This is a genomic window from Halostella sp. PRR32, from assembly GCF_034808085.1.
Taxonomy (GTDB): Archaea; Halobacteriota; Halobacteria; order Halobacteriales; family Natronoarchaeaceae; genus Halostella; species Halostella pelagica.
Window position 1 is genome coordinate 54115 of record NZ_JAXHGL010000001.1, and the last position, 53383, is coordinate 107497.

A 53383-nucleotide genomic window follows, 5' to 3' on the forward strand; every position below is an offset into this window, starting at 1 on the left:
ACAGATTCAACACAGTGCAGATACTCCACAGAACCGACTGCGGTTTGACCTGCCAAACGCACTGCAGTGATCGCTTCTTTGTCCGTGGCTACCGTAGCGCTCGCTATGCCGACGGTTTACATCACCGCGCCGCGAGACGACGCAGCAGAGATCGCAACGACGCTCGTCGAGGACCGACTTGCGGCCTGCGTCAACCGGGTCGACTGCGCGTCGACGTACCGATGGGAGGGAGAGACCCACGAGGATGCGGAGGCTATCCTGCTGGCGAAGACCTCCGCAGATCGGTACGACGACCTGGTCGACCGCGTCGAGGCGATCCATCCTCACGACGTTCCCTGTATCGAACGGTTCTCCGAGGAAGACGTGCTTTCGACCTTCGCCGAGTGGCGAAACGACGCGGTGAGCGAGTAACCATCCGCCGCGACGGGTCCGGCGACCGGATCCGCCCCCGGTCACTGCGAAAAGCAACCCTTAAACCTCGCGCGGAGGTTCTTTCCCGTATGGCTGGTACCATCGAAGTGCTCGTTCCGGGTGGCCAGGCCGATCCTGGCCCGCCGCTCGGTCCCGAGCTCGGACCGACGCCTGTCGACGTACAGGCTGTCGTTGGCGAGATAAACGATCAGACCGAAGCGTTCGACGGGACGGAAGTCCCCGTCACCGTCGAGTATGACGACGACGGCTCCTTCGAGATCGAAGTCGGCGTTCCGCCGACGGCCGAACTGATCAAGGACGAGGCCGGGTTCGACACGGGTAGCGGCGAACCGCAGGAGAACTTCGTCGCCGACCTTTCGGTCGACCAGGTCAAGCAGATCGCGGAACAGAAACACCCCGACCTGCTCTCGTACGACCTGAAAAACGCCGCGAAGGAGGTCGTCGGCACCTGTACCTCGCTCGGCGTCACCATCGAAGGCGAGAATCCGCGCGAGTTCAAACAGCGGATCGCCGACGGCGAGTACGACGACCAGTTCGCGGACGCCGCCGAAGCGTAACGGCGGTCGACAGGCGGTTCGGTTCTTCTGTTACCCCCAGACCAGCAGTGCCGCGTACGCTGTGGCCCCGACCAGAAAGTAACCGAACTGACTCTCCCGCTCGGACGGGAGTTCCTCCTTGATCACGTTCAGAATCACGCCCCCGCTGACGAATGCGAACGCCCCCATCACTACGGCGTGATGAACGTGGACGACTATCGACAGCATCCACCCGCCGACAACAGCGGCGGTCAGTATCCACCGACCCAGACGGTCGTACGCGTCGCTGTGGTGGCGGCGGAGACTGTCGTCGTTGACGACGAAGTGAAATCCCATCGCCACCGCGAACAGGACGGCGTTGTCGCCGCCCGTCGCGCGTCCAGCGAGCAAGTAACCGACGAGAGCGTTCAGTAGGCCGTACGAGAGCATATGTGCCCAGAAAACGTGGGTGCCCCACTCGCTCACCTCGCCTTCCCGAATCCCGTTCGATTCGTCGGGAGCGGGTTCACCGTCGTCGTCGACTTCCCCGTCGAAACCCCGTACACGCACTGCCCACCGTTCGAGCCCGTGAAACAGTGTGAACCCGACTAGCGCCATGAGGTACGCGTGATGGGCCAAGTAGTCGACGAGCGTGTGTTCGGCCTCCGCGATGATGACCTGCCCCGCCCCGAGTTCCGGAAGGAGGTGAACGAACACGTACGCGACGGAAACGCCGCCGCCGAACGAGAGCCAACCGTCGCGCGGAACAACCGCTGAGAACCGGACATATCCCGCGCCGGCGTGGACGGCGGCCAGAGCCAGTGCGAGCCCCGCCGTCAGCAAGAAGTGACTCGACACGCCGGACGTACGTCCGCAAGCGAAAAGGGCTGCGGGGTCAGGTGGGTTCGTACAGAGCCGGCGGAAAACGGTGACAACCGACCGTTCGGAAGCCGGTAGCGCTGGAACCCTTCAGCCGCTTCGACGGGTTTAAGTTCGAGATGGGCCACTGTTCGGGTGAGACAGGCATCGCCTGTTTCACTGACCCGTAGGAGCGTTACGCGTACTACGGAGGTGAACGATGGCAGATCAGGATATAGAGCAAGCAGTGTCCAGCGCACTCGAGGACTCACCCGAGCGGAACTTCCGTGAGACGGTGGACCTCGCGATCAACCTGCGCGACTTAGACCTTAACGAACCGTCGAACCGTGTAGACGAAAGTATCGTTCTCCCGGCCGGAACCGGCCAGGAAACGAAGATCGTCGTGTTCGCGGAGGGCGAAACCGCCCTCCGCGCCGAGGACGCCGCCGACGACGTTCTCGACGGCGACGAACTGGCCGACCTTGGCGACGACGACGACGCGGCCAAGGACCTGGCGGAGGAGACCGACTTCTTCATCGCCGAGGAGAGCCTGATGCAGGACATCGGTCGATACCTCGGTACTATCCTCGGCCCGCGAGGGAAGATGCCGACGCCGCTGTCCCCCGACGACGACGTCGTCGAGACGGTCAACCGCATGAAAAACACCGTTCAGCTACGCAGCGGCGACCGCCGGACGTTCCACACCCGCGTCGGTGCGGAGGACATGTCCGCGGAGGAGATAGCAGACAACATCGACGTTATCCTCCGCCGTCTGCACGCGGACCTGGAGAAGGGCCCGCTCAACATCGACACGGTGTACGTCAAAACTACCATGGGCCCGGCAGAGGAGGTGGCCTGATATGAGCGCCCAGGCGGAGCGCAAGACTGAGAACTTGCCCGAGTGGAAGCGAGAGGAGGTCGACGACCTCGTTTCGCTCATCGAGAGCTACCAGAGCGTCGGCGTCGTCAACATCGCCGGCATTCCGTCGCGACAGCTTCAGGACATGCGCCGTGGCCTGCACGGTACTGCGGAGCTTCGCGTCAGCCGGAACACGCTTCTCCAGCGTGCGCTGGACGAAGTCGGCGGCGGACTCGAAGACCTAACCGACCAGATCAAAGGTCAGGTCGGTCTCATCGGAACGAACGACAATCCGTTCGGCCTGTACCAGGAGCTCGAAGCGTCGAAGACGCCGGCTCCGATCGGTGCAGGCGAAGTCGCGCCCAACGACATCGTCATCCCCGAGGGTGACACGGGCGTCGACCCGGGCCCGTTCGTCGGCGAACTCCAGAACGTCGGCGCCTCGGCCCGGATTCAGGAAGGTTCGATTCAGGTTACGGAGGACAGTACCGTCCTCGAAGCCGGCGAAGAAGTCTCGGCCGACCTGTCGAACGTCCTGAACGAACTCGGCATCGAGCCGAAGGAAGTGGGTCTCGACCTGCGCGCCGTCGTCTCCGAGGGCGTCATGTTCGACCCAGAAGACCTGGACATCGACGTCGAGCAGTACCGGAGCGACGTTTCGACGGCGGCGGCCCGCGCACGGAACCTGGCTGTCAACTCCAAGTTCCCGACCGCACAGACCGCGCCGACGCTCGTCGCGAAGGCCACGGGCGAGGCCAAGAGCCTCGGCCTGCAGGCCTCCATCGAGAGCCCCGACCTCGCCGACGATCTCGTGAGCAAGGCGGACGCGCAGGTCCGCGTGCTCGCGGCACAGATCGACGACGAAGAGGCGCTCCCCGAGGACCTGCAAGGCGTCGAAGCGCCCTCGGCGGGCGCTGAAGCGGAATCCGAGGAAGCATCGACTGACGACCAAGACGAGGCCGAACCCGACACGGAGGAGTCCGAAGAAGCCGACGAGGCTGACGACGACGATGACGACGAAGACTCCGCCGCGGAAGGACTCGGCGACATGTTCGGATAACAACAATGGAATACGTTTACGCAGCACTCATCCTGAACGAGACTGGCGAAGAGCTCAACGAAGACAACCTGACCGGCGTCCTCGAGGCCGCCGGCGCTGATGTGCAGGAATCCCGCGTCAAGGCTCTCGTGGCCGCGCTGGAGGACGTCGACATCGACGAGGCCGTCGCGGAGGCCGCTGCAGTGCCCGCCGGCGGAGCCGCTGCCGGTGGCGCTGCCGCCGAAGGCGGTGCCGAGGAGGCCGACGAAGCAGAGGAAGCCGAGGAAGCCGACGAGGAACTGCCGGATACGCAGGACGACGACGAGGACGAAGGCGACGGCGACGACGAGGCCAGCGGCGAGGGTCTCGGCGAACTCTTCGGTTAAATCCGGATTCACAACCTTCGAACTTTTATTGGCGCTACTTCGATAGCGACGGGTGTCACCGTCACGTCGACTTTGTGTGTCGCAGTTGAGATCGATGCCCGATACGCGGAGCCGAGAGTTCATACGTGAAGCCGCGGCCAGCCAGTAGCGATGGAAGAGTTCGGGATCAGGGTATTCACAGCGCCTGAGCGAACCGTGGCCGTGCTCACGTTCGTTCTCGGCGGCGTCGCGCTCGGCACCGTAAGCGGACTGACGCCGGGGCTGCACGCGAACAACTTCGCGCTCGTGCTGGCAGCGGCCGCCAGCGAGATCCCGGGGCCGCCGCTCCTGTTAGGCGTGGCGATGCTCGCCGCCGGCGTGGTTCACACGTTTCTCGACGCGGTTCCGGCGCTCGCGCTCGGCGTCCCCGACGCGGCGATGGCGGCGACGGCACTTCCCGGTCATAGACTGGTCATCGCCGGTCGGGGGCGCGAAGCGGTCAGGCTCTCGGCGCTTGGGAGCGGTCTGGCCGTCGCCGTAGCGCTTCCGATGGCAATTCCCGTGACTGAGGCGATGACGGCGGTCTATCCGACGCTTCGTGCGCACATGCCGCTCGTACTCGGTGCTGTCGTCGTCCTGTTGGTCGCCACCGAACGAACAGCACGCGGGGCCGCGGTCGGACTCGCATCGTTCGCAGCGGCCGCGGCACTCGGCTGGGCTACACTCGACCTCTCTCCTGCGGCCCCGCTCGCGGCCGGCGGCATGCTGACCCCGCTGTTCGCCGGCCTGTTCGGCGCGCCCGTGTTGGTCGATGCGCTCGGCGGTGCGGGGGTGCCGGAACAGGCGGACGCAGCAGTGACATCGACCCGACGGGCCGTCCTCGCCATGGCCGCTGCGGGAGCGCTCGCTGGGGCGGTCGTCGGCTACCTTCCCGGTATTTCCAGCGCAATCGCGGCAGTGGCCGTGCTGACGCTGACGCCCGGTTCGGCCGGCGACAGGGGGTACGTCGTGGCAACGAGCGGGGTGAACACGGCGAATACCCTGTTTGCTCTCTTCGCCCTCGTCGCGATCCGCCAGCCGCGAACCGGCGTTCTTGTGGCGTTCGACGAGGTCGCCGCCCCGCTAAACCTCCCGCTACTGGTCGGCACCGCGATACTCGCGAGCGCCGCGGGATTCTGTCTGGTGCTCACAGTGGGGGACCGCTACCTCCGGGTTGTCGGGCGAACCGATTACCGTCGCCTCTCTATGGGGATACTGACCCTGCTCGTCGGCCTCTCTTGGCTGTTCGCTGGTTTCACTGGCGTCGCCGTCTTCGTCGTCAGCGCGGCACTCGGTCTGGTACCAGTTCGGCTCGGTGCGCGCCGAGTCCATCTGATGGGCGTGCTCATCGGCCCGCTGGCGCTCGGCGTGTAACCGGACTACCTTGTCACCGACTAGCGGTTAGGGTTAGTCGCGGCGTGGTGATCAAACGCATCTCGGATATCGAGATCCCGCAGTTCGATTACGAGGAAGACGACGGTACCATGAACGTCACGTACACCGCGGAGACCACGTCCGACACCGAGCAATCAAATACGATCAGCGTCCGAGTATAGACAGGCAACGACAACTATCAACGCCAGAGTAACGTGGGGATACAGCCGGGAGAGACCGTCGAGAAGGCGGAACCGTTCGATGTCTCCGTGGAGGTGTTCCCTGGTGACGGCAGTATCGGCTTCGATCGGGGCGACACGTAACGCCGCTGTCCCCGCCGAGGAAAAAACAACGGTTAAAAGTGGGCAGACGGTACTGAGGTGTATGAGCGAATCGGATCAGAAACGAGCGCAGAAGTGTGTCTCCTGCGGGATCAACATCTCCGGGACGACCGCAGCCGCGTTCAAGTGCCCCGACTGCGGGTACCAGATTTACCGCTGCTCCAAGTGTCGCAAGCAGAGCAACCTTTACGAGTGCCCCGACTGTGGGTTCACGGGTCCGTAAGTATGGGTAAGGTAGCCGCCAAGATCAAAGTCATGCCGCAGAGCCCGGACGTCGACCTGGACGAGCTCCAGGAGCGTCTGGAAAACTCCCTTCCCGAGGGAGCCAAGATAAACGGGGTCGAACGCGACGAAGTCGCGTTCGGACTGGTAGCGCTGTACCCGACCGTCATCGTCCCTGACGATGCGGGCGGAACCGAGGCCGTCGAAGAGGCGTTCAGCAACGTCGACGACGTCGAGAGCGTCGGCGTCGAGAACGTCGGTCGCATATAAGGTAATCCCTCGTTCGGGCCTTACGGGCTCTTCGCCCGGACGACAGCCCGCTCGAACGGTCAGGGACGGCGAAGCCGTCCACTATTCACTTCCCGCTTCACTGTCTACTGGAGCGGCTTCGCCGCTCCGAGCCGTCACTCACTCCGCTCGTGAGGACACGCTCTGAGTACCTACCCGTCCCCGTGACTCACCCACGCTTGCGAACCCGCGAGCGCGTGCTCGTTCGGCCAACCGACTAGCCGAAGGTTTATCACCGAAACCGGGGCCAGACCCACCGTGATCTGACGAACCGGCGCGAGGGCGGACGAGGCGGGTGTACGGCGGACCCCTCGCGATATCGGTGGCCGTCTGTTCGCTATTCTAGAGCGGCATCGATCGCCTGCTGCAGGTCCGCCTTCAGGTCGTCGACGTGTTCGATGCCGACGCTGGCGCGGATGAGGCCGTCGGTGAGCCCCGCGGCGATGCGTTCCTCACGGGGGATGGAGGCATGGGTCATCGTTGCGGGCTGTTCGATGAGGCTCTCGACGCCGCCGAGACTCTCAGCGAGAGTGAACACCTCGGTGTTCGAGACGAACTCCGCGGCTTCGTCGAGGCTGGCATGGAGTTCGAACGAGAGCATCCCACCGAAGTCGTCCATCTGTTCGGCGGCGATATCGTGTCCGGGATGAGATTCCAGGCCGGGGTAGTACACCGTGTCGACATCGGGGTGGTCGTCGAGCCACTGCGCGAGTTCTCGTGCGTTCTCACAGTGGCGGTCCATCCGAACGGGGAGCGTCTTGGTACCGCGGAGAACCAGGAAACACTCCTGCGGACCGGGCGTCGCCCCGACGCTGTTCTGGTAGAAGCCGAAGCGTTCGTCGAGTTCCTCGTCGTTCGTTATCAGCGCGCCGCCGACTACGTCGGAGTGACCGCCGAGATACTTCGTGAGCGAGTGAGAGACGATGTCCGCGCCGAGGTCGAGCGGCCGCTGGAGATACGGCGTGGCGAACGTGTTGTCGATAGCACAGAGCGCGTCGCGGTCGTGGGCTATCTCGGCTGCGCCCTCGATGTCGACGATGGACATCAGCGGATTCGTCGGCGTTTCCAGCCACAGCAGTTCCGTGTCCTCGCGGAAGGCGTCCTCGATGGCGTCGAGGTCGGTCATGTCCACGTAGGAGAACTCGATATCGTACTGGGAGTACACCTGGTCGAAGATGCGTCTGGTCCCGCCGTAGATGTCCTCGCCGCTAACGACGTGATCGCCGGATTCGAGGAGGTTGAGAACGGTGTTGATCGAGCCCATCCCGGATGAGAAACACCGGCCGTACTCCCCGTTTTCCAGGCTGGCGAGGTTCGCTTCGAGGTCAGTCCTGGTGGGATTGCCGGTGCGCGAGTACTCGTACCCGCGATGGTCGCCCGGAGCGTCCTGCTCGTAGGTCGAGTTAGCGTGGATAGGAGTCATCAGTGCGCCCGTCTCTTCGTCGGGTTCCTGTCCGGCGTGGATCGAACGCGTCTCGATTCGGTGGTCGTTGTCCTCGGCCATAGGGTGTGTCTCGCCGCGGCGGCGGATAGTATTATCTCTCTCGGGCGACCCTCTCGCGCGGACCGTGTGAGACTATCCGAAACCCCGTCGTCGGACGGGAACGCACCTTTTATAACCGTCACCAGCCAAACAACGTCCACGACTATGCCGAACTCCGACGGACCTCGCAAGAAAACACGGAAGAAGCTCTCGAACAGTCCGCGCGAGCGCGGAACGTCTCCGCCGCAACGCGCGATCCAGGAATTCGAAACGGGCCAGAAGGTCCACCTGAAGATCGACCCGAGCGTGACGGACGGTCGTTTCCATCCCCGGTTCGACGGGCTGACCGGCGAAGTCGCCGGCAAGCAGGGCGACTGCTTCAAGGTCGCAGTAAACGACGGCGGCAAGGAGAAGACGCTGATCGTTGGCGCTCCGCACCTGACTGCCCAGCAGTAACACGATGACGATATTCAAAGAGAAGTTAGACGAAGAACACCTCACTATCTCCGAGGCGAAAGAATTGCTCTCGGAGGTTGAGGCGGACCACGCCGCCGACGAGGACCGCGAGATGCGGTACGAACTCGCTCGAGCCATCGAGCACGTCAACCGGTTCGCTCTCCTCACGCCGGAGGAATCGCGCGAACTGGTCGAGGAACTGCTCGAACTGGAGAAAGTCGACGAGGCGACTGCCTACAAGGTAGCCGACCTCTTACCGCAAGACCGCGACGAACTCCGCGCCGTGTTCGCCCAGCAGCGGTACTCGCTCTCCGGCGACGAACTCGACGATATACTCAACGTCGTTGCGAAGTACGTCTAACTCGGCTCGGGACTTTCTCGGCAGGCGACTGTTTAAGTGGCCAGTCGCCGTATCACCACGTCAGAATGACCGACTCCGACAGCGACGGGCCGGGGCTACGCCACGCGGTATTGCTCGATTACATGCCGCACGGCCGTGCCGACGACGATCGTCCGCAGTACCAGAAGTCACCGGTGGCCTACGCCGTCGGCGAGGTGGACTTTCTCCTGTACGAGATCGCGTTCGACGAGGACGCAGATGCCGGTATCGGCGACCGGATCGTAGTGGAACCACAGGACGAAAACGGGTCGATAAAACGCCTCCGCACCGTCGACTACGACGACCTTTCGGGCGGGGCGCAGTCTGAACTCGAATACGCGATCGAGGATATCGTTACGGAGAACGAACAGCGGTTCGTCGATTTCTACAACGAGGCGCAACCGATCACGCTTCGGTTGCACCAGCTAAACCTGCTTCCCGGAATCGGGAAGAAACTCCGGAACAACGTCCTCGACAAGCGAAAACGGGGGAAGTTCGAGAGCTTCGACGACCTGGAAGACCGGATCGCCGGGCTTCACGACCCGAAAGGAGTACTCGTCGAGCGAATTATCGAGGAGATCCGCGACGAGGACCTGAAATACCGTGCGTTCGTCGGCCGCGAAACGGGTGCAGAGTAGCCGAGGAACGCGGCGTGCCGGCCCGCACAGGCCGGAGGGTTTTAAACCGTCCGTTGCCTACCGCCGGGTAATCGAATGAGAGATCCGGACGGAATTCTTGCTCGGGCCGACGTACGTGGAAACCCCGATCGGGACCAGCATTTCCTGGTCGACGACCGCGTGCTGAATCGCCTCCCGTCGTACGCGCCCGAGGCGGACGCGGATTCGGGTCACGTTCTGGAGATCGGCGCGGGGACAGGCGCATTGACCGACCGTCTGCTGGCGACCGGAGACCGCGTGACTGCCGTCGAGCGGGACCCGGAACTCGTCGCGTTCCTGCGCGATGAGTTCGACGAGGAGATCGAAGCCGGTCGACTGACGGTGGTTGAGGGCGACGCGCTCGACGTTTCGCTGCCCGAGTTCACCGTCTCGGTTTCGAATCTCCCTTACGGTGCGTCCAGTCAGATCGCGTTCCGGTTGCTACCGCTGGGCAAACCGCTGGTACTGATGTTCCAGAAGGAATTCGCGGAACGGATGGCCGCGGAACCGGGCAGCGACGACTACGGCCGTCTCTCGGTGACCGCACAGCACTACGCCGACGTGGAAGTCGTCGAACCCGTTCCGAAAGAAGCGTTCTCGCCGCCGCCGTCGGTCGAAAGCGCGGTCGTACGAACCAGACCGAGGGACCCGGAGTACGACGTCGACGACGAGGACTTTTTCCTCCGCTTCGTGAAGGCGGTGTTCACCCAGCGGCGCAAGACGATGCGAAACGCCGTCAGGAACACGGCACACATCTCCGGGCTCGATGACCCGGACGCTGTCGTCGACGCGGCGGACGAGGAACTGATGAGCATGCGCGCGGGCAACGTAACGCCCGCTGAGTTCGCGGCGCTGGCGACGCTTGCTGACGACGTCGGGAGGTAACAGTGATGGGTTCGCTCGCCGAGTCGGTCAACGAACTGGCGACCGTGTTCGAATCCGTCGAGGCGCGGATCACGGTCACCGTCCTCTGTCTGGTCGCCGTTTTCACCATCGCACGCCTGATGCGGTCCGCCCAGACGAAACTGAGTCAGTACATCAAGCCGATATACGCGGACATACTGACGACGGTCGCGTTCGTCGTCGGATTCGTCGGTGCCGCCATGGTGAGCGTCGGCGTCTGGGAACAGGCGCAGTTGGCGAGCGAGGCGATCGACCTGCTCAATCTCGGGAACGAGGCGATCCCGAACGTCGCGTTCACGCTCGTCGTGTTCGCCGGCACGCACGTGTTGATCCGGTTCACGAAGCGCATGCTGTCGGAACTGCAAGAGTCCAGTCACGCCGTCTCGGGACATCAGCGCGAGGTCACCCTGCGTCTGACGCAGGTCATCCTCTGGTCGCTCGCGATCATCGTCGCCCTCGGCGTGTGGGACTTCGACCTCTCCGGCCTGCTCGTCGGGGCCGGCTTCCTCGGCATCATCGTCGGTATGGCGGCCCGCCAGACGCTCGGTGCGATGCTCGCCGGATTCGTCCTCATGTTCGCCCGGCCGTTCGAGATCGGCGACTGGGTGGAGATAGGAGAGGAGGAGGGAATCGTCACCGACATCACGATCGTAAACACTCGGATCCAGACGTTCGACGGCGAGTACGTGATGATCCCGAACGACGTGGTCTCCGGTAACACGATAATCAATCGGACGCGGAAGGGACGGCTCCGGATCGAGGTCGAAGTCGGTGTGGACTACAGTTCCGACGTCGAACGAGCGGCGAAAGTGGCGAAGGCGTCGATGAGCAACGTAGACGACATTCTCACCGTCCCGACACCACAGGTCATCACGAAGCGATTCGACGATTCCGCAGTGGTTCTCGGCCTCCGGTTCTGGATCGACAAGCCGAGTTCGCGCCGCAGGTGGCGCGCCACGACGGCCGTCATCCAGGAGGTAAAGTCGGCGTTCGATGAGGAGGGGATCAAGATCCCGTTCCCGCAGCGCGAACTGATGGGTCGAGAGGAGACGGGAGGCTTTCAGTTCGGGGAAGCCAGCGAAGTCGCCGAAACCAGCGAGACTGGCGGGATACCCCCGACTACCCCAGACGGTGGGGACGAATGACTGATCTCGCCGACCGCCGCGGCATCGAGACCGAGGTGTACCAGCCCGCAGAGGACTCGCACCTGCTCGCGACGGCAGCGGTCGAAACCGTCGGCGACGGCGACCGCGTACTGGACGTCGGAACCGGATCGGGCTACGTCGCCGGCAGCGTCGCCGAGGAGACCGGAGCCGAGGTTGTCGCGTCAGATCTGAACCCCCACGCCTGTCAACAGGCGCGAGAGCGAGCGGCGGCGGCCGGCGTCGATATCTCGGTCGTTCGGGGCGATCTCGTCGCGCCGTTTCGCGACGGCGCGTTCGACGCCATCCTGTTCAATCCGCCCTACCTGCCGGCCTCCGAGGAGGCTGAACGGGACGACTGGATGGAGGTGGCGCTGTCGGGTGGCGAATCCGGGCGCGCGGTCGTGGACCCGTTTCTCGACGCCGTCGGGCGCGTCCTCGCGCCGGGCGGCGTCGTCTGTCTGCTGGTCAGCACGCTCACGGGCTTCGACGAGGTGATCGCGCGGGCCGACGATCAGGGGTTCTCGGCCGAGACCGTCGTCGAGGAGTCGTACCCGTTCGAGACGCTGTCTATCCTCGCGCTCCGGCGGGAGAGCGAAAGCGAGACCGCCACCGTGTGAACCGCCACCATAACTAGGACGCATTTACTTGAATGGGAAATATTAAACAGCGTCATTTCGTATGCACGTGTACCAATGACGGAACTCGTAGCCACGTCCCCGGGGCTGTTCCCGCTCCCGGATTGGGCGAAAGACAGGCTCTCCGACCTGAAAGGCCACCAGAAACACGACCTCATCAGCGGCGACGAGGGCGGTGAGATCGCCGAGACGTACGAACGCGCGCGCTCGGAGGTCGTCGACCTCCAGAACGAGATCGGCCTCGACCTCGTGAGCGAGGGGCAACTTCGCTGGGACGACATGCTCGCGCACCCGCTCGCGGTCCACGACAGCGTGGAGACCCGCGGTATCGTCCGCTACTACGACAACAACAACTTCTACCGCGACCCGGTCGTCACCGACGACCTGACGTTCGACGGCGACATCGCCGCGGAGCTCGACGCGGCCGCCGAGGAGACCGACTCGCTGCAGGCCGTGCTTCCGGGACCGTACTCGCTGGCTGACCTCGCGACGGATGAACACTACGGCGACGAAGCGGAGTTCCTCGACGCAGTCACCGACTTCCTCGTGGGTGAGGCCGAGGCGTTTCCGGACGTCGAGACGCTGTTCCTGCTGGAGCCGTCGCTCGTCGAAAACCCGCCCGAGGACGGGGTCGACGAGCACGCCAGCGAGGCCATCGATGCCGTCGCCAACGCCGTCGACGCGGACGTCGTCGCACACCCCTACTGGGGCGCGCTGGACGAGAAGGTGTACGCGCACCTCCTCGACGCCGACGTGGACGCCGTCGGCTTCGATTTCGTGGCGAACCAGGACGAGAACCTCTACAACATCAACGAGTACGGCGCGACCGACGACGTGGCGCTCGGCCTCGTCAACGGCCAGAACACGCTGATGGAGGACGCTGACGCCGTCCGCGAACGCGTCGAGTGGGTGCAAGAGCAGACCCCTGCCGCGGATTTCGAGAAAGCGTACCTGACGGCGAACACCGAGCTGTTCTATCTGCCGTACTCCGAGTTCGAGCAGAAACTGCGAGCGCTCGCCGAAGCCGCTTCCGCCCAGGAGGTGAAAGCATGACTTCCGAAGCACCGATGGCGCTTCGACGTCATGCTCACACATCAGAGAGGTGTTTCGCATGACCAACGAGAACAGAGACCAGTTCCGACCCGACGATCACCCGAACGACAACTTCATCCTGACGACCGTCGTCGGCAGCTACCCCAAGCCCAAGTGGCTCGACCGCGCCCGCGACCTCTACGACGACGAGGACGCCGACTTCGACGAGGACGCGTGGGAGGAGGCGAAAGACGACGGCTCCCGGCTCATCACGAAGGAACACGAACGCGCCGGACTCGATGTCGTCGTCGACGGCGAGATGCGCCGCAACGAGATGGTCGAGTTCTTCGCCGACCGCATCGAGGGCTACGAGTTCAAAGGCCCCGTCAAGGTGTGGGGCCACAACACGTTCGATAAGCCGAGCGTCGTCGACGACGTGGAGTACGACGAGTCGTGGCTGGTCGACGAGTACGAGTTCACCGCAAACGTCGCGGAGAAGCCGGTAAAGGTGCCGATCACCGGTCCGTACACGCTCGCCTCGTGGTGTTTCAACGAGGCCTACGAGGACGACGCCGCGCTCGCAAACGACCTCGCCGACCTCGTCAACGAGGAGATAGAGAAACTCGTCGACGCCGGCGCTCGTTACATCCAGATAGACGAACCGGCGCTCGCGACGACGCCGGACGACCACGCCATCGTCGGCGACTGTCTGGAGCGCATCGTCGACGACATCCCGGAGGACGTCCGGATCGGACTGCACGTCTGTTACGGCGACTACTTCCGCATCTACCCCGAGATCCTGGAGTTCCCCGTCGACGAGTTCGACCTCGAACTCGCGAACGGCGACTACGAGCAACTCGACGTGTTCACCGATCCCGAGTTCACGGCCGACCTCGCGCTGGGCGTCACAGACGTTCACGTCGCCGAGGTCGAGTCCGTCGAGGAGATCAAGGAAAACATCAAGAAGGGTCTGGAGGTCGTCCCGCCGGAACGGCTCGTCGTCAGCCCGGACTGCGGCCTGAAACTGCTCCCCCGAGAGGTCGCCTACGAGAAGATGGAGAAGATGGTCGAGGCGGCCCGCGAGGTCGAAGCCGAACTCGACGCGGGCGAGATCGATGTCGGTCGCGGCGCGGTTAGCGCGGACGACTGAGCGGACAGTCGCAGGCAGTTGGGCGGTCGACTCACCGACCGCTTCTCACGCACTTTTCTGCAGATAGCGTCGACGACCCCGTTCAGACGATCCCTCGAACCAGCGACCCGAGCACACCGCCGACCAGCGGGATCGCGATGCTCACGTACAGCAGTTGGCCGGTGTCGAGGTAGCCGCCCAGCGTGCCGTGGGAGGCCAGCAAGGCGACGAACGCCAGCCACGCGAGGACGCCGAAGGCGAGGCCGGCGGCGAGCGCGCGGGGGAGAGTCCGCGACGCGAGGCCGACTAACGCCCCGCCAACGACGAAGCCGACCCAGTGGATCTGTGCGACGGCGAGCCCCAGAACCACGCCGAGCGCGAGCGCAGCCGCGCGCTTCCGCGGATCGCTTCGAACCGCAGTCAGCCGGTCGGCGACTGCGCTCATCCGTCCCCCTCCTCGAAGGAGACGGCGAGGTCGCCGTCGACGGAAAGCGTCATTCGGCGGTACTCGCCTTTCGCCCACGCCTGTAACTGGTCGTCGTAGTGGTCCGAGAGGGGGTCTCCCGAGTTGCCGCCCGGCAGGATGCAGCGCGAGTCGCCGTCCATCGGACAGATCATCCGCCAGCTACTGCCGACCGCCGACTCGGCCCGGAAGTTGTTCACCGTCTGCCGGGAGCCGGCAGTGGCGTACTCGGGGTAATTCAGGAACTCGCGGTCGAACGGGTGGGTGACTGCGCCGGTGTGGTTCACGTCGCCGTAGGTGGCGTCTAAGTCGGTGTTCTGGACGACGGCGGCGAGTGCGTCCGCCATCGCGGCCGTCCGTCCCTCGTCGCCGAACCAGGGGTTCTCGTCCGGCAGCGAGGCGACCACCCAGTCCCGCGGGTAGTACTCCTCGCCCAGGTCGGCGGCGTCGAGGACGGGGCCGACTGCCCGCTCGCGGAAGCGGTCGAACCAGCGTGAGAAGAGCAACGCGGCACGCGAGTCGGGAGTCATCCGGTAGTCCCAGGAAAGAAGCGCTGTGACGGCGTCCGACAGGCCGTCCCGCTCGGAAGCGGCCCGGGCCAGTTCCGGCAACAGGTCCGCCGCGCGGCCGTCGCGGGCGTCTCTCTGGAGGTCGGCGATGAAGTCGGTCGTAACGGGGGAGTCAGACGCCGCGCGCCGGTCCAGTCGGTCGTATATCCGCCGGCCCCGGTAGGGGCTGGCGTACTCGACCCCGAGGTAGTGTTCGGGATCGTCGACGACGCGCTGGTTCGCCGTGGCGACGTAGTCCGGGTCGACGGCCGCGGGCTTTTCCTCGAACGGGACGAAGCCATCCCACGACGACTCGCCGAACGGTTCGAACCCCGCCCACTCGCCCTCGCCGGCGGAGCCGTCGAATATCCGGTCGCCGCGGACGACCTCGCCGTCGGTCCGCCGGATGGGGAGCTTCCCGGTCACCTGATACAGCGTCCGGCCGTCGCGGTCGGCGTACACGAGGTTCTGTGTCGGTAGGTCGAACTGGCGGGTCGCCTCGCGCACGTCGTCGACACCCTCGCTGTGACTGTACTCGTGGATGGCGAGCGTGGTACGCGTGGCCGTGTGACCGGTCCAGGCGACGCCGACCCGGTGGCCCTCGCGCTCGATGACGGGACCGTGGACGCTCTTTTTGACCGTCACCTCGCGGTTCTCGCCGTCCGCAACCTCGATCTCGCGCGGTTCGGTCTCGAACTCGCGCTCCTCGCCGCGGTAGCGATACGTCTCGCCGTCCGTCTCGTACTCGTAGAAGTCGACCACGTCAGCGCCGACGTTCGTGAACCCCCACGCGCCGGCCTCGTTCTCGCCGATGACGACGAACGGGACGCCAGGGAACGTTACGCCGCGGACGTCGACGCCGTCACCGCGGAGGTGCATCTCGTGCCACACAGGCGGTGCCATCAGCGAGAGGTGGGGGTCGTTGGCGACGATCGGCGCGCCGCTTTCGGTGTATTCGCCGGAGACGACCCAACTGTTCGATCCGATCCCCGGCGGCGACTCGAACTGCCCGAGCCAGTCGACGAGGTCAGGACCGACCGCGCCACGGGGTGACGCCGCGTCGTCCGTCTGACCGTCGTAGAACCCGCCGGAGGGTGGCCCTCCGAAGCGCTCGGCGCTGTCCCGGAGGATCGGTACGTCGTGGTCGAGGCGCGCCGGGTACAGCGTCTCGGCCGCCTCCGCGCCGAGTTCGCTCGCCGCGGTCGCCACCCGAAGCGTGCGAAAGCTCCCCGTCAACGTCCACGAGATCTGTTTCTCCATCAGCATCGAATCCGCCGGGGACCAGTCGTCAGGTTCGTAGCCGAGCAGGCCGAACTCCATCGGGAGCGGTTCGTTCTCGACGTACGCGTTCACGCCGTCGGCGTACGCCTCGACGACGGGTCCGGTGTCGGTGTCGCTCACGAGGTCCCACGTCGCCTCCGCGGCCCCCGCGAAATCCATCTTCGTGTTGAACTCGTCGGAGTCGACCGCCGCCTCGCCGACGACGGCCGACACCTCTCCCCGCATGACGCGGCGCTGTAGATCCATCTGGAACAGCCGGTCGGCCGCCGCGGCGTAGCCCGCCGCGAAGTACAGCGCGCGCTCGTCGTCGGCGGTGACGTGTGGGACGCCCCGGTCGTCGTAACGGAGTTCCGCCGGACCGTGGGGGCTCTCGACGGTGCCGTTCAGGTCGTCAGTCGCCTGCCGCCACGCCGCCCCCGAAAACGGCGCGAAGCGTTCGAGATATCCTCTGACCGGCGACAGCGAGCCGGCTGCCACTCCGCCCCCGAGTATCGCACTGAGCAGCGCTCGCCGCGTTCGGTCGGTGTCCATACACTCACATGTGAGTGTGGAGTCATAAATCCGCGGCGTCAACCGGGTTACGCCGGCGCGAGCAGGTACGCGACGAGTGCGACCGGACCGACGTAAAGGACCGCGAGAAACGCGAGCCGTGCACTCGAACGCCACGCGGCGACCGCGAGGTGGACGGCCGGCACGCCCAGCGCGACCGCCACGACGGCGGAGGCGTCCGCGAGTACGTGCGTGTCCGGCGACGCCTCGACGACGACGTACGCCGTCGTAAAGGAGAGAACGGCCCCGAGGACGTAGTCCGCGGCCGCGTCGCGGTCGGCGAGGACGGCGAGGAGACCGACGGCGACGGCGGATCCGAACGTGACGCCGAGCAGGGTGCCCGGGACCGGGTCCCCGTGGCCGGCGTGGAGGGGAACGAACGGAACTGTCATCGAGTGACCGGAGGGACGCCGCGGTGGTAAAGCGCTCGAAGACGAGTCGGCGGGACTGCCGCAGTCGGCGGCTTCCCTTGCGACGACGGCGTCGTACTTTGAAGGCCGTCACCGTCGTACTGTCGGCCCATGAAGGCGGTGCGAACCGGGGCGGCGAGGGATCGATACCCATGACAGCGGGCGGGGGCGTCCTCCGCAACCAGATCCGAGGGGTAACCGGCGCGCTGGTCGTCTCGGGGGTGACGATACTGCTCACCGTCGAGATGTGGTGGCTCGCCAGGCAGCGACCGGCGTCGAACATGATCGCTTACGCCGTCATCGGTCTCGGCGTCGTGCTGTTCATCACGCGGAGCAGCGGGTTCCGCGTCGAGGAGGAGGACGAGAACAATCCGGAGTACGATCCCGTCCGCCTGACAGTCAACTTCGCGGAACTCGTGTTGCAGAGCGTGGTCGCCGCTGTGGTCGTCCTGTTCGTCTACGGCGTCATCGACGCGTCGTCGTCGCTGCACGTGGTCGCACGGACGGCGCTGTTGCAGGTCGTTCCGCTCGGCTTCGGGGCCGCGCTGGCGAACCGACTCCTCCACGAGGCCGAGGACGGGGACGACGACAGCGCCGAGGAGCGGACGCTCCACGAGAACGTCGCCGTCTTCGCCGCCGGCGCTATCTTCTTCTCCCTGCCGCTGGGCGCGAGCATCGAGATGAACATCCTCGCGGCGAACGCCGATTGGCCGCGAATGGCGGCCATCATCGCGTTGTCCCTGCTCATCACCTACCTGATCCTGTACGAACTGGAGTTCCGAGGCCAGTCACGGCGTCGGTCCGAGGAGCGAGAGCGCCGCGAGATGATCATTCAGGCCGGCCAGACCTGCATCGTCTACGCCGTCGGCGTCGGCGTCTCCGCGCTGTTGCTCTGGGGGTTCGGCTACCTCACGTTCACGCTCGCCGTGAACGTCCAGAAGGTCGTCGTCCTCTCCTTCCCCACGACCGTCGGCGGCGCGGCCGCCAGGGTGATACTGTGAGTTCCTTCTCCGGCGACGACAAGCCGTCGACCGTCGAGTGGGCGGTGATGGGCGTCAGCGTCGCGGTGACGCTGTTCCTGTTCGCCTACGTCGCGTGGCACGCCGCGGTGACGCCGACCGACGCGACGCCGGAAGCGACGGTGGAGGGGACCGAGATGCTGACGGACGGTCGCGTCGCCGTGACGGTGGCGGTGCGGAACCCGTCGAGCGAGGGCCTGAAGTCGGTCACCGTCTCGGCCGACTGCTCGAACGAGTCGATCAGGTTCACGCACGTCCCGATCGACGACCGACAGCGCGGCACGGTGGTCTGTCCGGCCGGGACGGAAGACCCGACGGCGACGGTCCGGGACTGGGTCGAGGCGTAGGCGTGCGGCGGGGCGGCGCTCGGGGCCGTCGCTACCGGGCGAGAGAAAACGGAGAGAATCGGGGTCGGTTACTCGTACAGCCAGCCTTCGTCGATGCGCTCGTAATCGACCAGTTCTTCGTCGTCGAAGTAGAGGCCGATCTCGCGCTCGTTCGCGCCGGGGTCCTCGTGGTCCGCGGCGTGGACGACGTTGCGACCCAGGTCGAGGGCGTAGTCGCCGCGGATAGTTCCGGGCGCGGCCTCGGCGGGGTCGGTGTCACCGATGATCTGTCGGACCTGTCGGGTCGCGTCCTGCCCTTCCCACACCATGGGGACGACGGGGCCGGACGTGATGAAGTCCGTCAGGTCGTCGAAAAAGGGCTTGTCGGTGTGTTCCGCGTAGTGGTCCTCGGCCTGCTCCTGACTCATCTGGATGAACTTCGCGCCGACCAGCTTCAGGCCGCGCTCCTCCAGACGGGAGACGATTTCGCCCACGAGTCCGCGCTGGACCGCGTCGGGCTTGGCCATTACGAAGGTACGCTCGCGTTCGCTCATTCTTCGGTCTCCTCGGATTCAGCTTCCTCAGCTTCCTCGGCTTCTTCGGTCCCTTCGGACTCCTCTTCGGCTTCCTCGGCCTCGTCGGACTCCTCAGGTTCGGCGGTCTCGTCGACCGCCTCGGTTTCGTCAGCCGACTCGTCGACGACCTGGTCCTCGCTGCTCTCGTCAGCGGCGGGCGCCTGCTCGGCCTGGGACGCGCGTCGCGCGGCCTGGCTGCGAGCCTCAGCCGTCCACTCGGTGTCGCGCGGTTCGCGGCCGAGGTCGGCGTTTTTCTCGCACTTGCTGGAGCAGTAGTGGATGGTCGTACCGTCGGTCTGGACGAACATCGTTCCCGTGCCGGGCTCGATGTCCGCTCCGCAGTAGTCGCATTCTCTAGTCTGCGGCATCGTTACTGCCCCCCGATCGAGTCGGCCTCGCGGGCTGTTTCGCGGAGCTGGAGAACGTCGCCCTCGCGGACGGGGCCGAGGCAGTTCCGGGTGATGATTCGGCCCTGGTTCTCGCCTTCCCGGATACGGCATTTGACCTGCATGGCCTCGCCGTGCATTCCGGTCTTGCCCACGATCTCGATAACCTCTGCGGGCGTGGACGTGGATCCGTCTTCTGTCTCTTCAGCACTCATTGGTTATCGCCTCAGCGAAGGTCCTCGACTTTGTCGGAGATGTCCTCGACGTCGTCGTCCGCCTCGCCGGCGTCGACGATCGCGGCGGCGGCGCTGCCGACTTCGAGGCCGGCGGCGTGGCCGACGTCGTCCTGATTGTCGATCAGGACGAAGGAGATGCCTTTCTCGTCCGCGAGCTCCGGAAGGTGCATGACGATCTCCTCCGGCTGGACGTCTTCGGCGACGTAGACGAGCTCGGCGTTGCCTCGCTCGACCGCCTTCGTTGTTTCGTTCGTTCCTTTCTTCACCGAACCTGTGTCTCGGGCGACCTCTAGAGCCTCGATGGCGTCGTCCTGGAGGTCAGCCGGGACGTCGAAATCTGCGTATACTGGCATTGTTAGTCACCTCCTGCGCGTGGGCTCGCGCTCCCCTGCCGTCGCCGACCCGCGTCGGCATGTCGGAAACCGCTGGGGAGATTCCCGACGGCCGTCGGAACCCGACGGCGAGAATCCTATGTGGCTAGGAGCATCATCAACCCCGCGCAGGCTGTAAAGGCGAATAGCGCACCACCCCATAAAAGCGCTTTCAAACGACCGGGGGCGTGTGAGTTATCGACACGAACGCCAAGTAACCTGATCGTTGCACTGTGACCGCAAGCGGAAAACCCCTTAGGCCCGGATGTGAACGGTCGAGTATGAACGCGGTTTCGCTCTCCCGGTCGCTCCGCTCGGAGGCTCGCCACGCCGACGAGCGGCGGCTACTGGTCGTGACCGGCGGGCGGGACGCCTGCTACGCAACGATCGAACGTGTGCTCGACGACCTGGACATTCCGATAGCGGCGACGACACTGGTCGGGCCGGACGACCGGTTGCAGTGCGAACACCTGCAGCCGAACCGTGCGGGGGACCTGCTCGGACAGACCCGGGAGGCAGTCGCCGTCGACGTTCACGAGGAGCTCCGCCCCAACGTCGTGGGTCGGGTCGTCGGCGCTGTCGACGGCGGCGGCCTGTTCGTCCTGCTCGCCCCGCCGCTCTCAGAGTGGCCAGAGATCCGGGACGGGTTCGACGAGAGTCTCGCCGTCCCGCCGTTCGACGGAGACGACGTGACCGGCTACTTCCGACGGCGGTTCGTTCGAACGCTGCGCGAACACCCCGGGATCGCTATCTACGACGCAGACGCCGGGAGCGTCGAACGTGACGGTCTGACCCGTCCAGCGCCGCGGCTGCCTGCGGACCCCGTCGCCGTGCCGGACGACCGTCAGTTTCCGCGGGCGGCGTACGAAGCCTGCCTGACGGCGGACCAGGCCGAAGCGGTTCACGACTTCGAGCGACTACGGGACTCGAATCAGGCGGTGGTCGCCGAGGCGGACCGCGGCCGCGGGAAATCAAGCGCCGCGGGGCTGGCGGCCGGGGCGCTGGCGCTCGAAGGGGACGACGTTCTGATAACCGCCCGGCAGTACCGGAGCGCCCGCGAGGCGTTCCTGCGGGCGCGGGAATTGCTCGACGCTAACGGCGCGTTGCTCGACGGCGAGGGCGGAGGGGCCGCAGGCGGGGACAATCCCCAGCGGCTTCGCGTCGCTGACGGCGGCGTCGTCCGCTTCGCCCGGGCCGTCGACGCAGCCGAACTTCCCGGGGACCCGGGCGTGGTGTTCGTCGACGAGGCGGCGGCGCTGCCGGTCCGACTCCTCGAAGCCTTCCTCGCCGCCGACCGCGTTGCCTTCACGACCACAGTTCACGGCTACGAGGGGGCCGGACGGGGATTCTCGGTCCGCTTTCGCGACCGCCTCGCTGAAAGCGACCACGCGGTAACGGACGTGCGACTCGACGACCCGATCCGGTACGCGGGCGGCGACCCCGTCGAAATCTGGGCGTTTCGGGCGCTCATGCTCGACGCCCGGCCTCCCGTCGACGAACTGATCGCGGACGCGACGCCGGACACCGTGACGTACCGGGCGGTCGACGCCGAGGAACTGCTGGCCGACGAGCATCTGCTCCGGGAGGCGTTCGGCCTGCTCGTTCTGGCGCACTACCGGACCGAACCGAACGACCTCGCGCGGTTGCTTGATGCCCCGAACCTCTCGGTGCGGGCGCTCCGTCACGACGGCCACGTCGTCAGCGTCGCGCTGCTCGCCCGCGAGGGCGACCTACCACCGGGACTCCGACGCGAGATGTACGACGGCGCGCGCGTCAAGGGAAACATGGTGCCGGACATACTCACCAGCCAACTCCGCGACGAGGAAGCCGGGGACCCCGTCGGTCTCCGGGTAGTGCGGATAGCGACCCACCACGCCGTTCGGTCCCGAGAGTTGGGCTCGCACCTGCTCGATGCGGTCCGCGGAGAGTTCGACGGACTCGACTATCTGAGCGTCGGCTACGGCGCGACCCCGGGACTCGTCGACTTCTGGCGCGAGAACGGGTTCTGCGCAGTCCATCTCTCGACGACCCGAAACGACGAAAGCGGCGAGTACTCCGCGGTGATGCTCGATCCCCGCTCCACCGCCGGACGGGAGCTGTATGACCGACACGGGGAGTGGTTCGCCGGCCGTATCGCCGGCGTCCTCTCGGACGCGCTTACCGACGCGGATCCCGACGTGGTGCGGGCGGTCCTGCGGACTGTCGACGTGACGCCGCCGCTTTCCCTGTCGCCGTACGAGTGGCGGGTCGTCGTCAGCGCAGCCTTCGGTCCCGGCCTGTTCAGCGTCTCGCCCGCGCCGTTTCGTCGCCTCGCTGTGCGACACCTCGTGGAGCGCTCGGCCGACCTCTCCGCCCGCGAGGAGCGCCTGCTCGTCGCTCGCGTGCTTCAGGCTCGCGACGGGTCGGCCGTCGCGGACTCGCTGGGTTATCCGTCCGAGCGCCAGTGCATGCGCGCTCTCGGCGACGCCTACGAACCGCTCGTGGCGGCCTACGGCGACGAGGCGGCGCTCGCCGAACGCGATCGCTTCGCCGGGGCGAGAGACGGCGGAGCGGAGGACCGCGACAGTGCGGAAGACGGCAACAGTGCGGAGGACAGCGATGGAGCGGGGGACGAGGGCCGAACGGAGGATTGAAAGCGCTGAGGATGCCGGCGGGACGGAGGATCGAAACGGCGCGAACGGGGATGGGGGCGGTACTGAGAACGCGGACGAACCGGGAGAGAGAGGAGACGGCGGGCTGAACCGGCGCGGACTACGGCCGGGACGCCGGCAGACAGAAGTCGGACCGCCGCAAACGAGCAAGTATGGGTACGTGCACCGAATCGGACTGCGACCGTAAGGCCGCCGTGCGCCTCTACGTCCCCTGGGACGAGGACCGGAACGTCTGTGCGTCCCACGCCCGGGTACTCGTTCAGCGGGACGGCGTCGTCGCGATGGCGCTGGACGACGCGGAACTGTAACCGTGGCGCGGGGCTACAGTCGACGCGCCAGCATCACTTCGTCGACGTACCGGCCGTCGACCTTGTAGTGGTCTTCGCGGACGGCCTCGGTTTCCCACTCGTTCGATTCGAGGAAGTCGACCGCGGTTTGGTTCGTCGCCGGGATGCTGTTGTAGATCTTCTCGTAGCCGTTTTCGTCCGCCCAGTCGACGCCCCGGTCCAGCAGGCGGTTTCCGATGCCACGGCCGCGGTACTCGTCCAGAACGCCGACGGTCAACTCCGCGGTGTGGGCGAGTTTCCCGACTTCCGGCACGTCGAGATGGACCCAGCCGACGACGTCGTCGTTGACGGTAGCCACGAAGAAGATACGCGACTCCAGTTCGTTGTGTCGCAGAAGCACCTCCTCGTGGTCGATGACGTCGGCGACGGTTTCGGCCTCGATGTACGTGCCCTCCTCCGCGACGTCCCGGATTGCACCGACGAGGCCGGTCAGGTCCTCCTGTCGTGCCTGCCTGATGGTGCAGTCGACGCCGTCGGCCCGGAACTCCTCCTCGTCGGCGTCCTCGAACGCGATCCGAAGTTCGCCGTCGACCTCCTCGACGACGCCGTCGCGTTTGAGGATGGCGACGTGGTGGCCGAACCCGCGCGGGTCGATATCGAGCGCCTTGCGGAGTCGCTTGGGGTCGATAGACCCGTGTCGCTCGACGTGGTCGTAGATCCTGCTCCGGTCCTCGTGGCCGAATTCGAACTCGCCAGTCAACTCCATGACTATCGATAGCATACGCCATTCCTTAGTTGTTATCACGAGGGGGAGTTCCGACCGGCCGCACGCGTTCGAGCGACGAACGAACCGATATCTCAGCCGGATAACAGGCAGCCAGCCGCCGATTGGCGGGCCCCGGACGGACTGTCGTAAGCCTATCTCCGGACAGCGACGAAACGAATAGGCGCGTACCGGTACACAGTTACGACAGTCCGTATCAGTCCGGCACGCCCGTCAGGACGTGCGCCACGTCGACCACGTTGTGCGTGTCGATGAGCGCCTCGGCGGCCGTTCGAACGGTAACGTTGGCCTCTATCTCGACACCGTAGCAGGCGGCGTACAGTTCGAGCCACTCGTTCATCGTCCGCTGGAGGCGGGCGAACTCGTCGCTGTCGAATCGGACGGCCCGACCGCCGGTCCGGCATTCGAGATACAGCGCAACGGTCGGCCCGAACCCCTCCCGCAAGTAGGTCAGCGCTCGCTCCTCGTCGGGCGGGTTCGCCGGCGGGTCGAACGCCGCGCGGGCCCGGTCGGTCCGGTCGGACAGGTCGCGGATCCGGTCGCCGACGCTTTCGGTCATCCCTCGCGGAACTCGACGCCTTTGCCGCCCTGTGGATGTTCCCAGTCCGTGTCGGCGACGATGGCGCAGGTGCCACACTCCACGCACGGCTGAGTGTCGAGACTCACCGCCGTCTTCTCGTCCCCGTTCGTCTTGACGGTCTCCTCGCGGTAACAGCCGCCGCCGAAGTCCTTCGCGCTCACGGGACAGGCCGACACCGCCGCGCCGCTTGCCTCCGCGGAGTTATCGAGTAGTTCGATGTGGGGGTTTCCGACGTCCGTATTGTACGTCAGGTCGCCGATGCGGTCCGCCAGGTCCGGCGTCTCTATCGTCCGCTCGGCGGTGACTCGGGTGCCCAGTTCCTCAGCGATGACCGTTGGCATGGTCACGTACGGCGTCCGCGTGTCGGGTGCCAGCATCGAGAGGAACGGCGACGAGTAGAGGTTTTCGAGGCGGTCACCCAGCACTCGGACGCCGAATCGACCGACCGCGGAGCGCAACACGCCGTCGGCGATGCTCGTGGCGAGATCGTTCTCTCCGACTGCGCTCGCCAACTCGTACCGGGTTGGGCGTAGCTTGTCCATCACGCCCTCCCGGTCGAGTTTCGTAGCGTAGCGCTCCCCGGCCAGGTCGGTGTCCCCACGCGAGCGCGCTTCGACGTACGCCTCGGCGGCGAGCGCACCCGCAGTCACCGCGTGGTTCATCCCCTTGATGATCGGTCCCTGCGCCTGCATCTGGCCGCCCGCGTCGCCGACCAGAACGAGGCGGTCCTTGTGGGGAGACTCGTGGGCGACCTTCTTCGAGTCCGGCACCAGTTTCGCCGAGTACTCCAGTTCCTCGTAGTCCTCGCCGATCCAGTCGTCCAGCAGAGGGTGCGTGAGCAGGCTGTCGAGCAGTTCGTGTGGTTCGGCCTCCTCAGCGACAAGACTGTCGAGGTGGAACACCGTTCCGACGGAGAGCGTGTCCTCGTTGGTGTAGACGAACCCGCCGCCGCGAACGCCCTCGAACAGGTCCCCCGAGAAGAGGTGTGCCGCGCCCTCGTCGGGGCCGAGGTCGAACCGCTCGTCGACGTCCGGCACGTCGACGACGGCCTTGACGCCCTGGAACCACTCGTCCGGTTCCTCCCAACTCATCAGACCGGCGTCCCGTGCGAGTTCGGAGTTGACACCGTCCGCGGCGACGATCAGGTCCGCGCGAATCGGGTCGAGTTCGTCGCAGGTGACGCCGACTATCTCCCCATTCTCCCGGAGGAGGCCGTTCACGTGGACTTCCGTCAGCAGACCGCCGCCGGTTTCGCGGGTCTTCTCGTGGACGCGGTCCGCGAGCCACGAGTCCATCTTCCGGCGGAGGACGGCGTCGGACCACTCGGTGTCGTGCTCGTGGAGGTCGGTGATGTCGAACGTCTTCACCTTCTCTCCCGCGACGTTGTGGATGTAGTAGTCCGTGACAGGGCGCTCGGCCGCCTGCTCTCGGAACCCGGGGAACAGGTCGTCTATTGTGTACGGCGCGGACTCCTCGGCGTATATGAGGCCCCCGCTGACGTTTTTCGACCCGGCGTCGACGCCGCGTTCGAGCACTAGCGTCTCGACATCGTGTTTCGCGAGCGTCGCCGCCGCCGCGGCCCCGCCCGGCCCCGCACCGACAACGACCGCTTCGTAATGTTCGTGATCAGTCATCGTTTTCACCTCCAGTACCGTCAGCAACCGCCTTCGCGAACTCGCCGCGTTCGACAGCCTCGGTCAGTCGGGGCAACACCTCGAACAGGTCGCCCTCGATGAAGTAGTCCGAGAAGTTGCGGATGTCCGCGTCGGTATCCGTGTTTATCGTAACGATCGTGTCGGACTCGTCCATCCCGACCTTGTGCTGGACCGCGCCGGAGATCCCGGCGGCGATGTACACGTCGGGTTCGACGACCTGTCCGGTCTCGCCGATCTGGCGCTCCTCGGCGCTGTACTGTTCGACGTGACCCTCGAACTCGTACGACGAGGTGACGATCCCTCGCGTGATGCCGAGGTCAGCGTCGTCGAACGCGTCGACGAGGTCGAGACCGAGTTCCATGCCGCGCGTGGGGTCGTCACCGATACCGCGACCCAGCGCAACGATGACATCGCGGCCGGTCAGGTCGACGCCCTCGTCCAACTGGTCGTATTCTGTTACGTCGACGCGGAACCACTCGTCGTCCAGTTCCATCTCGTGTTCGACTATCTCCCCCTCGCGGTCGTGGTCCGGTTCCGGGAGGTCGAAGCTTCCCGGGATCACGGACGCTCCCTGCGGGTGGAAATCTCGGTTCGGCTTGTCGATACAGAGGATAGTCGAGTACTCGAAGCCGGAGAAGTCCGGACGCTTCATGTGTAACACCCGTTCGAACTCCTTCTTGTCGCTGGTACCGCCGGTTTTCGCCGGGTTGGAGATCATCTCGTTTTCGATATACAGTCCCGAGCAGTCGCTCGCGAGGCCGGAGTCGAGTTCCCCCTGAACCAGTGCAGACAGGTCCCGACCGTTGTTCGTCGCCGGGAAAATCGTGTAGCGGGGTTCGTGGTACTCCTTCCAGTCGACGTCTTCGCGACCCTCCGCGGCCAGCGGCCCGCCGGCGCGGGCCATGTCGCACATGATCTCCGTGTAGGGTTTGTGCCGGAACCGTTCGAGTCGGTCGTCCTCGTGATAGACGACCATATCCGCGCCGTAGGCGATGACGTCTTCGACGTGCTTGCTCGCGTCGGCCCCGACGAGGACGGCGATCACCTTCTCGTCCTCGCCGGAAGACGTACCGTCTTCCGAGCTACCGTACTCGTCGTTGTAGTCGTCCATCAGGGTGCGAGCCTTCCCCAGCATCTCCTTCGAGACGTCTATCAGTTCGCCCGCCTGCGTCTCGCAGTACACCCACATGTCGCGGTAGTCGCCGCCGACCGTTCCCTCGACCCACTGCTTGTCGTTCGTCGGGTGGTCGAGTTCCGGGTACTTCTCCTCCGGGGGTTTGAACACCTCCGGTTCGCCGTCCTCTTCCTCGCTCCCTTCGACGGAGTCGATGCGGTTTTCTATCTGCGAGATGGCCGACGAGCGCTCTTTCCCCTCCGTCTCGCGTTCGAGGATATCGCGCAACACGTCGGCGTCGTCGACGTCTCGCACCATGTTGGCGATGTCGGCGACCGTCATTTCGGAGAGGTCGACCGTCTCGGGGTCTATCTCCCCGTCCTCGTCGTCTTCGACCTTCTCGATGCGGTCCTCGATGAGGGTCTTGACCGGCGCGCGGTCCTCGCCCTCCGCTTCGAGTTCGAGCATCTCCCGGAGTTCGTCCGGGTCGTCGACGTCTTTGATCTCCGGTCCGATTTCGGCTATCTCGTGTTCGGTAGGATCGAATTCAACCATCGTCAGTCTCCTGTGGCGTAGGGCGCGAGTTCGTCGACTACCTGTTCCATGCCCTCCGAGTCGTCGGCGTCGACCATCGTCGCGTCACGTTCGGAGGGCGCTTTGGGGATGGGGTCGACGCCCGACACGATAGTCGGTGATCCGTCGAGTCCGATGTAGTCCGGGTCGAGATTGAGGTCCTCGTGGTCCCACACCGTGACGTGGTCCTCGTACTCCGCTGCGCGCTCTTTGGTCTCCTCGCGCAGGTCCTTGTGTTTCAGTCGGTGGTTCGCCTTCCGATAACTGGGTTCGTACTCAGGGTCCGCAACGATAAACGCCGGCATCGGCGCTTCGACCGTCTCTATTTCGGAGATGTCGCCTTCGACGAGGCGTTTGGCTCGCACGGTTCTCTCCTCTTCGTCCACGTCGAGCGAGATGACGTGCGTGATGACGGGCCAGTCGAGACACCAGCAGGTCTGGGGGCCGGTGTGGCCGGTCTCCCCGTCCGCGGTCTTGAATCCCGCGAACACGAGGTCCGGTCGGTCGTCGAGTTTCTGCAGGCCCGTGGCAACGGTCATCGCCGTTGCCCACGTGTCCGCCGCGCCCATCTCGCGGTCGGAGAGCAGATAGAGGTCGTCAGCGTAGACGTCGCGCATTCCCTCCTGCAGGACCTCCTTGTAGCCCGGCGGCCCCATGCTCATCAGCGAGACGTGGCCGCCGTTGCGAACCTTCGTCTGAAACGCGGCGCGAAGGGCGTGTTTGTCGTTCGGGTTCATCACCGTCGGCGTCTTGCCGCGTTCGAGGTGGCCGTCCTCGTCGAACGACACCTGCCCCTCGCGGAAATCCGGAACTCCCTTCGTCAGTACTACCGTGTGCATGACTATCGTTCCCCTCGTGTGACTATCTCACCCGGGGCTCCGTAATAGTCTTTTGTGATTATTCGTCGGGGAAAGGACACGTAGCGGCGTCAGATGCGGCCTGCGCGCCCGGCGTCGACGTCGATAGCGTCGACGGGGCAGACGTCGACACAGAGCATGCAGTCGATGCACTGGGCCTCGTTTGCGGGATCGGCCTTGATCTCGCTTTCGGGGTGGTCCGGCGTGTCGACCCACTCGAACACGTCCACGGGACAGTCCTCCAGACACGCCCCGTCCGCGAGACAGATGTCGAAGTCCACGGCGACGTGGGTCCCGTGAATGCCGAGTTTCTCCGGTTCCTCGACCGGTCCCCACACGTCGTGGCCCTCGTGTTCGTCGACGACGTCGCGATTCTCCTCGAAGTTGGAATCAATGGCCATTGATAACTACCCTCACCTTCACTACAGGGATAACCGTGAAAAGATTTGCTACGAACCCGTCAGGGGACGGTCGGCGGCGAGCAGGAACGACCGGAACGAAGCCCTTTCGGCCCGCGCTGCCGAACGGACGGTATGGTCGAACTCGTCGCGGTGCTTGCCGTCGCGTTGCTCGTTCTGGGCGTCGTCGGGAGCGTCGTACCGTTGGTTCCCGGTGCCGTCCTCTCGCTGTCCGGCGTGTACGTCTACTGGTGGGCGACCGGTGATCCGGGTACCCTGGCGCTCGCGGCGTTCACGCTCATCGGCTTTCTGGTTATGATCGTCGACTACTTCGCCGGGACGATCTCGGCGAAAGCAGGCGGCGCGTCGTGGCTGGCGACGGCGCTCGCAAGCGTCGTCGGAGTCGGTACGCTTTTTTTCGCCGGGCCGCTCGGCGCGCTCGTCGGCGTCGCAGTGACGGTGTTTCTCGTCGAGGCCTACCGCGGTAAGAGCCGGTCAGCGGGAGCGAAGGCGGCGCTGTACGCTACCGTCGGCATGCTCGGGTCGACGTTCATGCAGGTCGTGCTTACGACCGCGATGCTTCTCTCGTTCGTCCTAGTCGTGGTGATCTGAGGGTCTTTCGTCGGGGTGACGATCGATTCCGCGACAAGTCTGATGGTTGTTTTCCGAAAGAGAACGGGGACACAAACGTTATTTCGTTCCGGTGTGGAGCGGCCCGTATGGAACGATCAGCGCGGTACGTTCTTGCGCTCGTTGTCGCCGCCGCGGTGACCGGCGGCCTCTACCTCGTCGCGTCGCCGGACGACCGGTTGACGCCCGTCCTCGTGGGCGTCGCCCCCACGTATGCCGTCGCGACGGCCGTCGTACTCCGCCACCCGGACACGTGGCGTGCGAGCGGTAACGTGTGGTCCGGCCTGTTCGTCGGCGCGACGACGTTCGGCGCGTTAATGCTGTTGAACGGCGTCGAACCGACGCCGAACCTCCCCGTCGCGGCGCTCGGATTCGGCCTCGCGTGGACCGGTTTCGCGACCGGGATCGCGTTCGAGCGAGAGGGCGACTGAGCGAGAGACCGCCAGTCGACCGGCACGTGGCGTCGACCTTCTGCCGCGAGCGGCCTACTCGTGGGCGAAGTAGGTCACGGACTCGTCGTCACCGTGTCCGTCGACCCGCGCGAACCCGACACGCACGAACTGCACCATCTCGTCGGCGTCAGTGCCGGCGAACGCCGGTTCCGCGTAGCCCGTCACGTCGCCCTCCGGCGTCCGGAGACGCACGGAGACGGTCTCCTCGCCGGCTGGCACCCAGTGAACCACGTCGGCCTCGCCCGCTCGGACGACTTCGATGTCGTCGTCCGTGTAGCGGAGTTCGCTGCCGGTGTACTCCACGGGGCCGTACCCCTTGAGCCAGAGTTTTTCCCCCGCTTCGGGCAGGTCTGCCGACTCGATCACCACGGCGTCGTCGACGGGGAGCGACCGCCGACCGCGGTCCTCGTGTTCGGGGTGGACCGGCGGCGTCCCCTCGTCAGGTGCGTCGCCGGCGAGAGGGAGTTCGACCGTTCCGAAGTCGCCGTTATCCCCGGATTCGCGAACGAAGAAGTAGCGGTTTGCATCGTCGTCGATCAGGTCGCGGTTGTGCGAGTACACCGCGCTCATCGCCAGGTCGACGTCGCTCGTAGAGGTGCCGAGTTCGACCATCGCATCGGTGATGGCCTCCCCGCGGATCCCGCGGCGTCGGAAGGCCGCGACGGTGGGGGCTCGCGGGTCGTCCCAGCCGTCGAGTTCGCCCTCGTCGATGAGCCGTTTGATAGTCGAGGTGGACATCTTCACGTCGAAGGCGTCGATCTGGACGTGGCCCCAGTGGAGCACCTCGGGGTACTCCCAGCCGAAGTAGTCGTAGACGAACCGCTGGCGCTTCGCGGAGTCCTGCAGATCGATCCCCCTGATTATGTGCGTGACGTCGAGGAGGTGGTCGTCGACGCCGCTCTGGAAGTCGAGCATCGGCCAGCACCGGTACTCGGACGCCTCCTCACGCGGATGGGGCGTGTCGATCATGCGGAACGCGACCCAGTCACGAAGCGCCGGGTTCTTGTGCTCGATGTCGGTCCGGACCCGCAGCACCATCTCGCCGCTGTCGTACTCGCCGTCGACCATCGCCTCGAACTCCGACAGCGTCGTCTCGGCGTCCTTGTCGCGGTGGGGGCACGCCTCGCCGCTGTTTTTCATGTCGGAGAAATCGCCCTGCGGGCACGAACAGGTGTACGCGCCGCCTTTCTCGATCAGGTCGCGGGCGTGGTCGTAGTAGGTCTCCATCCGGTCGCTGGCGCGGTAGACGGCGTCCGGGTCGAAGCCGAGATACTCGATGTCCTCGATGATCTGGTCGTAGGCGTCGAGGTCGGGCCGCTTTGTCTCGGGGTCGGTGTCGTCGAACCGGACGCAGAACCAGCCGTCGTACATCTCCTTGTACGTCCCGATGACGGCGGGCATCCGCGCGTGGCCGATGTGCCACGGGCCGTTGGGGTTCGGCGCGACGCGCATCCGGATCTCGTCGTATTCGTCGCCGTCCTGACGAGCCAGCGAGTCGGGGCTCGTGGAGCTTGGCTCCACAACGTTCGGCAGGTCCGGTAGAGCCTGATCGTCGCTTTCGTCCTCAGCCAGGATCTCCTCCAGTTCGTCCGGCGCGAGTTCCTCCAGGCGTTCGACTCGCTCCTCGTGGGAGAGGTCGTTGACCTCCGCGATGACGCCGCCCGCGACGCCGGGAACCTCGTCGCCGTGCTCCCGGAACTCCGGGTTCTCGCCCATCAGCGGCCCCATGATCGCGCCGACGTCGGCGTCGCTCTCGTGTTTCACTGCGTTGAGCAACGCGTGTTTCTCGGCGGCCGTCTCTATGCTCTCTCGGAGTTCCTGATCCATTACGTCGGGCTACCGGGGCCGGAGACAAAATCCCCGCGGATCCGTTTTCCCCCGTTCTCGGGCCATTCCCCGCGGCTTTCTTGTGGACAGACCGGCAAGATACGGCAATGGCAAGTACGGGAAGCGGTCTGGACCGAAACCGGATCGCGTGGTGGGCGGTCGCCGCCGTTCTGTTCGCCGCCCTGGGGACGGTGGTGTACACCTACATCGGAACGTTCGTCCTCGGGCTGTTCGTCTACTACGCGACACGGCGTCTCCACCGGCGGATGCGCGACCGAATCAGCCCGCCGAGCCTCGCCGCCATCGTCTCCCTGCTGACGATATCCGCCCCCGTCCTCCTCTTGTTCGGCTACACCGTCGTCATCGGCGCACAGGAACTCGCCGCGGTCGCACCGAACGCGTCGGCGTACACCGCCGCGCTCGACCCGTACATGGACATCGAGTGGATACAGGACCCCCGGAAGGGGCTCAGCCTGCTAACGGAAAACCCACAACTCCTCCAGGAGTTCGGGTCAGCCGAGGGGATCCGCGATGCCGTAAACGCCGTCACGACCTACCTCGGCGTCATCGTCAACGCCCTCCTGCACCTCTTTGTCGCCCTCGCCATCGGGTTCTACCTCCTGCGCGACGACCGCCGGTTCTCCCGGTGGTTCCGCTCGGAGTTCGCCGGAGAGGGGTCTGCGACCGCCGCGTATCTCACCGCCGTCGATCGCAACCTCGACTCGATCTACTTCGGAAACATCCTCTTTGCCGCCGCAAACGCAGTCGTCGGAACCGTCGTGTACAACGCACTCAGCCTGTTCGCTCCGCCGGAACTCGGCGTTCCCGTCCCGACGCTACTGGGCCTGCTCACCGGGGCCGGGAGTCTCGTCCCCGTCGTCGGGATGAAGATCGTCTGGGTCCCCGCGGCGCTGTATCTCATCGTTGTCGCCGCCGTTACCGACCCGTCGTTGCTGTGGTTCGGTCTGCTCTTTGCCGGCGTCGTGTTCCTGTTCGTCGACACGGTTCCCGAGGTACTCCTGCGGCCGTACATCTCCGGTCGAGACCTGCACGTCGGCCTGGTCCTCTTCGCCTACATCTTCGGCCCGCTCCTGTTCGGATGGTACGGCCTCTTCCTCGGCCCGCTGATCATCGTTCTGGTCGTCGAGTTCGTCCGAATCATCCTCCCAGAGCTCGTCCGCGGCGAACCACTGACGCCGACGACGTCCGCTCCGCCCCCGGCGGAACTCGACCCGCCTGAAAGCAACGCGGGCGGCACCGCCGACGCGGACGACGACGACGTACTCCCACCGGAGTCGGAGGAAAGAGCGACCGCCGGCGCGGACGAGTCGGCGGCGGGAACGGTAGACGGCGCGTCGACGGACGACCCGGAAGAGTCGCCGTCGGACGACCCCCGTTCGGACGAGTCGCCCACTGACTGACCAACGGACGCAGCATCCGCCGCGACGACCGAACGGCCCTGTGCAGCGCGGCCGGTTTTTTGTCCACCGAGACCGTCGCCCGCGCATGGGCAGAGTCAACGCCGACGAGATGGAGTGGACGACTCTGGAGGAAGGCGAGACGTTCTTCAAGCGCAAACAGCTGGGCGACGCCGCAGGCGGCGAGCGGATCGGCTGTAGCCTGTACGAGATACCCGCCGGGCGACGGTCCTGGCCGTACCACTATCACACCGGAAACGAAGAGGCGATATTCGTCCTCGACGGTCGCGGGACGCTCAGACTCGACGGCGAGTCGATGCCGCTGGCACCGGGCGATTACGTGGCGCTCCCGGGGAACGAGCGCGGCGCGCACCGCGTCGTCAACGATTCCGATGGAGCGCTCAGATATCTGATGCCCTCGACGATGGACGAACCGGACGTGACGGTGTATCCCGACACGGGGAAGATCGGTGTGTTCGTCGGTGCGGCACCCGGCGGCAGGGGCGAACGGAGCCTCCAGGGCTACTACCAAACCGACGACACCGTCGACTACTGGACGAACGACGGGTCGACGGACTGACCGCTGTCGAAGAGCGAACTCGGAGAGAAGGGACCGGTCACAGGGACTGTTGTCGTTCAGTTCGGCAGGTCGCCGACGCGGGGTCGGCGACCATCGGTACACAGTGACACTGATCCCTATCAGTGTCCCCGTTCGATGAGGTAGTCCGCTATCTGCTCCAGCAGCCGCCGGGCATCGTTTTCGGGCAGGACCTCCAGCCGGTCCTTCCCCGTCTCGACGAGTTCCTGTGCCGTCTCTTTGGCGTAGTCGATGCTACCGGCCGCTTCGAGCGCCTCGACGGCCTCGTCGATCTCCGCTTCGGTGACGGCGTCGACATCGTCGGTCCCGACCAACGAGTCGACGTCGACGCCCTGTTTGCGGGCGTGCAGGGTGATCAGTGTCTGCTTGTTCTCGACGAGGTCGCTCCCGCGCTGTTTGCCGAGCTGTTCGCTCGGGACCGTCAGGTCGAGAACGTCGTCCTGGATCTGGAACGCCCGGCCGACGTCTAAGCCGTAGCCGTACAGGGCGTCGACGGTTTCCTCGTCGGCACCCAGCAGGATCGCCGGAAGCGCGGCGCTTGCGGCGTACAGCACGGCCGTCTTCTGTTCGACCATCCGGAGATACTCCTCCGGAAGCACGTCCGTCCGAGTCTCGAACTCGACGTCCAGCGACTGCCCTTCGCAGATCTGCGTACAGGTGTTTGCCAGCACGTCGAGCGCCTCCACCGACCGCTCCGCCGGCGCACCGGTCTCCAGCATGATCTCGAACGCCTTCGAGTACAGCGTGTCGCCGGCGAGGATCGCCGTTTCGAGGTCGTACTCGCGGTGAACTGCGGGGACGCCGCGGCGCAGGTCGTCGTCGTCCATGATGTCGTCGTGGATCAGCGTAAACGACTGGATCACTTCCACGCTGACCGCGGCGGACATGATGTCTATCTCCTCGCCCGAGAGGTCGGGGAACGACCGGTAATCCGCCGTCTGGTGTGACTCCTCCGCAAGCGACTCGGCGACTGCGAGCAGGACCGTCGGCCGGAGGCGCTTCCCGCCGGCATCGAGGAGATACCGAGAGGCTTCGTACAGACGTTCCGGCTCCGCTATCGGCAGCGACTCCGAGATGGCTTCGTTGACCGTTTCGCGCCGCTCGGCGACCGCCGACAGCACCGTCTCTTCGCGCGCCTCGGGACTCGTCATTACTTATTCGACCAGTTGGATCAGATTTCCGTTTCGAGTGACGTGCAGGTCGCGGCCCATCTTGTACCCCTCGCTCTCGCAGAGGTTGACGTACGACGAGTAGCCGCTCATGTCCTGGTGCGCCGGGATGACGTTCTGGGGCTGGAGTGCGTCCAGCATCTCGTAGTGGCCCTCCTGGTTCAGGTGGCCGGAGACGTGGATGTCGTCGTAGATGCGCGCGCCCTGCATGCGAAGGAGACGCTCGGACTGGTAGCGCTGGCCCTCGTTCGTCGGCTCCGGGATGACCCGTGCCGAGAAGACGACTTTGTCGCCGTCTTCCAGTTCGTACGGCGTCTCGCCGCGGCCCATACGCGTAAGCATCGCGCGGGGTTCGCCCTGGTGTCCCGTCACGACGGGGAGGTAATCCTCCTTGCCCTCCTTCATGATCCGCTTGAACGTGCGGTCGACTGACTTGCGGTGGCCGAACATCCCCAAGTCCTCGGGGAAGTCGACGAAGTCGAGTCGCTCGGCCGTACCGGAGTACTTCTCCATCGAGCGGCCCAGAAGCACCGGCTGACGGCCGATGTCCTTGGCGAACTCGACGAGACTGCGGACGCGCGCGATGTGACTGGAGAACGTCGTCGCGACGATACCGCCGTCGTAGTCCTCCATCGAGTACAGCGCGTCCTTCAGGTGACGCCGCGCGACGGATTCGCTCGGCGTCCGGCCTTTCTTGTTGGCGTTGGTACAGTCCTCGATGTAACAGAGGACGCCCTCGCCCTCGCGGCCGATCTCTCGGAACCGCTTCATGTCGATGGGGTCGCCGATGACCGGCGTGTGGTCCATCCGCTTGTCGAGGCCGTACACGATAGCGCCCTCGGGCGTGTGCAGAACCGGGTTGATCGCGTCGATGATCGAGTGAGTGACGTTGACGAACTCGAGTTCGTTCCGCTCACCGATAGACATCGTCTCGCCCGCTTCCATCTTCACGAGGTTGTTCTCGACGCCGAACTTCTGCTCGCTCTCTATCTGCTGTTTCACCAGTTCGATAGTGAAGGGCGTCGCGACGATTGGCGCGTTGTAGCGGTGGGCGAGTTTGCTGATCGCACCGATGTGGTCGAGGTGACCGTGGGTCGGCACGATGGCTTTCACGTCGCCTTCGAGTTCGCTCATCACCCGGTCGTCGGGGATAGCGCCCATGTCGATCAGGTCGAGGCTGTGCATCTTCTCGGTCTCGACGTTGTCGTGGATGAGAACCTGCGAGAGGTTCAGACCCATGTCGAAGATGACAACGTCGTCACCCGCGCGAACGGCCGTCATCTGCCGGCCGACTTCTTCGTAACCGCCGATGGTTGCAATTTCGATTTCCATTGTTTGATCCGAGCATCGAAAGCCACGGTGGGTGGCGATGTCGCTCACTGAAACCCCCGCGGGGTGTGGATACGTCGACCCCGGCGTCTTACAGCACGTCGGCCACGCACCCGCTATGCACGACGGTCTGTACAGTCGTGCACTTGCCCGCGGGTTTCCGTTACTCGTTCCTACACACCCTGCTCTTAAAAACTGCGTGGGTTAGGCGATGGATGTACGTTTCCACCATCGTACGACCTGACGTTCCCGAATACGGTCGTTTCGAATTCGTGATACAGCAATATGCGCCCGCACAACGTTCTACGAGGACAACGATATGGAGACGTGGGACACGTACTGGAACGCAAACGTTGAGCCGGTCTCGGGGGTCTTTCGGCCCGATCTCACCGCTACTCGATGGTCGTCCCCGGCCGCTCGCCGGCGAGGAACGCGTCCAGGCCGTCGAGGTCGAACACCGAGGCCGGGCGGTCCAGCGCAAGCAACTCCCGTACTTTCCCCGCCATGCCGCCGCTGACGTCCGTCGCGTCACTTCCTCCGAGAGCGTCTGCCACGTCGCCGAACGCGTCGATACGAGGGATCACGTCGCCGTCGGCGTCGAGAACGCCCGGCACCGTCGAACAGACGCCGATGCGGTCCGCGCCAATCGCTTTTCCGACGTGCGTGACTATCTCGTCGCCGGAAAGCACTGTGACGCCTTTCCCCTCGTGGGCGACCACGTCGCCGTGAAGCACCGGAACGAACCCCTCTCCGAGCATCGTCGAGACCTGGTCGGTCGGGAGCGATAGCCGCGCCGCGTCAGCACGGGCCGCCGCGGAAAGAGGGTGAACAGGGAGCGCGGGAACGTCCCGTTCGCGCAGGCGCTCGACGACGAACCGGTTCAACGTCGTCATCGCGCCGTGGATGGCGAGCGCCCCGTCCGCGTCCTGCGTTCCATCGGTCGTCGAAACACCGTGTTCGTCGGCGTGAGGGTGGCCGAAGCTGCCGCCGCCGTGAACGACGACGAGGTCGTCGGTCGACGCGTCGGCGATGTGGTCGGCCGCGCGGTCGAGCGCCCGTCCGTCAAGCGTCTCGTCGCGCTCTTTGTCCGTGATGACGCTTCCACCGAGTTTGACGACGGTGGTCACGACGACTCCACCCGGACTCCGTCCGTTGCTAGTTCCGCGCGGAACGCCGTCTCGCATCCGGGCGTGAACTCGAGTGCGGTTTCGGTCTCGTCCGTCTCGTCCAGCGCGACGATGCAACCGCCGCCGCCCGCGCCGGTGAGTTTCGCGCCGCGAGCGCCGGCGTCGCGGGCCGCCCACACCATCGAATCCAGTGACCGCGAGGAGACGCCGAGCGCCTCCAGCAGACCGTGGTTGAAGTCCATCAGGTCGCCGAGTTCGTCGATCCGGTCGCTCTCTGGGTCCTCGGCGGCGTCCGCGAGTACCTGTTCGCCCCGCCGGACGATGTCGCCGATGGCCTCGACCGTATCCGCCGCGAACCCGTACTCGTCGCGGAGTTCTCGGACGCCCGCGACGAGTTTCCCGGTGTCGCCCGCGCCGCCGTCGAAGCCGATGACGAACGGGAGGTCCGGCGCGCCGATCCCGCGGCAGTCGTCGCCCTCGACGCGGACGGCACCGCCCGTCGCCGAGCAGAACGTGTCCGCGCGGGAGGCCTGCCCCTTCTGTACGTCGTACTCCGCGCGGAACGCGCGGTCGGCGATCGTTTCGGACGACAGTTCGACACCGAGTTCACGCGTGGCCGCGTCGATACCCGCTACCGTCACGGCGGCCGACGACCCCAGTCCGGCCCCGAGCGGTATGTCGCTCGCTATCGAAACGTCGAACCCCACCGCAGGCGCGTCCTCACCGCGCTGTTCGGCGACGGCGTCGCGGGCCTGATCGACGGCGGCGTCGACGTACCCCATCGCCGCCTCGACCAGCGACTCAGAGACGTCGATGTCCGGGTGCCCGTCGGCGTCGCCGCTGTACTCGACGGTGAACCCGTCGAGCGAGAGGTCCTCCGCGTGGACCCGTAGTTTGCTGTCGGACCGCTGCTCGACGGTGACGCTCGCGCGCCGCTCGATGGCGCACGGGACTGCCGGTTCGCCGTAGACGACCGCGTGCTCCCCGAACAGATACACCTTGCCGGGAGCGCTCGACGTGACCATACCGGCCCCTGCGCGCCGAGGTGGTTAGGGGTTTTCGGACCGTCGCTCGCTCTCACTCCGGTTACGACCGCTCCTCGACGCGCATCGTCATCGTCTGTTTCGGATGGACCGTCAGCGACGGGAGCAGTTCCAGCGGCGTCTCTCCGACGAAGTCGAGACGGTAGTCGCCGGCGACGGTCGCCACTATCAGTTTCGCCTCCAGCAGCGCCAGGTGCTTACCGATGCAGTGACGCGGTCCACCGCCGAACGGGAAGTACGCGAACCGCGGACGCTCATTCGCGCGCTCCGGCCGCCAGCGTTCCGGGTCGAACCTCTCGGGGTCGTCCCAGAACCGCTCCGAGCGGTGCACGCCCCACTGCGGAAGCATCAGAGACGTTCCGGCGTCGACGTCGTAGCCCGCGAGCGTCACGTCGTCAGTCGGTTCGCGGAAGATAGTGTACACGGGCGGGTAGAGCCGCATCGCTTCCTGTATCACCCAGTCGACGTACTCGAACTCGCGGACGTGTTCCATCCCGGGCCGGTCGTCGCCAACCACGGCGTCGACCTCCTCGTGGACGCGACGCTCCGCCTCGGGATGCTCCGACAGCAGGAACCAGGTGTACGTCAGCGTCAGCGCCGTGGTGTCGTGGCCCGCAAGCAGCATCGTCATCATCTCGTCGCGCAACTGGTCCGGGGACTGCGCGCCCTCGTCTCGGGCGCGCATGAGAACCGAGAGGAAGTCCGTCGGGCCGTCCTCGCCGCCCGTCGTTCCCTCTCGTACAGCGATGATCTCGTCTAACACGTCGTCGAGCGTGGAGACGGCCCGCTCGAACTCCGCGTCGCCCGGCATCGGTGCCCACTCGGGCGCTGCGAACCGGATCGGATCCGGTTCGAATCGGGCACCCAGCGGCTCAAGTTGCTCCTGTATCGTCCGAACGCGACTGTCGGGCAACTCGACGCCCATCATCAGATCGAGAATGACGTCCAGCGTCACGCGCGTCATCGCGTCTTCGACATCTATCGTCTCGCCGGCGGTCCAGGAACCCACGCGGTCCGCGGCGTGGCCGGTGATCCGGTCTGCCATCCCGGCGAGTCGAGCCATCGAGAACGACGGCTGAGCCAGGTCACGCTGACGTTCCCACGTCTCACCCTCGGAAAGCAACAGACCGTCTCCGAGCAGGTCACCCAGCGCGTCTCCCTGGAAGTCGGGTTTGCGGAACCGGTCGGCCTCCGAGACCAGCACGCGTTCGATGGCAGTCGGCGAACAGAGCACGTACGTGTCCATCGGCCCCATATCGAACCGCGATACGTCGCCGTAAGCCTCCTCCAGCGACTCGATGAACCGGAACGGGTTCCGCGAGTATCTTCGACTGTCGCCGAACAACGGTTCCCCGCTCGGTCCAGGGGGTGTTTCGGACATCGTCCAGGCTAGGGACCGAAACCGCTTGAAACTGGGGGCGTGCCCCTCGGCCACCGTTATACCCGTCTCGACGTCGTACAGCGAGCGATGGACGCGGACACAAGCACCGGACGCCATCTCGGCGCGCAGTTGATGACTGTCGGAGGGGCCCTGTTCGTCGGATACGGGATATATTCGCTTCTCCGGACCGTTCTCGGCATCCGGTACGAGGTCGGTGTGGAATCGCTCGCCGAATCGACAGCGCCGGATCCGGCGCTGTTCGACTATCTCGACCACCTCCACGTCGCGTTCAGCGGCTTCATGATCGCCACCGGTATCGCCGTCGTCAGCCTCGCGTGGTACGGCGTCCGGCGGGGCTACCCATGGGCGTGGTCGACTGCGGTCCTGACCGCGACGGTCGCACTGGTGACGGCGATTCCCGTCCACTTCGGCGCGGCGTTCGACTACGACCACCTGATCCATCTCGGACCGCTCTACCTCGCAGCGGTCGCGTTCGCCGCCGGAGCCGCCGTCTCGGGCCGCGCTCTGCACTGGCAGGCGCGCACGCCGGAGGACGACAACGTCGAAACGTAGCTGACAGGCCGCCGTCAGGCGATCTATCGGTCAACCTTCGACACAGCGCCGCCGCTTGCGAACGGACGTGATACCGAAAACAGTTCGAATCGACGTTTAAATCCCGCTCTCGAAGTCGTCGAGCGAGTAGGCGGGTTCGGCACCGCGGCGGTCCAGCGTCTCGTTGGCGAGGAGCCAGTAGACGACCGAAAGCGCCTTTCGACCCTTGTTGTTCGTCGGGACTGCGAGGTCGACGTTGCCGAGGCCGTTGTTGGAGTCACACATCGCGATGACCGGGATGCCGACCGTGATAGCCTCCTTGACGGCCTGGGCGTCGCCGATGGGGTCGGTGACGACCAGTACGTCCGGCTCGATGTACCCCTCGTACTTGGGGTTGGTCAGCGTGCCCGGGATGAACCGACCGGTGCGGGCGCGAGCGCCCACCGCGTCGGCGAACTTCTCGGCCGGGAAGCGACCGTACTGGCGCGACGACGTGATGAGTATCTGCTCCGGGTCGTAGTTCGCCAGGAAGTTCGCGGCGGTCCGGATCCGACTGTCCGTCTTCGAGACGTCCAGCACGTACAGACCGTCGGTACGGACTCGGTGGATGTACCGGCTCATGTCCTTGGTCTTCTGCTGGGTCCCGATGTGGACCCCCGCGCCGAGGTAGTCCTCGACGGGGATGAGGAGGTCGGCCTCCTCGTCGGACATGACGTCCTCGTCTAGCTGTGGTTCGTCCTCGGTCGCCGCTTCGGCGTCCTCGGGGGTCGCTTCCTCCGCGGGCTCCGCGTCCTCGGTCTGAGCCGCCGGACCGGCACCCTCTGCCGGTTCGGGGTCGACCTCTTCTTCGGCCGCGTCGAGCCCTTCCTGTTCTGCGTCGTTCTCTGTCATAGTGCGTCGTCCGCGATGCGGATGAGTTCGTTGAGTTTGGCGGTTCGCTCGCCGCCGACCGTCCCCGTCTTGATGAACGGGGCGTCGGTCGCGACGGCGAGGTGTGCGATGGTCGCGTCCTCCGTCTCGCCACTGCGGTGGGAGACAACGGCGTCGTAGCCGTGTTCCTCGGCCAGTTCGATGGCGTCGAAGGCGTCGGTCAGCGTGCCGATCTGGTTGGGCTTGATCAGGATGCTGTTGCCAGCGCCCTGATCGATGCCCGTCTGCAGGCGGTCCGTGTTCGTGACGAACAGGTCGTCGCCGCAGACGAGCGTCCGGTCGCCGACCCGGTCCGTCAGGTCGGCGAACGCCTCGTAATCGTCCTCGTCGAGCGGGTCCTCTACGTAGACGAGGTCGTACTCCGAGACGAGGTCGGCGATGTAGTCGATCTGTTCGTCCGTGTCACGGACGCGGTCGCCGTACACGTAGCCGCCGGCGTCAGCGTCGTACAGTTCGGCACCGGCCACGTCGAGGCCGAATCCGATCTCGAAGCCGAACTCGCCGCTGACGGTGTCGACCGCCTCGGCCATGATATCGAACGCCTCGGCGTCGTCGATAGAGGGCGCCCACGCGCCCTCGTCGCCTTTGCCCGAGGGGACGCCGCGCTCTTCGAGGATGTCGGCGACCTCCTGGTGGACGGCAGCGTTTGCGAAGACGGCGTCGGAGACGCTCGGCGCGCCGACCGGCGCGGCGAGGAACTCCTGGATGTGGGTTGCGTCCGCAGCGTGTTCGCCGCCGCCGATGACGTTGCCAAGCGGCGTCGGGAAGTTCTCTCCGCGGAACGTGCCGCCGAGATGCTGGTACGTCGGCGCGCCGATCACGTCGGCACCGGCTTTCGCCGCAGCCATGCTGATGGCGACGGCGCTGTTCGCACCGATCTCCGAGAAGTCGTCGGTGCCGTCCGCGCCGCGCAAGGCGTTGTCCACGTCTCGCTGATTGCCCGCGTACACCTGCCCTTCGAGACGAGGCACGGCGAGTTCTCGGGCCTTCGCGATCGCCTCGTTCGGGGGAAGCTCGATAGCCTCGTACTCGCCCGTGCTCGCGCCGCTCGGGGCCGCCGCCCGGCCGAAGCCGCCGCTCTCGGTGAGGACGTCCGCCTCGACGGTCGGGTTCCCCCTGGAATCGAGCACGCGACGCAGTCGCACGGTAGTTATCAACGTCACGTCGAATCCCTCGTGACTGTAAACGGCAACACGCCTGCGTCGTACTCCTCCGCGGCGATCAGGATCGGCTCGGTCTGGTCGGTGTCGATGAGCACCGGTGCGCCGTACGACACCTGCAGCGCTCTCGCGCCCAGGATCCGCGCTTTCTCGTATCGGGTGAAGCGTTCTGATCGCGACATTACTGATAGGGGGAGACGATGTCGACGAGGTCCTTGTGAGACACGATCATCCGCCGACAGCAGTGGCGCTCGACGCCGAGGTCGTCGAGGACCGCTTCGGGGTCCTCGTCTCCCTCTCGTGCGCGTGCCTTGAACTCTTCCCAGTGTTCACCCACGACGTTGCCGCACGTGAAACACCGGACAGGTACCATCATGGGTTAGCGGTAGGACTTCTGGTAGCGGGCCCGCGCCCCGGGGCCGCCCCACTTCTTGGGTTCGGACTGCCGGACGTCGTTGACCAGCAGGGAACGGTCGAACTCCATGAACGAGTCGCGGAGTTCGGCGTCGCCCAGGTGCTGGACGATGCCGCGGGCGATAGCGGTTCGGACCGCGTCCGCCTGCCCGCTGATGCCGCCGCCCTCGACGCTGATGTCGACGTCCACCTGCTCGCGCTCCTCACCGGCGATGCGGAACGGCTCCAGCATCTTCAGGCGCGCGAGTTCCGGTTCGACCAGCTCGACTGGCTGGGAGTTGATGCGGACCTTGCCGTCGCCGTCGCGAACGGTCGCGCGGGCGATGGCGGTCTTTTTCTTGCCGCTCGTGTTGGTTACCATGTGACGTTAGCACCCAGTTCGTTGCTGACCTCGCCCAGATGGACGAAGCGGATGTTCGACAGGCGATCCAGCGACGTTCCGTCGAGGATCTCCCCGTCGCGGTCGTGGGGGTTGCCCACGTAGACGCGGACGTTCTCGAACGCCTCGCGGCCGCGTTTCTTCTTGTAGGGGAGCATCCCGCGGATCGACCGCTTGAGGATCTCGTCCGGCCGCTTCGGGTAGTACGGCCCGCTGTCGGAGCCGAGTTCCCGGCGCTTCCGGTACTTGCTCATGATGTCGTCCTCGTCGCCAGTGATGACCGCGTCCTCCGCGTTGATCACGGCCACGCGCTCACCGTTCAGTGCTTTCTCCGCCACCTGACTTGCGACGCGGCCGAGGATGCAGTCGCGCGCATCTACGGCGACGTCCGCTTCGAACTCTGCGATACTCATCGGATCACCCGCACGTTGCTACCTTCGGGGTTCTGTTCGATTGCCTGTGCCAGATCTATCGTCTCGCCGACCTTCTCGATCTTCGTTTCGGCCGTCGACGAGAAGTCGACGGCGGCGACGGTGACGTTCTTCTGTATTGCACCGCTCCCGAGAACCTTGCCCGGCACGATGACCGTCTCGTCTTCCCGGGCGTACCGTTCGATTCGGCCCAGGTTGACTTCGGCGTGCGTGCTGCGTGGTTTCTCGAGGCGGGCCGCCACGTCCTTCCAGACGTTGGCGTCAGAATCCCGCGCCACCGATTTCAGCTCGGCGACAAGACTGCTCAGCCTCGGATTTGTCTTACTCATAACGTATCCTCATTGAAGAAGTGATGCAGGGAGCAGGATTTGAACCTGCGGACTCCTACGAGACAGCGCCCTGAACGCTGCGCCGTTGGCCTGACTTGGCTATCCCTGCACGTCGTGCCCTCGTAGGCATTGGTTCCTTGTTCGGTGCCCTTCAAACCAGTTTCGGTTGCCGATTCGGATCGGGTCCCGCGGCTCCCGCCGGAGCGGGCGGCCGTCAGGGAACCGGTTTGAAGGATCATCTGTGCTTATAGTTGGACTGCTTCGCGTAGTTCCGTCGCACGGTCTTCCAGCGACTCGACCGCGCGGGAAACGAGTTCCTCGACCGTGAGCGACCCGTCCGTTTCGACGTCGAACACGAACGCGTTCGACACGTCGTTGACCTCCACCTCCTTACCGGGGTACCGGTTCGTGAGGTCGTTGTCGAACTCCTCGGTCGGGACGAGGTCGCCGTTCACGGCGTCGCCCTCCGCGTGCTCCGCGGCGCGTTCCTCGATGACGCCGCGCAGGATGTTGGGCTCTTGCTCCTCGAACTCGGCCGCGTCGCCGACTACGTCGACGTACTGGAGGTGGCGGTAACCGACCGCGACGCCGCCCTGATGTTTGGCGTGGCTCTTGCCACTGTCGAGTACGGCCTCGGCCTCCAGTTCGAGACGCTGGTCGTCCTTGAGGTCGATGATCGGAATGTTGTCGTCGGCCGGTTCGACGACGCTGTCACCGCTGACGAGGTCGCCGGAGTACGCCGTGCTCGGCCCCTTGACGTCGATACTCAAAGTGACGACGTCACCCTCCTCGAACTCGCCTTCGGGAGTGGTCAACGGCACCATCCCGAGACGGTGTGCGATCTGCTCGTCGAACATGACCGACGAGTTCTCGATCACGCGGACGCTGTCGACGGAGAGCGTGGGCACGTCGGCGATCATCGCCCGGCGGATGCCGTTGGCGAACGCCGGCGTCACGCCGCGGACGAGGAACCGGGCGGATCGGTCCCCGCGTTCGATGAACTCAACGTCGTACTCTTCTGCCATGGGTTAGAATCCGCCCTTCCCTTTGGGAGCGCGCGACCCGTCGTGCGGGATCGGCGTGACGTCTTCGATCCGACCGATCTCCAGACCGGCGCGGGCCAGGGCTCGGATAGTCGCCTGTGCGCCCGGGCCGGGACTCTTCTGGAGGTTGCCGCCGGGACCGCGGACGCGAACGTGGACGCCCTCGACGCCGGCCGCCAGTACGTCCTCGGCGACCGTTTCGGCCATCTGCATGGCCGCGTACGGCGACGCCTCGTCGCGGTTCTGCTTGACGACCGCGCCGCCGGACGAATCGGCTATCGTCTCGGCGCCGGTGAGGTCGGTGACGGTGATGATCGTGTTGTTGAACGATGCGTGCACGTGGGCGATGCCCCACTTGCTGTCTTCTGATTCGCTCATGTTATTGTTCCTCCGCGCGTTCGGGGTGGAGATCGTCCGCGAGCGGGCTCGTGTCGTCGAAGTCGATGTACTCCGCTTCGTCGACGTCGACCTTGTACGACGGTCGCGTGACGCGGCTCTCGCCGACCACGACGTGTCCGTGAACGATGAACTGCCGGGCCTGCTCCGGCGTGTTCGCGAGTCCCTTGCGGTAGGCGACCGTCTGGAGGCGACGTTCGAGAACGTCGTTGATCTCGAGCGACAGGATGTCGTCGAGACCGTCCTCCTCGTCGAGGACGCCGATCCGCTTCAGGCGGGCGAGGAACTCGTCGCCGCGCTTTGCGGCGGCCTCGGCGTCGCCCTGCGCGCGACCGAGCAGCGCACGCGCCTCGCGGCGGTACGAGCGCAGTTCGGACTGAGCGCGCCAGAGTTCTTCCTTGTTTTTCAGGCCGTAGCGGCCGACGAGGTCGTGTTCGCCGGCGATCCGCTCGCCCTGCCAGGGGTGGTTCGGGGTCTCGTAAGCCTTCGTTTTGCTTCCGAGCGGCATCGGTTAGAGCCCCCCCTCGTCCTCGTCTTCCTCTCCGGCGGCCTCTTCTGCGGCTTCCTCGCGGATCTCCTCGACGTTGACGCCGATAGTCCCCTCGGTACGGCCGGTGGACTTCGTGCGCTGGCCGCGGACCTTCTGGCCGCGGTTGTGGCGGACGCCACGGTAGGAACTGATCATCTTCATGCGGTTGATGTCCTGCCGTCGCGTCATCGAGAGGTCGTTGCCGGTCTCGTGTGTGGTCTCGCCGCTGAAGAAGTCGTTGCGGCGGTTGGTGAGCCACTCCGGGACCGTGTCCGCGTAGTTCTCGACCTCGTCGGTCACGCGTTCGATCTCGTCGTCTTCGAGTCGGCCGAACGTCGCCTTCCGGTCTACGTTCGCCTCGTCGGCGATGATGCGGGCTGTTCGTCGCCCGATGCCGTTCATCTCGATGAGTGATCGCTCTACGGCCTTCGTCCCATCGAGGTCCGTTTGCCCGATGCGGACGAAGTAGCGAAGATCCTCATCGTCTTCGGGTTCGTCCTGTGGTTCTTCTGCACTCATAGCTGATCTGTTGTCTGGGTCGAAGCGTCGAAAACGCTTCGATGATTTCGTCGGGGCTGAAACCCCTCGCGAACCGGAAGTTCCGGTTCCAGTACGACGTCGTGGCGGGGATTTGAACCCCGGAGGCTTGACGCCACAGAGTTAGCAACCCTGCGCCTTGGGCCAGGCTAGGCTACCACGACTCGCTGTTCTATCTCCGCCCTCTCGGACTCGGGGCCCGATACCCCTACATCGTATTGCGTTCAATTCTACTCCCTCTCGGGTACTTAAGCGTCACGAAAGTATCGGGCACCGTGACGGTGCGACAAACCGGTGCCGGTCGCGCAGCGAACGGTCCAGCGAGACGTCAGACGCTCGCTACACCCTCGAATGACCCGGACAGTCTCTCGCATGGAAGCGTGGCTCCGCTCGCAGTTGCGACGGGGTGTGCTCGTTCGGCACCCCGAAACGCGACCTTCGTAGGGATCGTTGGAACTGTGTACCGGTGTTCGCCGTCCCCGCGTCGGTAAGCTACTGAATATCGACAGTCCCTCTCAGGCCCCGATGTACTCCTCGTTGATCTCCCACTCGCCGTCGTCGTTTTTGATCATGTACTCGCCGTAGTACGGCACGCGGTTGTCGACGGTTTCGCGGAACGTCTCGCGGATCTCGGGTTTTTCCATCTCGCCCATCGAGCGCAGGTCGTCGTTGCGGTTGAGACACCCTTTGAGATATCCTTCGTGCGTGACGCGCACGCGGTGACAGTTCGCGCAGAAGTCAGCGTTTTCGACGGGGTCGACGATCTCGACCATACCGCGTCCCGCGTTGGGGTCGTCTCTGGTCGCGTGATCGCCGTTTTCTGACGTGTCGGCGGGGTCCGACCCGTCTTCGCCGCCGATCCAGTAACGCCGTCTGCCGTGCATCTCGCGGCGCTCGATCTCGTCGGCCTGCTCCTCTAGCCAGCCGTGGACGCGTTCGATGTCGATGTTCCACTCGGGGCGGCCGGTGAGTTCGGGCATGTACTCGATTAACTGCAACTGGAGACCGTCGTTCTCGGCGACATGGTCGACCATCTCGGGCACGTAGCCCGCGGTGTGTTCGAACACGACCATGTTGAGTTTGACGGGGTCGAGACCGGCGTCGAGGGCCGCCTCGACGCCTTCAAGCACCTGTTCGTACGCGCCGCTTTTGGTCACCTCGGCGAAGTCGTCGGGGTCGAGCGCGTCCTGCGAGACGTTGACGCGTTCGAGGCCGGCGTCGACGAGGTCCGGCGCTCGGCCGGGGAGGAAGGTGCCGTTGGTCGTCATGGACACCTCCATCTCGTCGGGGGTCCGGCGGATGATCTCTTCGAGGTCCTGGCGAAGCATCGGTTCGCCGCCCGTAAACTTCACTGAGTCGACGTCGAACTCGGCGGCGACCTCCAGAAAGCGGACGACTTCGTCGGCCGTCATCTCGTCGTCTTGCGGATCCATCGGACCGCGCGTATCGCCCAGACCCTCGTTGTGGCAGTAGACGCAGTCGAAGTTACACCGGTCGGTCAACGACACCCGCACACCCGACACCTCCCGACCGAACTCGTCCGCGAGCATACCACCACATCGTGACCGCTCGTTCTTAAATCCGCTGTCGGGGACGGGTAGTTCGTAACCGGAATCAGTTACGGGACGTGGAGGACCCGGTCGAAGTGAAACGCCAGCCATGGAGACTGGAACGAACCGAGCGAAACGAACGCGGTTCAGAGACCACGACAGCGCTTATTACCGGGGGCCGATCAGAGACAGACATGAGCGGACCCCGCGACCCGGACGACGACATCCCGCCCAGCGACGCCTTTCAGGTCCTCGGGAGCGAGACGCGGTTGCGCATCCTGCGCGCGCTCGTAGACGACGGACGGCCGGCGCGGCGCTCGTTCTCTGAACTGCACGAGGCCACCGACGAAGACACGTCCGCGGGGTTCGCGTACCACCTCCGGCAGTTGACCGACCGGTACGTCCGCAGCGTCGGCGACGAGTACGAACTCACCTACGCGGGGACCGCTATCGCCCGCACCGTCGCCGCGGGCACGTACACGGAGAGTGTGAGCCGGGACCCCGTCGGGCTTTCCGACGCCTGTCCCCACTGCGGCGAGGCGGCGCTGGTCGTCCGCGTGGAGGACAACGTGACGACTGTCGCCTGCGAGGCCTGTAACGGCCCGGTTCTGGAACTCCCGTTCCCGCCGAGCGGGCACGACACCCACGACGACGAGGACCTCCCGGCGGCGTTCGACGCGCACCACCGCCGCCGGATCGCCGGGTTCTCGACGGGGGTCTGCCCGGAGTGCGGCGGTGCCGTCGACGCGGACGCCGAACGCGCCGGCGACCCCGGACCGGCGACGGTGACGTTCTCGTGCGTGGCCTGCGGCGCGCGCCTGCGCTGTCCGGTCACGCTCGCGACGCTCGACCACCCTGCCGTCGTGTCGTTCTACCACGAACACGGCCACGACGTGCGCGACCGCCCGCTCTGGAACGTCGGCGACGAGTGGCGCGAGCGCGTCGTCTCCGAGGACCCCTGGTGCGTCCGCGTCACTACCAGGCTAGAGGACGAGGAACTCGCGCTGTTCGTCGCCCGCGATGGAACGGTCGTGGAACATCGCCGCCGGACCGTCACGGAATCGGAGGCGGAGAGAGACGAAAGCGTCGACGGGGCGAGCGGCGGGAGCGAGAGCGCGTCGGCCTGATACTGTCGGCTGTAATTCGTCGAACAGTGGTTCGACAGCAAACAGTGTGTAAGCAAGTACCACGGCCATACTTGCCTCGCAGTCTTCACGGACTTACAGCCGACAGTATGAGTTCCTGACTCGGCCCGATTAGCTGCCGACGGCGTCGCGTCGTTCGTCAATGCTGAGGGCGTCGTACCCGTCCGCAGTCACCGTCGCGATGTCGAGGTTGACCGCCGACAGATCCGCTTCCGTACTCTCTCGAATCGCCCCGAGCGCCGTATCGACAGCCGCGCTCTCGTCGAGTTCGTCGGCGTACTCCGTTTCGAGGTGGTCGATCAGTGTGCCGTCGCCGCCGACCGCTGTGGCCCGCCACGCTGTCGGGGTCCCGGACGGGTCGACCTCGTACAACGCCGGGCCGTTCTCGTCGACGCCGGCGACCAGAAGCGCCGCACCGAACGGTCTCGCGCCGCCGGTCTGGGTCGTCTCCTGGACGGCGTCCGCGAGCGATTTGGCGAGCGCTTCGACGGCCATCGGTTCGCCGTATCGCAGTCGTTCGCGCTGGGCGGTAACGCGAGCCTGATCGACGAGGCGACGCGCGTCCGCGACGTGACCGGCAGTCGCGACTCCCACGTGGTCGTCGACGGCGTGCAGTTTTTCGATGCTATCCGGTTCCTGTAGCGGCGAGCGACGCACGCCGTTCGCGGCGAGAACGACACCGTCGCCGTGCGTGACGCCGACGACGGGTTGACCTCGGGTGACGGCCTCGCGGGCGTACTCGACCTGGTAGAGGCGGCCGTCCGGCGAGAACACGGTCACGCCGCGGTCGTACGCGGTCTGTTCGTGTCCGTCCATCTACGCCACCTCCGCCGGGTCGTCGTAGGTCGCAGTCGCGACGCCGTCGGCCGTGACGCGAGCGACGAGGACGCCGTTGCCGCTGGCCGTATCGCGCTCGCTGGCGGCGGCGACGGCGTTCGCGGCGACCGCGACTGCCTCCGAAACCGAGGCGTCCGGATCGTACTGCCGTTCCAATACGCCGTACGCGAGTTGCATTCCGCTCCCGGTCGACGCGTACGCGTCTTCCATCACGCCACCGCCGCCATCCAGGTCGTAGACGTGCGCGCCGTCGTCGTCCACACCGCCGAGGACCGGTGTAACCGGGCGGCCGCGGAGCGTGTCGCCCGTAACCCGCGCCAGCGCGTCCATCGACAGGGGGCGTCCGCGTCGCGTCTCGTACAGCGACGCCTCGGCGCGGAGCTGTCGGAGGACAGCCTGCGCGTCCCCGACGGACCCGGAGATGGTCATCGCGGCCGTCGGATGTACCTGTTCGATCTTCGATACGTCCTTGTTCGCCACGAACCGCCCGCCGAGACTCGCCCGCCGGTCGGCCGCCAGTACGACGCCGTCAGTCGCTGTCAAGCCGACGGTAGTCGTCCCGGTCTTTGCGATCTGGTTATTCTCACCTGCGTCGGGTCCGTGCGACTGTCTTGCCATACAGACGTCTCGGGGCCGGGCGGGGATATATGTTAGCTAAAATATATTTTAGCCGGCGGACCGCTCGCCGACTGTCGGCGGTCACATCACGAGCGGGACGATCATCGCTAGCAGGAACGCCGCGACGACGAGTACCACCAGTACGCCGGACCACCTCGGGCCGTTGTCGTCGTCACCGGCCGTGCCCGACAGCCCGAGAACGTACAGCAGTCCCGCTATCGCCAACAGCACGGCGAGGACACCCATCGCCTCCCAGATCACGCTCACCATCGGTCACGTCACCCCCGTAGATCCGGTCGGAGACGCTCCGCCGGACGAGTGCTGACGGTCAGTCGTCACCGGCGTCACCTCCGTCCGTCGCGGTCGGGGGTTGGCGTCGCTCCTCGGCGATCTGGCGCTCGTACCGCCGGCGCATGACGTTTCCGTACATCGACAGTACGAGGCCGATGAACAGCACGAGAATGCCGATGTTGATCCCGATAGTGAGCAACAGGTTCGTCGGACCGCCGCCGACTGCCAACTCCCTCGGTATGGGATACCCTTCGTCGAAGATGCTTCCGATCAGCACGCTGACGATGCCGATGACGGTGAGGAGACCGAGCAGGTTGGCCGCCCAGTTCCACGTCGGCGAGAGTTCGAGGTTCTCGATGCCGGTGGTGTCGTGGTCCTCGTCGGCGTGATACTCCGGGGTGATGTCTTTCGGGAGGAACGCCTTGAGTTCGACCGGGTAGAACGCCGGGTGCGCGCCGTGTTCGAAGATGTGGAACATCACGCCCATCAGCATGATGATACCGAGGAGACCGTGGAACACGACGAACGCCATGGCCGACGCCTTCGTCTGGAAGAACCCGACGAGGCCGGTCTTGCTCCAGATGAGCAGGCCGGAGATCATGAGCAGGGTCAGTTCGACCGCGAATATCCAGACGACGCCTTTCCCGACGTACGACAGCAGCGGGACCTCGTCGGCCTTGTAGCCGGCGAACTGGCGGGCGTTGGGATGGCGCTCGTCCGCGTACCCCAGCGCGAACTTCACGTCCTGTACCGCGGCCTCGATATCGTCAGTTCCGGGGAGTACAGCACCGAAGTTATCTCGACCGCCGGGCGTGATGAGAAGCAGCGTCATCCAGAATATAGTCAACGCGATCAGTCCGAGGCCGGCGATGCGATGTACCGCGACCACGCCGCTGCTCCCGCCGGTCGCCTCGACCAGCCACCAGAGTTCGTCGTTGAACATGATGGCGTATCCGGTGAAAAACAGCAGGAACACGTCTAGCGCCAGCAGCGAGTGAAACAGGGTCGTGACCCGGGTGAACTTCCCGTGGTCGAGGCTGGTCATCCGGCGTCACCTCCGCGCTCACCGTCCGCCTCCGCACCGCCGTCGGCGGCGACGGCATCCGACCGGCGCGTTTCGCCGGGCTGGCGCATCTGCGACGCGAGGCGACGGAACGCGGCCCAGTGGAGAAACACTATCACGAGGATGCCGAGGCCCATGAGGGCGTCCGCCGCGTGGATGATGGCGATCATCGCGTCTAGCGCCGGGTCGGTGTTTCCCTGCACCCAGTCCGCGCCGATACCGCGCTCCTCGACCGTCGGCTGGACGCGGTACAGTTCCTCGGTGAATATCGCCTGCGACTGCGCCCACCAGTACGCGAGCCCGGTCACTATCAGGCCCACGAGGGCGCTGATGAGGACCGCAAGGCGGTCGGTCAGGCGACTGTCTGGGTCCGTGTAGTTCCGGGGCCGCTCCTTGTGCGGCATCTCCCGAACCGACTCGCGCTCCGGGCGGGAGGCCGGTTCGGTCCCCGCCTCTCGGTCCCGCTGGTCGGCCGCGTCGCTGTGCGGCGTCTCCCCTTCACGGTCGTCCGGTGGCCGGTCCGGATCCCGGTCCCGGTCGTCGGACGTCCCGCTCATCGGTCGAACGCCTCCGCGTCGTCGCCGAAGATGATCTCGAGCGCCTCGTCGTTGAAAAAGGACGCCTCGCCGCGGCGGTCGAGTTCCTCGGCGATCTGGTCGGCCGTCCCGACGAGAATGGCGTCGGTGGCGCACTCCTCCGCGCAGGCGGGGCCCTTTCCGGACTCTAGCTGGCGCTCCTCGCACATGGTGCATTTGTCCATGATACCGCCGCTGCCCGCTAACTCGGCTCCCCCGTCGTTCGACTCCGGGAACTGCGGCGCGCCGAACGGACACCCCGAGAGACAGTACTGGCAGCCGATGCAGAGGTCGTCGCGTACCTCGACGAAATCGTTCTCGGGGTTCTTGAACAGCGAGTCCGTCGGGCAGACGGAGACGCAGGGCGCGTTGTCGCAGTGGTAACACTGCATCGGAACGCTGGTTTCGCCCGGGTCT

The 53383-nt window shown here is 65.5% G+C and carries 66 protein-coding genes and 2 tRNA genes (1 of these 68 cut by a window edge); 27 read left to right on the forward strand and 41 right to left on the reverse strand.

The genetic code is table 11. From position 1 onward, the window contains the following. The first annotated feature begins 105 nt into the window (after window positions 1-105). Both cutA and SM753_RS00345 read left to right on the forward strand, forming a co-directional pair. Entirely contained in the window at window positions 106-411 is a 306-nt protein-coding gene (gene cutA / locus SM753_RS00340) for a divalent-cation tolerance protein CutA (RefSeq protein WP_135534104.1), read from the forward strand. Between the two features lie 89 nt (window positions 412-500). Beyond that, on the forward strand, window positions 501-989 hold the full coding sequence (locus SM753_RS00345; protein WP_135534105.1) for a 50S ribosomal protein L11: 489 nt from the start codon (window positions 501-503) through the stop codon (window positions 987-989). Window positions 990-1019: 30 nt separating this feature from the next. Here SM753_RS00345 and SM753_RS00350 read toward each other — a convergent pair whose 3' ends face one another. Beyond that, window positions 1020-1805, reverse strand: a complete 786-nt coding sequence (locus SM753_RS00350; RefSeq protein WP_323190131.1) for a hypothetical protein — start codon at window positions 1803-1805, stop codon at window positions 1020-1022. A 220-nt stretch (window positions 1806-2025) separates the two neighbouring features. On the opposite strand from SM753_RS00350, the gene SM753_RS00355 reads away from it, so the two are divergent. From SM753_RS00355 to SM753_RS00385, 7 genes are all read left to right on the forward strand, one after another. After that, window positions 2026-2664: a 50S ribosomal protein L1 gene (locus SM753_RS00355; RefSeq protein WP_135534107.1), complete on the forward strand. Its 639-nt coding sequence runs from the start codon at window positions 2026-2028 to the stop codon at window positions 2662-2664. Between the two features lies 1 nt (window position 2665). Then, on the forward strand, window positions 2666-3724 hold the full coding sequence (locus SM753_RS00360; protein WP_323190132.1) for a 50S ribosomal protein L10: 1059 nt from the start codon (window positions 2666-2668) through the stop codon (window positions 3722-3724). A gap of 5 nt (window positions 3725-3729) precedes the next feature. Beyond that, window positions 3730-4089 carry a 50S ribosomal protein P1 gene (gene rpl12p, locus SM753_RS00365; RefSeq protein ID WP_323190133.1) on the forward strand — a complete coding sequence of 120 codons (360 nt, stop codon included), beginning with the start codon at window positions 3730-3732 and terminating at the stop codon, window positions 4087-4089. A gap of 150 nt (window positions 4090-4239) precedes the next feature. After that, a complete protein-coding gene (locus SM753_RS00370; protein WP_323190134.1) occupies window positions 4240-5481 on the forward strand; it encodes a tripartite tricarboxylate transporter permease in 1242 nt (413 codons plus the stop codon). A 47-nt stretch (window positions 5482-5528) separates the two neighbouring features. Continuing rightward, the gene (locus SM753_RS00375) at window positions 5529-5663 is read left to right on the forward strand and encodes a hypothetical protein (RefSeq protein ID WP_323190135.1); all 135 of its coding nucleotides are present in this window, start codon (window positions 5529-5531) and stop codon (window positions 5661-5663) included. Between the two features lie 202 nt (window positions 5664-5865). Next, window positions 5866-6045: an HVO_2753 family zinc finger protein gene (locus SM753_RS00380; protein ID WP_135534111.1), complete on the forward strand. Its 180-nt coding sequence runs from the start codon at window positions 5866-5868 to the stop codon at window positions 6043-6045. 2 nt (window positions 6046-6047) lie between these two features. Beyond that, window positions 6048-6314: an elongation factor 1-beta gene (locus SM753_RS00385; protein WP_135534112.1), complete on the forward strand. Its 267-nt coding sequence runs from the start codon at window positions 6048-6050 to the stop codon at window positions 6312-6314. 355 nt (window positions 6315-6669) lie between these two features. Here the strand turns inward: SM753_RS00385 and SM753_RS00390 are convergent, their stop codons facing one another. Next, window positions 6670-7836 carry a cystathionine gamma-synthase gene (locus tag SM753_RS00390; protein ID WP_135534113.1) on the reverse strand — a complete coding sequence of 389 codons (1167 nt, stop codon included), beginning with the start codon at window positions 7834-7836 and terminating at the stop codon, window positions 6670-6672. Window positions 7837-7980: 144 nt separating this feature from the next. Here SM753_RS00390 and SM753_RS00395 point away from each other — a divergent pair, with 144 nt between their 5' ends. From SM753_RS00395 to SM753_RS00430, 8 genes are all read left to right on the forward strand, one after another. Beyond that, on the forward strand, window positions 7981-8271 hold the full coding sequence (locus tag SM753_RS00395) for a 50S ribosomal protein L21e (protein WP_135534114.1): 291 nt from the start codon (window positions 7981-7983) through the stop codon (window positions 8269-8271). A 4-nt stretch (window positions 8272-8275) separates the two neighbouring features. Next, window positions 8276-8632, forward strand: coding sequence for an RNA polymerase Rpb4 family protein (locus SM753_RS00400; RefSeq protein WP_135534115.1), 357 nt, complete (start codon window positions 8276-8278; stop codon window positions 8630-8632). Window positions 8633-8697: 65 nt separating this feature from the next. Continuing rightward, on the forward strand, window positions 8698-9288 hold the full coding sequence (locus SM753_RS00405; RefSeq protein WP_138797437.1) for a DUF655 domain-containing protein: 591 nt from the start codon (window positions 8698-8700) through the stop codon (window positions 9286-9288). 75 nt (window positions 9289-9363) lie between these two features. Then, window positions 9364-10191, forward strand: a complete 828-nt coding sequence (locus SM753_RS00410) for a 16S ribosomal RNA methyltransferase A (protein WP_323190136.1) — start codon at window positions 9364-9366, stop codon at window positions 10189-10191. 5 nt (window positions 10192-10196) lie between these two features. Next, the gene (locus SM753_RS00415) at window positions 10197-11354 is read left to right on the forward strand and encodes a mechanosensitive ion channel family protein (protein ID WP_138797439.1); all 1158 of its coding nucleotides are present in this window, start codon (window positions 10197-10199) and stop codon (window positions 11352-11354) included. Further along, a complete protein-coding gene (locus SM753_RS00420; RefSeq protein ID WP_323190137.1) occupies window positions 11351-11971 on the forward strand; it encodes a HemK2/MTQ2 family protein methyltransferase in 621 nt (206 codons plus the stop codon). Before SM753_RS00415 ends, SM753_RS00420 begins: the two co-directional genes overlap by 4 nt. 75 nt (window positions 11972-12046) lie before the next feature. After that, window positions 12047-13042: a 5-methyltetrahydropteroyltriglutamate--homocysteine methyltransferase gene (locus tag SM753_RS00425; RefSeq protein ID WP_323190138.1), complete on the forward strand. Its 996-nt coding sequence runs from the start codon at window positions 12047-12049 to the stop codon at window positions 13040-13042. Window positions 13043-13100: 58 nt separating this feature from the next. Further along, complete coding sequence (locus SM753_RS00430) at window positions 13101-14171, forward strand: methionine synthase (RefSeq protein ID WP_135534121.1); 1071 nt, start codon at window positions 13101-13103, stop codon at window positions 14169-14171. A gap of 82 nt (window positions 14172-14253) precedes the next feature. Here the strand turns inward: SM753_RS00430 and SM753_RS00435 are convergent, their stop codons facing one another. From SM753_RS00435 to SM753_RS00445, 3 genes are read right to left on the reverse strand one after another with little or no spacing between them, the layout of a single operon-like run. Next, window positions 14254-14595, reverse strand: coding sequence for a hypothetical protein (locus SM753_RS00435; protein ID WP_138797442.1), 342 nt, complete (start codon window positions 14593-14595; stop codon window positions 14254-14256). Continuing rightward, window positions 14592-16973 (reverse strand): penicillin acylase family protein, encoded by a 2382-nt coding sequence (locus tag SM753_RS00440; RefSeq protein ID WP_323190139.1) that lies wholly within the window; start codon window positions 16971-16973, stop codon window positions 14592-14594. The genes SM753_RS00435 and SM753_RS00440 overlap by 4 nt, the downstream gene beginning before the upstream one ends. Window positions 16974-17020: 47 nt before the next feature. After that, the gene (locus tag SM753_RS00445; protein WP_323190140.1) at window positions 17021-17383 is read right to left on the reverse strand and encodes a hypothetical protein; all 363 of its coding nucleotides are present in this window, start codon (window positions 17381-17383) and stop codon (window positions 17021-17023) included. Window positions 17384-17481: 98 nt separating this feature from the next. On the opposite strand from SM753_RS00445, the gene SM753_RS00450 reads away from it, so the two are divergent. Together SM753_RS00450 and SM753_RS00455 are read left to right on the forward strand one after the other, a co-directional pair. After that, window positions 17482-18402 (forward strand): DUF2391 family protein, encoded by a 921-nt coding sequence (locus SM753_RS00450; RefSeq protein ID WP_323190141.1) that lies wholly within the window; start codon window positions 17482-17484, stop codon window positions 18400-18402. After that, window positions 18399-18767 (forward strand): hypothetical protein, encoded by a 369-nt coding sequence (locus SM753_RS00455; protein ID WP_323190142.1) that lies wholly within the window; start codon window positions 18399-18401, stop codon window positions 18765-18767. Before SM753_RS00450 ends, SM753_RS00455 begins: the two co-directional genes overlap by 4 nt. Window positions 18768-18835: 68 nt before the next feature. On the opposite strand, the gene ndk is transcribed toward SM753_RS00455, so the two are convergent. From ndk to rpl7ae, 4 genes are read right to left on the reverse strand one after another with little or no spacing between them, the layout of a single operon-like run. Then, window positions 18836-19300, reverse strand: a complete 465-nt coding sequence (ndk, locus tag SM753_RS00460) for a nucleoside-diphosphate kinase (protein WP_135534125.1) — start codon at window positions 19298-19300, stop codon at window positions 18836-18838. Next, a complete protein-coding gene (locus SM753_RS00465) occupies window positions 19297-19689 on the reverse strand; it encodes a 50S ribosomal protein L24e (protein WP_138797447.1) in 393 nt (130 codons plus the stop codon). Before SM753_RS00465 ends, ndk begins: the two co-directional genes overlap by 4 nt. Before the next feature lie 2 nt (window positions 19690-19691). Next, entirely contained in the window at window positions 19692-19922 is a 231-nt protein-coding gene (locus SM753_RS00470; RefSeq protein ID WP_121819202.1) for a 30S ribosomal protein S28e, read from the reverse strand. An 11-nt stretch (window positions 19923-19933) separates the two neighbouring features. Continuing rightward, on the reverse strand, window positions 19934-20296 hold the full coding sequence (gene rpl7ae / locus SM753_RS00475; RefSeq protein ID WP_135534127.1) for a 50S ribosomal protein L7Ae: 363 nt from the start codon (window positions 20294-20296) through the stop codon (window positions 19934-19936). A 299-nt stretch (window positions 20297-20595) separates the two neighbouring features. On the opposite strand from rpl7ae, the gene tmcA reads away from it, so the two are divergent. Both tmcA and SM753_RS00485 read left to right on the forward strand, forming a co-directional pair. Beyond that, window positions 20596-22947, forward strand: coding sequence for a tRNA(Met) cytidine acetyltransferase TmcA (tmcA, locus tag SM753_RS00480; protein ID WP_323190143.1), 2352 nt, complete (start codon window positions 20596-20598; stop codon window positions 22945-22947). 170 nt (window positions 22948-23117) lie between these two features. Next, on the forward strand, window positions 23118-23273 hold the full coding sequence (locus SM753_RS00485; RefSeq protein WP_168192957.1) for a hypothetical protein: 156 nt from the start codon (window positions 23118-23120) through the stop codon (window positions 23271-23273). A 13-nt stretch (window positions 23274-23286) separates the two neighbouring features. On the opposite strand, the gene SM753_RS00490 is transcribed toward SM753_RS00485, so the two are convergent. The 6 genes from SM753_RS00490 to SM753_RS00515 form a co-directional block, all read right to left on the reverse strand. After that, window positions 23287-24018: a bifunctional helix-turn-helix transcriptional regulator/GNAT family N-acetyltransferase gene (locus SM753_RS00490; RefSeq protein ID WP_323190144.1), complete on the reverse strand. Its 732-nt coding sequence runs from the start codon at window positions 24016-24018 to the stop codon at window positions 23287-23289. Between the two features lie 214 nt (window positions 24019-24232). After that, window positions 24233-24595, reverse strand: a complete 363-nt coding sequence (locus SM753_RS00495; RefSeq protein WP_323190145.1) for a hypothetical protein — start codon at window positions 24593-24595, stop codon at window positions 24233-24235. Then, complete coding sequence (locus SM753_RS00500) at window positions 24592-26250, reverse strand: FAD-dependent monooxygenase (RefSeq protein WP_135534131.1); 1659 nt, start codon at window positions 26248-26250, stop codon at window positions 24592-24594. The genes SM753_RS00495 and SM753_RS00500 overlap by 4 nt, the downstream gene beginning before the upstream one ends. Beyond that, window positions 26243-27940, reverse strand: a complete 1698-nt coding sequence (locus SM753_RS00505) for an electron transfer flavoprotein subunit alpha/FixB family protein (RefSeq protein ID WP_323190146.1) — start codon at window positions 27938-27940, stop codon at window positions 26243-26245. Before SM753_RS00505 ends, SM753_RS00500 begins: the two co-directional genes overlap by 8 nt. A gap of 2 nt (window positions 27941-27942) precedes the next feature. Beyond that, a complete protein-coding gene (locus SM753_RS00510) occupies window positions 27943-28797 on the reverse strand; it encodes an electron transfer flavoprotein subunit beta/FixA family protein (protein ID WP_135534133.1) in 855 nt (284 codons plus the stop codon). Between the two features lie 89 nt (window positions 28798-28886). Beyond that, a complete protein-coding gene (locus SM753_RS00515) occupies window positions 28887-29216 on the reverse strand; it encodes a ferredoxin family protein (protein WP_135534134.1) in 330 nt (109 codons plus the stop codon). Window positions 29217-29348: 132 nt separating this feature from the next. On the opposite strand from SM753_RS00515, the gene SM753_RS00520 reads away from it, so the two are divergent. Together SM753_RS00520 and SM753_RS00525 are read left to right on the forward strand one after the other, a co-directional pair. Next, window positions 29349-29825 carry a DUF456 domain-containing protein gene (locus SM753_RS00520; protein ID WP_323190147.1) on the forward strand — a complete coding sequence of 159 codons (477 nt, stop codon included), beginning with the start codon at window positions 29349-29351 and terminating at the stop codon, window positions 29823-29825. A 107-nt stretch (window positions 29826-29932) separates the two neighbouring features. Further along, a complete protein-coding gene (locus SM753_RS00525) occupies window positions 29933-30274 on the forward strand; it encodes a hypothetical protein (RefSeq protein WP_323190148.1) in 342 nt (113 codons plus the stop codon). Window positions 30275-30328: 54 nt separating this feature from the next. Here SM753_RS00525 and SM753_RS00530 read toward each other — a convergent pair whose 3' ends face one another. After that, complete coding sequence (locus SM753_RS00530; protein ID WP_323190149.1) at window positions 30329-32122, reverse strand: glutamate--tRNA ligase; 1794 nt, start codon at window positions 32120-32122, stop codon at window positions 30329-30331. A 107-nt stretch (window positions 32123-32229) separates the two neighbouring features. On the opposite strand from SM753_RS00530, the gene SM753_RS00535 reads away from it, so the two are divergent. Together SM753_RS00535 and SM753_RS00540 are read left to right on the forward strand one after the other, a co-directional pair. Beyond that, entirely contained in the window at window positions 32230-33543 is a 1314-nt protein-coding gene (locus SM753_RS00535; RefSeq protein WP_323190150.1) for an AI-2E family transporter, read from the forward strand. 85 nt (window positions 33544-33628) lie between these two features. Then, a complete protein-coding gene (locus SM753_RS00540) occupies window positions 33629-34120 on the forward strand; it encodes a cupin domain-containing protein (RefSeq protein WP_135534139.1) in 492 nt (163 codons plus the stop codon). A 119-nt stretch (window positions 34121-34239) separates the two neighbouring features. Here SM753_RS00540 and SM753_RS00545 read toward each other — a convergent pair whose 3' ends face one another. From SM753_RS00545 to SM753_RS00565, 5 genes are all read right to left on the reverse strand, one after another. Then, on the reverse strand, window positions 34240-35289 hold the full coding sequence (locus SM753_RS00545) for a geranylfarnesyl diphosphate synthase (protein ID WP_323190151.1): 1050 nt from the start codon (window positions 35287-35289) through the stop codon (window positions 34240-34242). A gap of 3 nt (window positions 35290-35292) precedes the next feature. Then, complete coding sequence (locus SM753_RS00550) at window positions 35293-36639, reverse strand: RNase J family beta-CASP ribonuclease (protein WP_135534141.1); 1347 nt, start codon at window positions 36637-36639, stop codon at window positions 35293-35295. A gap of 389 nt (window positions 36640-37028) precedes the next feature. After that, a complete protein-coding gene (locus SM753_RS00555; protein WP_323190152.1) occupies window positions 37029-37763 on the reverse strand; it encodes an isopentenyl phosphate kinase in 735 nt (244 codons plus the stop codon). Then, entirely contained in the window at window positions 37760-38788 is a 1029-nt protein-coding gene (mvk, locus tag SM753_RS00560; protein WP_323190153.1) for a mevalonate kinase, read from the reverse strand. The genes SM753_RS00555 and mvk overlap by 4 nt, the downstream gene beginning before the upstream one ends. A gap of 61 nt (window positions 38789-38849) precedes the next feature. Further along, window positions 38850-40187: a cytochrome P450 gene (locus SM753_RS00565; RefSeq protein ID WP_323190154.1), complete on the reverse strand. Its 1338-nt coding sequence runs from the start codon at window positions 40185-40187 to the stop codon at window positions 38850-38852. Window positions 40188-40274: 87 nt separating this feature from the next. Here SM753_RS00565 and SM753_RS00570 point away from each other — a divergent pair, with 87 nt between their 5' ends. Beyond that, a complete protein-coding gene (locus SM753_RS00570) occupies window positions 40275-40760 on the forward strand; it encodes a hypothetical protein (RefSeq protein ID WP_323190155.1) in 486 nt (161 codons plus the stop codon). 96 nt (window positions 40761-40856) lie between these two features. Here the strand turns inward: SM753_RS00570 and rpsB are convergent, their stop codons facing one another. From rpsB to moaA, 14 genes are all read right to left on the reverse strand, one after another. Further along, entirely contained in the window at window positions 40857-41630 is a 774-nt protein-coding gene (rpsB, locus tag SM753_RS00575) for a 30S ribosomal protein S2 (protein WP_135534145.1), read from the reverse strand. Next, on the reverse strand, window positions 41627-42832 hold the full coding sequence (gene eno, locus SM753_RS00580) for a phosphopyruvate hydratase (RefSeq protein WP_138797458.1): 1206 nt from the start codon (window positions 42830-42832) through the stop codon (window positions 41627-41629). Before eno ends, rpsB begins: the two co-directional genes overlap by 4 nt. After that, complete coding sequence (locus SM753_RS00585; RefSeq protein ID WP_135534147.1) at window positions 42829-43011, reverse strand: DNA-directed RNA polymerase subunit K; 183 nt, start codon at window positions 43009-43011, stop codon at window positions 42829-42831. Before SM753_RS00585 ends, eno begins: the two co-directional genes overlap by 4 nt. Continuing rightward, window positions 43011-43205 (reverse strand): DNA-directed RNA polymerase subunit N, encoded by a 195-nt coding sequence (locus SM753_RS00590; RefSeq protein ID WP_135534148.1) that lies wholly within the window; start codon window positions 43203-43205, stop codon window positions 43011-43013. Before SM753_RS00590 ends, SM753_RS00585 begins: the two co-directional genes overlap by 1 nt. 3 nt (window positions 43206-43208) lie before the next feature. Continuing rightward, the gene (locus SM753_RS00595; protein ID WP_135534149.1) at window positions 43209-43604 is read right to left on the reverse strand and encodes a 30S ribosomal protein S9; all 396 of its coding nucleotides are present in this window, start codon (window positions 43602-43604) and stop codon (window positions 43209-43211) included. Further along, complete coding sequence (locus SM753_RS00600) at window positions 43598-44035, reverse strand: 50S ribosomal protein L13 (protein ID WP_138797459.1); 438 nt, start codon at window positions 44033-44035, stop codon at window positions 43598-43600. Before SM753_RS00600 ends, SM753_RS00595 begins: the two co-directional genes overlap by 7 nt. Continuing rightward, window positions 44032-44382, reverse strand: coding sequence for a 50S ribosomal protein L18e (locus SM753_RS00605; protein WP_138797460.1), 351 nt, complete (start codon window positions 44380-44382; stop codon window positions 44032-44034). Before SM753_RS00605 ends, SM753_RS00600 begins: the two co-directional genes overlap by 4 nt. A 24-nt stretch (window positions 44383-44406) precedes the next feature. Beyond that, window positions 44407-44491 (reverse strand) — tRNA-Leu (locus SM753_RS00610). A 136-nt stretch (window positions 44492-44627) separates the two neighbouring features. Then, window positions 44628-45407, reverse strand: coding sequence for a DNA-directed RNA polymerase subunit D (locus SM753_RS00615; protein WP_323190156.1), 780 nt, complete (start codon window positions 45405-45407; stop codon window positions 44628-44630). A 3-nt stretch (window positions 45408-45410) separates the two neighbouring features. Beyond that, window positions 45411-45803, reverse strand: a complete 393-nt coding sequence (locus SM753_RS00620; RefSeq protein ID WP_135534153.1) for a 30S ribosomal protein S11 — start codon at window positions 45801-45803, stop codon at window positions 45411-45413. 1 nt (window position 45804) lies between these two features. Continuing rightward, window positions 45805-46329: a 30S ribosomal protein S4 gene (locus SM753_RS00625; RefSeq protein ID WP_135534154.1), complete on the reverse strand. Its 525-nt coding sequence runs from the start codon at window positions 46327-46329 to the stop codon at window positions 45805-45807. A gap of 3 nt (window positions 46330-46332) precedes the next feature. Beyond that, window positions 46333-46869 (reverse strand): 30S ribosomal protein S13, encoded by a 537-nt coding sequence (locus tag SM753_RS00630; RefSeq protein WP_135534155.1) that lies wholly within the window; start codon window positions 46867-46869, stop codon window positions 46333-46335. A 97-nt stretch (window positions 46870-46966) separates the two neighbouring features. Continuing rightward, a tRNA-Ser gene (locus SM753_RS00635) sits at window positions 46967-47051 on the reverse strand. A gap of 351 nt (window positions 47052-47402) precedes the next feature. Beyond that, window positions 47403-48437 carry a GTP 3',8-cyclase MoaA gene (gene moaA, locus SM753_RS00640; RefSeq protein WP_135534156.1) on the reverse strand — a complete coding sequence of 345 codons (1035 nt, stop codon included), beginning with the start codon at window positions 48435-48437 and terminating at the stop codon, window positions 47403-47405. 194 nt (window positions 48438-48631) lie between these two features. Between moaA and SM753_RS00645 the strand changes: the two genes are divergently transcribed. Continuing rightward, complete coding sequence (locus SM753_RS00645) at window positions 48632-49564, forward strand: helix-turn-helix domain-containing protein (RefSeq protein WP_323190157.1); 933 nt, start codon at window positions 48632-48634, stop codon at window positions 49562-49564. 129 nt (window positions 49565-49693) lie between these two features. Here the strand turns inward: SM753_RS00645 and SM753_RS00650 are convergent, their stop codons facing one another. The 6 genes from SM753_RS00650 to SM753_RS00675 all read right to left on the reverse strand — a co-directional run. Continuing rightward, window positions 49694-50398, reverse strand: coding sequence for an archaeal proteasome endopeptidase complex subunit alpha (locus SM753_RS00650; protein ID WP_323190158.1), 705 nt, complete (start codon window positions 50396-50398; stop codon window positions 49694-49696). Further along, a complete protein-coding gene (locus SM753_RS00655; protein ID WP_323190159.1) occupies window positions 50399-51037 on the reverse strand; it encodes a proteasome subunit beta in 639 nt (212 codons plus the stop codon). A gap of 81 nt (window positions 51038-51118) precedes the next feature. After that, on the reverse strand, window positions 51119-51307 hold the full coding sequence (locus SM753_RS00660) for a hypothetical protein (RefSeq protein ID WP_323190160.1): 189 nt from the start codon (window positions 51305-51307) through the stop codon (window positions 51119-51121). Window positions 51308-51365: 58 nt separating this feature from the next. Continuing rightward, entirely contained in the window at window positions 51366-52373 is a 1008-nt protein-coding gene (locus SM753_RS00665) for a cytochrome b/b6 domain-containing protein (RefSeq protein WP_135534161.1), read from the reverse strand. After that, window positions 52370-52948, reverse strand: coding sequence for a hypothetical protein (locus tag SM753_RS00670; RefSeq protein ID WP_323190161.1), 579 nt, complete (start codon window positions 52946-52948; stop codon window positions 52370-52372). The genes SM753_RS00665 and SM753_RS00670 overlap by 4 nt, the downstream gene beginning before the upstream one ends. After that, window positions 52945-53383: the 3' portion of a 4Fe-4S dicluster domain-containing protein gene (locus SM753_RS00675; RefSeq protein ID WP_323190162.1), read on the reverse strand. It continues 251 nt past the right edge of the window; the window shows 439 of its 690 coding nt (coding positions 252-690); its start codon lies beyond the right edge, outside the window; it ends in the stop codon at window positions 52945-52947. Before SM753_RS00675 ends, SM753_RS00670 begins: the two co-directional genes overlap by 4 nt.

Bases quoted from the DNA above. Each gene is read 5' to 3' on its own strand.
- SM753_RS00565 (WP_323190154.1), bottom strand. From the start codon at position 40,187: ATGTCCGAAACACCCCCTGGACCGAGCGGGGAACCGTTGTTCGGCGAC.
- SM753_RS00655 (WP_323190159.1), bottom strand. From the start codon at position 51,037: ATGGCAAGACAGTCGCACGGACCCGACGCAGGTGAGAATAACCAGATC.
- SM753_RS00670 (WP_323190161.1), bottom strand. From the start codon at position 52,948: ATGAGCGGGACGTCCGACGACCGGGACCGGGATCCGGACCGGCCACCG.
- SM753_RS00430 (WP_135534121.1), top strand. From the start codon at position 13,101: ATGACCAACGAGAACAGAGACCAGTTCCGACCCGACGATCACCCGAAC.
- SM753_RS00550 (WP_135534141.1), bottom strand. From the start codon at position 36,639: ATGGAAATCGAAATTGCAACCATCGGCGGTTACGAAGAAGTCGGCCGG.
- SM753_RS00435 (WP_138797442.1), bottom strand. From the start codon at position 14,595: ATGAGCGCAGTCGCCGACCGGCTGACTGCGGTTCGAAGCGATCCGCGG.
- SM753_RS00345 (WP_135534105.1), top strand. From the start codon at position 501: ATGGCTGGTACCATCGAAGTGCTCGTTCCGGGTGGCCAGGCCGATCCT.
- mvk (WP_323190153.1), bottom strand. From the start codon at position 38,788: ATGGTCACGTCGAGCGCTCCCGGCAAGGTGTATCTGTTCGGGGAGCAC.
- SM753_RS00500 (WP_135534131.1), bottom strand. From the start codon at position 26,250: ATGACTGATCACGAACATTACGAAGCGGTCGTTGTCGGTGCGGGGCCG.
- SM753_RS00370 (WP_323190134.1), top strand. From the start codon at position 4,240: ATGGAAGAGTTCGGGATCAGGGTATTCACAGCGCCTGAGCGAACCGTG.
- SM753_RS00380 (WP_135534111.1), top strand. From the start codon at position 5,866: ATGAGCGAATCGGATCAGAAACGAGCGCAGAAGTGTGTCTCCTGCGGG.
- cutA (WP_135534104.1), top strand. From the start codon at position 106: ATGCCGACGGTTTACATCACCGCGCCGCGAGACGACGCAGCAGAGATC.
- SM753_RS00415 (WP_138797439.1), top strand. From the start codon at position 10,197: ATGGGTTCGCTCGCCGAGTCGGTCAACGAACTGGCGACCGTGTTCGAA.
- SM753_RS00620 (WP_135534153.1), bottom strand. From the start codon at position 45,803: ATGAGCGAATCAGAAGACAGCAAGTGGGGCATCGCCCACGTGCACGCA.
- SM753_RS00615 (WP_323190156.1), bottom strand. From the start codon at position 45,407: ATGGCAGAAGAGTACGACGTTGAGTTCATCGAACGCGGGGACCGATCC.
- SM753_RS00660 (WP_323190160.1), bottom strand. From the start codon at position 51,307: ATGGTGAGCGTGATCTGGGAGGCGATGGGTGTCCTCGCCGTGCTGTTG.
- SM753_RS00510 (WP_135534133.1), bottom strand. From the start codon at position 28,797: ATGCACACGGTAGTACTGACGAAGGGAGTTCCGGATTTCCGCGAGGGG.
- ndk (WP_135534125.1), bottom strand. From the start codon at position 19,300: ATGAGCGAACGCGAGCGTACCTTCGTAATGGCCAAGCCCGACGCGGTC.
- SM753_RS00630 (WP_135534155.1), bottom strand. From the start codon at position 46,869: ATGAGTGCAGAAGAACCACAGGACGAACCCGAAGACGATGAGGATCTT.
- rpl12p (WP_323190133.1), top strand. From the start codon at position 3,730: ATGGAATACGTTTACGCAGCACTCATCCTGAACGAGACTGGCGAAGAG.
- SM753_RS00405 (WP_138797437.1), top strand. From the start codon at position 8,698: ATGACCGACTCCGACAGCGACGGGCCGGGGCTACGCCACGCGGTATTG.
- SM753_RS00445 (WP_323190140.1), bottom strand. From the start codon at position 17,383: ATGACAGTTCCGTTCGTTCCCCTCCACGCCGGCCACGGGGACCCGGTC.
- SM753_RS00535 (WP_323190150.1), top strand. From the start codon at position 32,230: ATGGCAAGTACGGGAAGCGGTCTGGACCGAAACCGGATCGCGTGGTGG.
- SM753_RS00605 (WP_138797460.1), bottom strand. From the start codon at position 44,382: ATGAGTAAGACAAATCCGAGGCTGAGCAGTCTTGTCGCCGAGCTGAAA.
- SM753_RS00420 (WP_323190137.1), top strand. From the start codon at position 11,351: ATGACTGATCTCGCCGACCGCCGCGGCATCGAGACCGAGGTGTACCAG.
- SM753_RS00665 (WP_135534161.1), bottom strand. From the start codon at position 52,373: ATGACCAGCCTCGACCACGGGAAGTTCACCCGGGTCACGACCCTGTTT.
- SM753_RS00545 (WP_323190151.1), bottom strand. From the start codon at position 35,289: ATGACGAGTCCCGAGGCGCGCGAAGAGACGGTGCTGTCGGCGGTCGCC.
- SM753_RS00600 (WP_138797459.1), bottom strand. From the start codon at position 44,035: ATGAGTATCGCAGAGTTCGAAGCGGACGTCGCCGTAGATGCGCGCGAC.
- SM753_RS00360 (WP_323190132.1), top strand. From the start codon at position 2,666: ATGAGCGCCCAGGCGGAGCGCAAGACTGAGAACTTGCCCGAGTGGAAG.
- SM753_RS00400 (WP_135534115.1), top strand. From the start codon at position 8,276: ATGACGATATTCAAAGAGAAGTTAGACGAAGAACACCTCACTATCTCC.
- SM753_RS00495 (WP_323190145.1), bottom strand. From the start codon at position 24,595: ATGACCGAAAGCGTCGGCGACCGGATCCGCGACCTGTCCGACCGGACC.
- SM753_RS00515 (WP_135534134.1), bottom strand. From the start codon at position 29,216: ATGGCCATTGATTCCAACTTCGAGGAGAATCGCGACGTCGTCGACGAA.
- SM753_RS00385 (WP_135534112.1), top strand. From the start codon at position 6,048: ATGGGTAAGGTAGCCGCCAAGATCAAAGTCATGCCGCAGAGCCCGGAC.
- SM753_RS00470 (WP_121819202.1), bottom strand. From the start codon at position 19,922: ATGAGTGCTGAAGAGACAGAAGACGGATCCACGTCCACGCCCGCAGAG.
- moaA (WP_135534156.1), bottom strand. From the start codon at position 48,437: ATGCTCGCGGACGAGTTCGGTCGGGAGGTGTCGGGTGTGCGGGTGTCG.
- SM753_RS00395 (WP_135534114.1), top strand. From the start codon at position 7,981: ATGCCGAACTCCGACGGACCTCGCAAGAAAACACGGAAGAAGCTCTCG.
- SM753_RS00625 (WP_135534154.1), bottom strand. From the start codon at position 46,329: ATGCCGCTCGGAAGCAAAACGAAGGCTTACGAGACCCCGAACCACCCC.
- SM753_RS00595 (WP_135534149.1), bottom strand. From the start codon at position 43,604: ATGGTAACCAACACGAGCGGCAAGAAAAAGACCGCCATCGCCCGCGCG.
- SM753_RS00465 (WP_138797447.1), bottom strand. From the start codon at position 19,689: ATGCCGCAGACTAGAGAATGCGACTACTGCGGAGCGGACATCGAGCCC.
- tmcA (WP_323190143.1), top strand. From the start codon at position 20,596: ATGAACGCGGTTTCGCTCTCCCGGTCGCTCCGCTCGGAGGCTCGCCAC.
- SM753_RS00650 (WP_323190158.1), bottom strand. From the start codon at position 50,398: ATGGACGGACACGAACAGACCGCGTACGACCGCGGCGTGACCGTGTTC.
- SM753_RS00390 (WP_135534113.1), bottom strand. From the start codon at position 7,836: ATGGCCGAGGACAACGACCACCGAATCGAGACGCGTTCGATCCACGCC.
- SM753_RS00425 (WP_323190138.1), top strand. From the start codon at position 12,047: ATGACGGAACTCGTAGCCACGTCCCCGGGGCTGTTCCCGCTCCCGGAT.
- SM753_RS00505 (WP_323190146.1), bottom strand. From the start codon at position 27,940: ATGGTTGAATTCGATCCTACCGAACACGAGATAGCCGAAATCGGACCG.
- SM753_RS00490 (WP_323190144.1), bottom strand. From the start codon at position 24,018: ATGGAGTTGACTGGCGAGTTCGAATTCGGCCACGAGGACCGGAGCAGG.
- SM753_RS00585 (WP_135534147.1), bottom strand. From the start codon at position 43,011: ATGTCGCGATCAGAACGCTTCACCCGATACGAGAAAGCGCGGATCCTG.
- rpsB (WP_135534145.1), bottom strand. From the start codon at position 41,630: ATGACAGAGAACGACGCAGAACAGGAAGGGCTCGACGCGGCCGAAGAA.
- SM753_RS00440 (WP_323190139.1), bottom strand. From the start codon at position 16,973: ATGGACACCGACCGAACGCGGCGAGCGCTGCTCAGTGCGATACTCGGG.
- SM753_RS00530 (WP_323190149.1), bottom strand. From the start codon at position 32,122: ATGGATCAGGAACTCCGAGAGAGCATAGAGACGGCCGCCGAGAAACAC.
- SM753_RS00520 (WP_323190147.1), top strand. From the start codon at position 29,349: ATGGTCGAACTCGTCGCGGTGCTTGCCGTCGCGTTGCTCGTTCTGGGC.
- SM753_RS00355 (WP_135534107.1), top strand. From the start codon at position 2,026: ATGGCAGATCAGGATATAGAGCAAGCAGTGTCCAGCGCACTCGAGGAC.
- SM753_RS00525 (WP_323190148.1), top strand. From the start codon at position 29,933: ATGGAACGATCAGCGCGGTACGTTCTTGCGCTCGTTGTCGCCGCCGCG.
- SM753_RS00645 (WP_323190157.1), top strand. From the start codon at position 48,632: ATGAGCGGACCCCGCGACCCGGACGACGACATCCCGCCCAGCGACGCC.
- rpl7ae (WP_135534127.1), bottom strand. From the start codon at position 20,296: ATGCCAGTATACGCAGATTTCGACGTCCCGGCTGACCTCCAGGACGAC.
- SM753_RS00590 (WP_135534148.1), bottom strand. From the start codon at position 43,205: ATGATGGTACCTGTCCGGTGTTTCACGTGCGGCAACGTCGTGGGTGAA.
- SM753_RS00570 (WP_323190155.1), top strand. From the start codon at position 40,275: ATGGACGCGGACACAAGCACCGGACGCCATCTCGGCGCGCAGTTGATG.
- SM753_RS00485 (WP_168192957.1), top strand. From the start codon at position 23,118: ATGGGTACGTGCACCGAATCGGACTGCGACCGTAAGGCCGCCGTGCGC.
- SM753_RS00540 (WP_135534139.1), top strand. From the start codon at position 33,629: ATGGGCAGAGTCAACGCCGACGAGATGGAGTGGACGACTCTGGAGGAA.
- SM753_RS00410 (WP_323190136.1), top strand. From the start codon at position 9,364: ATGAGAGATCCGGACGGAATTCTTGCTCGGGCCGACGTACGTGGAAAC.